Genomic DNA, 57671 nt, shown 5'->3' on the forward strand with positions numbered 1-57671 from the left:
CGCGCGAGCAGACCATCGAGCCCGCCTGCGCGCGCAGTGATCTCGTCGCAATACGGCGCGGCCCGCTGGTCGCACCAGAGGATCGCGGGACGCAGCACGTTGTCGGCTTCGTCGAGCGCGGTCAGGCCGTGCATCTGTCCGGACAGCCCGATGCCCGCCACCGCGCGACGATCCGGCAGCGCATCGAGCACTTGCGCGAGCGCGGTCTGCGTCGCGCTCCACCAGTGCTCCGGGTCCTGCTCGGCCCAGCCGGGCCGCGGCGAAACGAGCGGATACGCCGCGAGCGCCTTCGCCGCGACATTGCCCGCGCCGTCCACTGCAATGACCTTGCATGCGGACGTGCCGACGTCGATGCCGAGAAGATACCGTTCCATGGCCGCTCCGTTTGCGTATGCGTGGTCGTCGTGCGTCTCTTATGCGCGGTGTCGCAGCCGCACGTGCTTCAGGTGCAGATAGCCTTCCATGCCTTCGCGCCCGTGCTCGTAGCCCGTGCCGCTCTGCTTGCGGCCGCCGTACGGCGCGTTCATGATCCCTGCGTCGACGTTGTTGATGGCGACGTTGCCGAAGTCCAGTTCGCGCGAGAGCGCGAACGTCTCCCGCACATGCTCCGTGTACGCGTAAGCCGCGAGGCCCGCGGGCGTGCTGTTGGCGGCCTCGATGGCGTCGTCGAGCGTCTTGTAGCGCGTCACGCCGATCACCGGGCCGAACGTTTCCTCGTGCATCACGAGCATGTCGGGCGTGCCGTCGGCAACGACCGTCGGCGCATAGAAGAGGCCCCGTTCATTCGATGCCATCGAATCCGGCCGGCCGCCGCCGCACAGAATGCGGCCGCCGCGCTCACGCGCATCGTCGAGATGACGGCGAACTTTCTCGACGCCCGCGCGCGTGGCCATCGGTCCGACGTCGGCTTTCTCGTTCGCGATGCCGTCCGCGACGACGAGCTTCTGCGCGCCATCGACGAGGCGTTCGAGGAAGGCGTCATAGACCGCTTCCTGCACGTAAGCGCGATTGATCGAAATGCAGATCTGCCCTGCGTTGCGGAAGCCGCGCCGCAGCGCGCCCGCGACCGCGAGGTCGAGGTCAGCATGGGCGGTCACGATCAGCGGACAGCTTCCGCCCAGTTCGAGCGACAAACCCGTGATGCCGCGCACCGTCTTGTAGATGTCCTCGCCCGCGCTGCCGGAACCCGTGAACGCCACCTTGTCGACGCGCGGATGTCCGACGAGCCGCTTGCCGGCCTCTTTCGCGCCCATCACGAGATTGGCGACGCCCGCCGGCAATCCCGCGCGATGCACGCAGCGAAACACGGCTTCCGCGCTCGACGGCGTGAATTCCGACGGCTTCACGACAATCGTGCAGCCCGCCGCGAGCGATGCCGCGAGCTTCCAGCCGATCAGTTCCACCGGATAGTTCCACGGCGCGATGGCCGCCACCACGCCGACCGGCTCCTTCTCCACGATACTGACGAAACCGTCGTCTTCGTTCGGGATCGTCTCGCCGTAGATGCGCACGGCCTCTTCCGCGTAGTAGTGGAACGCCTTGGCGAGCTTGCGCGCCTCGCCCTGCGCTTCGGCGAGCGGCTTGCCCATTTCCGTCGTGATCGCCAGCGCGATGGCGCGTTCGTCTTCCGCGATGCAATCGGCTGTCGCATGCAACAGGCGCGAGCGTTCGAACGGATTCACGCGGCGCCAGCTTCTGAAAGCGCGCGATGCGGCATCGACGGCGGCATCGATCGTCGCCTGATCGGCGTCGGGCGCGCGGGCGACGGTCTGCTCCGTCGCCGGATTCACGACATCGATCCATTCGCGAACGCCTTCGCTGCCGAAGCGCCCATCGATATACATCTCGCACTGACGAGGTTCTGTCATGGTCCGGATCAAGGTTATTGCGAAACGAAGTTGACGCGGATGGCATCCACCGCGACCGCGATGAAGATGAGAATGCCGCCGATCATCTGCACGTAGAACGAAGGCACTTCGGTAATCGCGAGGCCGACGTGGATCACCGTCAGCAGCAGCACGCCGCCGAGAATGCCGAGCGCGCCGCCGCGTCCGCCGAACACGCTCACGCCGCCGATGATCGGCGCGGCGATGGCATAGAGCAGGAAGCCTTCGCCCTGATCCGACGTGATCGCCATCTGCCATGCGGCGAGCAGATAGCCGGCGACGCCCGCGAGAAAGCCCGACAGCGTGAACGCGATGACCTTCACGCGATTCACGCGAATGCCGGCCGAATTGGCGGCGAGCGCGTTGCCGCCGGTCGCGTAGAGATAGCGGCCGAGCACCGTCTTGCGCAACATGAAGCCCATGCCGATGAGTACGACGAGAAACACGATCGGCATGACGGGCCAGTTGTTGACCGTGTACTGGCCGATCCAGATATAACCGGTGGACATGTCCGAGATGGTGTTGCCCTGCGTTACCGCGAGCAGCGAGCCTTGCAGCACGATCATGACGGCGAGCGTCTGAATGAGCGACACCATCTTCAGGCGCGTCACGCACAGGCCGTTGAAGAAGCCGATCGCGGTCGCCACCGCGATGCCCAACGGCACGCCGACGGCGGGCGTGAGCCCGAGCCGCGTCGAAAGAATCGCGCCGATGGCGGCGGAAAATCCCATGTTGCTCGCGATCGAGAGGTCGATCTCCGCCACCATCAGCGGCATCGACACCGCGAGCGCGAGCAGGCCGAGCACCGTCGCCTGCACCAGCACGTTCTGCAGATTCGACAGCGTGAAAAAGAAGGGATTGAGCACGCCGAACACGACGACGAGCGCCGCGAGCCAGAGCCAGACGACGTTCTGGAACACCCACTGCACGCCGCCCTTGCCGCGCTTGCCGCTTCCCGTGGCCGGCGCGGCGCCGCCCTGACCGGCGAGCGCCGCCGGCGTAGGCGACGAAGAAAGGTCGCTTCGTGTTTGCATGGACTGTCTCCTCATGATTGATTCACCAGCGGCTCGGCGGGCACGCTGTCGTTCGACGCCGGCTCCACATTGAAGGCAGCCTGCAAGATGGCGTCCTTCGCGATTTCCGCGCCGGTGTATTCGCGCTCGATGCGCCCGCCGACGAACACCGACACGCGATCGACGAGGCGCACCATCTCGTCGAGGTCGCTCGTAATGACGATCACGCTCAATCCCTCGCGCGTCAGCGTATCGATGATGCGATGCACTTCCTCCTTTACGCCCACGTCGATGCCGCGCGTGGGTTCGTCGAGGATCAGGAGCTTCGGCGACGTGGCGAGCACGCGGCCGAGGCAGACCTTCTGCTGATTGCCCCCGGAAAGCGTGCCGAGCAGCACCTCGGCGGTCGGCGCCTTCACGCGAAAGTGCTCGAAGTAACGCGCGACGACACCGCGTTCCGCGTTCGCATCGATGACGCCGGCCTTCGATACGTGCTTGAGGCTCGACAGCGTGATGTTGTGCGCGATGCTTTGCAGACCGACGAGCCCGTCGCGATGACGGTCGTCGGACAGATACGCGATGCCTCGCTGAAACGCCTCGCCCGGATGACCGGCCGGCGCGCTCGTGTTGCCGTCGTGCGTGATCCGGCCGCGCGTCGCGCGATTCGAGCCGAAGAGCGCGAGCGCGAATTCCTTTGCGCCCGACCCCGGCAGTCCGGCGAAGCCGACGATCTCGCCCGGCGCGATGGAAAACGCGTCCACCTGCACGCCCGGCGCCGCGAGACCCTCGACGCGCCAGCCTTCGCGGCCGGCCGCCGCCGTATCCCGCCGTTCGCGATAGAACAGCGGCACGTCGCGCCCGATGACGAGTTCCGAGAGACCGTCCGAGTCGATCTTCGAAAGATCGTCGTGCTCGCCCGCGAGCTTGCCATTGCGCAGGACGGACACGCCGTCGCAGATATCGAGAATCTCTTCGTTGTAGTGCGAGATGAAGACGAAGCTCACGCCGCGCGCCTTCAGACTGCGCATGAAGTCGAACAGGTGCTCGCGGTCGGCGAGCGTGAGCGCGGTGGTCGGTTCGTCGAGAATGAGCAGCTTGCCGCCGCTGTGCAACGCGCGCAGGATGTTGAGCTTGCGCTTGGCGACGGCGGACAGCAGACGCGCCGGCATGCGCGGATCGAAGTCCGTGCCTTCGAGCGCGGCTTCGACGCTTTGCATCAACGCGCGCTGATCCACGCGACCGGTGATGCCGCGCTTCAGCGGCCAGCGCCCGAGCATCAGGTTGTCGGCAACCGACATGGAATCGACGATCATCGGTTCCTGCGTCACCAGGAACACGCCGCGCGCTTCCATCTCCTGAACGTCCGAGCCCTGTACGTCTTCACCGTCCAGGACGATGCGCCCTTCGCTCGGCGTGGTTTGCCCGCTGATCAGCCGCACGAGCGTGGACTTGCCCGCGCCGTTTTCGCCGAGCAGACCGTGGATCGTGCCGCGCCGGATGTTGATCGAAACGCGGTCGAGCGCGAGCACGGCCTTGTAGCGCTTGACGACGTCGTGCGTCCGCAGGATGTAATCGTTGCTGGGTGTATCCGACATTCAGAAAGTCTCCGGTCCGAATTCGGCGCGCCGAATGCGCGCCGTGCAACGCGTTTGGACTGGCGCGGATCAGGAATAGCGGATGCCCCACTCGTTATAGGCGATGTTGCCCCACTGCCGCTTGTCCTTGACCGAGCTTGCATCCACGACGAACGGCTGAATCACGAGACTCGGTCCCGTCTCTGACTTCGTGACGACTGCCTTCTCCCAGAAGTACTGACTGTTCTGGTAGTCGCCGTGCGGCACCGGCTGGCCCTTGAGCGAATACTTGTCGAGCATTTCGACCGTGATCTGCGCGTAGGCGATCGGGTCCTGCGAGACGACGGCATCCATGTAGCCATCGCCGATCCATTGCAGCGCGGCCGGTTCGCCGTCGATATTCACGAAGATCACGTGCCCCTGTTCGCCGACCTTCTTCCACTTGCCCTTCTGCTGCAAGGCCGTGACGATGCCGCGCGCCGGCGAATCGCTGGGCGCGTGCACGGCGTCGAGATCGGGATACTCGGACAGCGTGGAAAGCGTGACCGACAACATGTTCTTGAGCAAGCCTTCCGTCGGACGGCTGATGACCTTCACGTCCGGATACTTCTTCATCGCTTCTTCGAAGCCTTCCTTGCGCAGACGCCACGCGACCGACTGCAACGCGCCGTAGCAGTTCAGCACCGTGCCCTTCGCGGACCCGTTCTTCTTCTTGAGCGCCGCGACGATGGTCTCGGCGGCCATGACGCCGCCCGCCTTGTTGTCGAAGTCGACGGTGATCGCGACATCGCCGCCGAGCGCGGGCGTGTCGATGATGCCGATCGGGATCTTCTTGAAGTTGTACTTCTTGATGACGCTGACGATGGCCTGACTGTCGATCGGGTCCGCGATGATCGCCGACGGGTTCTTCAGCATCAGGCTGTTCCACTGCTCCAGTTGCGACGTGTTGCTGAAGTTCGCGTTCACGGCCTGAAACTGCCAGCCCTTCGCTTCGACCGCGCGCTTCACCGCTTCCTGCTGCGTGACGAAGAAGTAGTAGTCGAGACTCTTGTTGCTGAACGGCACGAACACTTTCTGCTGCGCGAAGCCGAGCTTCGATACCGACGACAGCGCAACGCCGCCGGCCGTGGCGGCAAGACCCGCCAGGAACTTTCTACGCGATGCGACTTCCTGTGCTTCTTCCATAGTTGTTGTCTCCTCAACACCGATATGGGCAGCGGCGCGTGCCACGGATAGCTCGACTGGATGCTAGTGATGTTCCCTTGCTGCGTAGTAATACAATCAAAATATACTGAGAACGGCGCAGCGCGGGCAAGCTAGGGTTTACTCGTTGATGCGGCGCAGCGGCTTGTTTCGCGGGCTTTCGCGGGGGAATTACGGGGGAGAAGAGCTTAGGCGTCGATGGCGGGAAAACGTAGTCTTACTATCATGCGACCGGTCCGATGCCGATGGGATGTGTTCAGACAGCGCGCATGAATCGAGTCGTGACTACCGGCGTGCGGGAAGGCGAAGCAGGCGTGTTGAATCGTGGAAGAGAGACAGGCTGGTTCGCACGCGGTGACGTCAGTGCGAACGAAGGACATCGAAGTGCGAAGCGACGGCGATAGCTCGATCTATGCCGATCTGCGTTCTCGTCGCGTGCCGGGGAGCAATCGACAGCAACGACTCGTACCAGAGGATAAAGAGGCGCTCAAGCGGACTCGTCGCGCCCTAAGCATCGGCGAGCGACCATGTTCGTACTGCTGCACCAGCCGCATCCCTATTGCAGAAAAAACGCCGCGCCTCTTTCACTGCGCCGCGGCGTTGGTCGCTTCATCGTTCCAATAGGCGGGAAGGCCCTTATAAGGATTCGGCAGCGTTAGCGACGTCACATACACGCCGCCTGCGCCATGCGTTCTCGCATACGCCAACACGCCCGGCATTTGCGCCGCGCTTACGTTATAGACGATGTGCACGAAACGGCTCTTCGGATAAGCCGCTTGCCAGCTCATCGGCTGGAATTTCGCGTAGTTCTTTGCATTGTCCTCGAAGACGACGAACTGGTCCGCCGTCGGCAAGCTCGCGTAGACCTCGGGGATCGTGGTGCCTGGATTGGCCGTGACCGAATACGTCGACTTCAGTCCCTTGATGTAGTTATAGACAGACTGATAGAACTGAACATTCGCAGTCTGACTGTCCGATGTCATTTCGTCGATGAAGAAGCCATCGACGTTATAGAGACTCACGTACGTATTGATGTCGGCCACGACTGCGGACAAGGAGCGTTTCGCATAAGACGTCGATACGTAGCCTATGACCTTGCCGCCCGCCGCGTGCAGCTTGGCGATGGCGGCGACGTAATTGGCATCGGCGCTCGTGCCGGGACCGCTATTCGGATTCAAGATAGCGGTGGTCGACGCCTTGCTAGCAGGCGCAGTGAGACCGTTCCAGTCCGCCGCGCTTTTGGTCGGGTAGAAATACGACGGCACGACGAGGCTGAGAGACGTGCTCGTCCCGCCCGCACTGCCCGCCGCGAACGCCGCGCTGCTCAACATGACCGCAGCGAGTGCAGCCCCCCACTTCAAGAACGCCCGATTGATTTGCATTTCGCCTCCTGACACGGGCATTGCTGCCGCCGTCGATTGGCCCGCCGTTCGTGGCGGGCAACTGGCAAACTCACTCGTGGTCACGCGTGAGTCCCTTTAGCTTTGCGTCGCCGGATCACTCCGGGTTTGCCTCGTCGCATTATCGGCTCGGGCGGCGGACATCTTTAGCCCTTTTCGCGTCTATTTTTTTCGGTGCGGTCTGGCGTTGAAAAGCGCGGTCGGCTAATCCGGGCTTGCATTGACATGCTCTGTGCGGTGTCGCACGCACGCCGCACTTTTGAATCGGACACTAGCCGTACGCTGCTTGCGAAAACGCATTCCGAATCTAAGATACGTACAGTACTGCGTATTATTTTTCGGAGTCAGGCATCGATGCGAGAATTGCCGTCACTTCAGAAGCGTATCGTCAGAGCAGCGGCCGTCGCATCGGGCGTCATCGGCGTGGCCGTGATCGGACTCGCGGCGCCGGCGCGCGCATTCGCGCAAACGGGGGGCGCCTGCATCCCCGTCAACGAACGGACCACCGAGTACGGCTGCTTCGTCCACGCGGAACAGCATCTGCAAAAACTTCCGGACGGCCCGGTCTACTGGCATATCGATCGCTTCGCGGACCGTTCATCGGCGCAAGCGGCGAAGAGCGCGAACGGTACGGTCGTCGAAATCCTCGGGACGGTTTGGCTTTTCACTATCGCGGGCGAGTCCTGGCGTCCATCGGCGGGAGAACATATCGCCGATGTCGGCCCGCTGACACTTCCACAAGCCAGTTCGTTGATGGCCACCTACATGGAGGGAAACTTCAAGCCCGGCATGCAGTCGACGATCCATCGGCATCCGGGCACCGAAGCGTGGTTCGTTCTCACCGGTGCGCAGTGTCTCGAAACGCCGCATGGAGAACAGCTCGGCCGGCCGGCCGGGCGCGCCGCCGGTGATCGTTCCGCCGGGAGAGCCGATGCTCCTCACCGGCATCGGCAAGGAACAAGGCCACTGGCTGGTGCTTATCCTCATGGACGCGACCATGCCGCGCGGCTTGCCAGCCGACGACTGGACGCCGAAGCATACGTGCGAACGCTTGAGCATGGAATGATGGTCGCGAGCAAAGGACTCGCATCAGACCGTAGTGGGCAGCGCACGCAGCGCAAACCGATGGCTCGTACGTGATGAAACGTCGGACGTTACGTTGAAGGCACACACATCGAGCGGAGAGCCATCGGAAGCGCACACCCGTGCAGCGAGCCGGCTTACGCGCGCATTGCATTCTCCTTATCGCGGCCTATGCTTAACGATGCCCCCTTAGCTTCGTTGTGCTATGCAACGGGAGGCCTTATGTGCGCTCCGTTCGTTTGTCGTCATCGCCTGTCCCAGCCTGCGGTTGTGATGCTCCTGACATGCGCCTCGCTACCGGTCGCCTTCGCGGCCGGCCCGTTGCCGCAGAACGGCCGCTTCGTCGCGGGATCAGGCGGCATCGCGTCGGGTCCTGATCAGGTCACCATCACGCAGAGCTCGGCACGGGGCGTGATCGACTGGAACAGCTTTTCCATCGGCGCGGGCAACAGCGTGAAGGTCAACAATGGCTCGGGCGCCACGTTGTCGCGCGTGACCGGCTCGAACATGTCGACCATCGACGGTAGCCTGAGCGCGACCGGCAGCTTTTACCTCATCAATCCGCAGGGCGTGCTGATCGGACGGCAAGGCGTCGTCACGACGGGCGGCCGCTTCGTCGCCTCTACGCTCGATGCGTCCAACGACGGCTTCATGGCGGGCGGTCCGCTGACCTTGTCCGGCGCGAGCCACGCCTCCGTGCTCAATCTGGGCCGGATCAGTTCGAGCGGTGGCGACGTATTCCTCATTTCCATTTCTCGCACAGAAAACGAAGGACGTATCGCTGCACCGAACGGAACGGCAGAACTCGTCACCGGCAAGCAAGTCTTGCTGAAGGACTCCGCATCCGGCACGCAAGTCTTCGTGCAGCCGGGTAGCCTGGGCGATGTCGTCAACGGAGGCACCATTCGCGCCGCGCAGATTCATCTGGAAGCGGCCGATGGCAACGTCTACGCCCTCGCCGGCCGTCACGCCGCTTTGCGCGCGACAGGCACCGCCACGCGCGATGGTCACGTCTGGCTCGTCGCGCGTCAGGGCGATGTGCAGCAGCACGAGAGGATCAGCGCACGGAATAGCGACGGCACCGGCGGCACGGTCGATACCATCGGCAAGACGATGGAGTTCGAGCACAGCACGGTGACGGCGTCGAAGTGGAACATCGGCGTGGGTGAACTGAACGCGGGTCCACACAACGCGGCGGCGCTGTCGCGCAGCCTTTCGAGCGGCACGTCGGTGACGATCAACGCGGACAGGGACATCAATATCGTTTCGACCCTGCGCTGGAACGGCGCGGCATCGTTCACGCTGAACGCCGGACGTTCGATTCGGATCGGACCCGCCACCACGCTATCGAACACAGGCGCGGGCAACCTGACGCTGCGCGCCGATTCGAAAGGCGTCGACAATCACGGCAGCATCACGAACGCGGGCACCATCGACTGGTCGCGAAGCACCGGCTTCGTCGCGGCGCTCTACGATTCGAATGGTCAGTACACGCCGGGCACCGTACGCACGAACGCCGCGTGGGCCGCCGCGCCGTTCAGCGGACTCAAGACGCAAGTGACGGCTTATCGGCTCGTCAACTCGATCGATGAACTGGAGAACATATCGCAGAACCTCGCCGGCAATTACGCGCTGGGGAAGGACTTGTCCTCGAAGGGCATCTTCACGCCGATCGGTCTCGGTAGCACGACCGGCTTCACCGGCCAGTTCGACGGCTTCGGGCATACCATCGACGGCATCTCGTTCTTCACGGTCGAGGCCTCGGATTCCCCACCTCTCGGCACTTTTTCGACGATCGGGGCATCGGGCGTGGTACGCAACGTGAATCTGACGAACGCGAACGCTTCGACGGGGGGAACGCTGGCCGGGCTGCTCGCGGGGGCATCGGCCGGCTTGATCGCGAACGTCGACGTCAAAGGCCAGATGTACACCCCCGAGGAAGGCGCGGGAGCCATCGGCGGGGTGGTCGGCGACAACACGGGCACCGTCTCGCGCGCGACGAGCAGCGTGACGATGTATGCGCAAGGCTTGATGGGCGGCATCGCGATGTCGAACTCGGGCCTGATCGTGCAGTCGTCCTCTAACGGCGACTACTCCGGCGGCTCGCATTCTCACTTGGGTGGCATCGCGGGCGAGAACGCGCCGAACGGGATCATCAGACAGTCGTATGCGACCGGCACCGGCGGCGCCCTGACAGACGGCGGTTTGACCGAGTACAACGGCGGCAGGATCGAGGAATCCTTCGCCGCGATGAACATTCTCCCGGTTCTGCCGCCGGGTGGTACAGGTGGCATCACGTCGACCAACGCAGGCACCGTCGCGAAGGACGTTTACTGGGATCGCCAAGTGTCGGGCCAGAGCGTCGGTGCCGCTAGCGGGACGCCGATTCCGGCAGCCAACGGCCTGACGACCGCGCAAATGAGCATGGCGTCGAGCTTCGGCCCGACGTGGAACTTCGCGCCGGGCGGAGTATGGACGTTCATCGCGGGCGTATCTCACCCGGTACTGCAATGGCAAGTGGGTGAATAGCTTTCGATGCAGGCGTCGTGCGCGCCGGCTCGTTCGACTCTCGACGAAAAAGGGCGACTGAGAAAGGCGCATGTTCCGCGCCCGTCCCAGTCGCCCTAAGCCGGTCCCTGCTCTGCGCTCAGTGCGTCTTGAACGCAGACACCGCCAATCCCAGCCGACGCGCCTGATCGTCAAGCGACGTGGCCGCCGCCGCCGCTTGCTCGACGAGCGCGGCGTTCTGCTGCGTCACGTCGTCCATCTGCGCGACCGCCCGGTTGATTTCCTCGATGCCCCGGCTTTGCTCGTGCGTCGCGGCGGAGATCTCGCTCATGATGTCGTTGACACGCTGAATCGACGTGACGATTTCCTTCATCGTGTCGCCGGCCCGATCGACGAGCTGCGTGCCCGCCGTCACCTTGTCGACGGAGGTTTCGATGAGCGCCTTGATCTCCTTCGCAGCCGATGCGCTGCGCTGCGCCAGCGTGCGCACTTCCGTCGCGACGACCGCGAAGCCCCTGCCTTGCTCGCCCGCGCGCGCGGCTTCGACCGCTGCGTTGAGCGCGAGGATGTTAGTCTGGAACGAGATGCCTTCGATGACCGCGATGATCTCGGCCACGCGAGCCGAGCTCTCCGAGATCTCGGACATCGTCGAGACGACCTGCCCCACGACTTCGCCGCCCGTTTGCGCGGTCGCTGCCGCGTTCTCTGCGAGTTGAGCGCCCTGGCTCGCGTTCTGCGCGCTCTGCTGAACCGTGCTGGTCAGTTCCGCGAGGCTCGAAGCGGTTTGTTCGAGCGATGCAGCCTGCTCTTCCGTGCGTTGCGACAAGTCCGTATTGCCGGCCGACACTTCGCTCGATGCCGTGCCGATCGAATCGGAGCTCGTGCGAATCTGGGTCATCAGGTTCACGAGATTGGCCTGCATCGCGGCGAGCGCGGCCAGAAGCAGGCCGGGCTCGTCCTGACTGTCGGCTTCGATGCGCGCGGTCAGGTTGCCCTTCGCGATGCCGTCGGCGGCATCCACTGCACGACGCAGCGGCACGCAGATGGCGCGGGTCAGCCAGAGGCCGAGCATCGAAGCGAGCGCCACGGCGATCAACGTGCCGACCGCGAGAACGGCTACCGTCACGGAACGAAGGTGCTGAACTTCATCGCTGCGCTGCGTCAGCAGCGAGGCCTCTGCTTCGCGGAAGTCCCGCAGCGTCGCCCGCATGTCGTCCATTTGCGCCTTGCCGGACTGCGACTTGAAGTTGCGCGCGAACTCTTCGAGCGAACCGTTGCCCGCCGCGACCGCGCGGCGCGTTGCCATCATCGGCTCGACGACCGTCGCGTACCAGGCACGTTGCTGCTCGCCGAGCGCCTTCAGGCGCGCCTGCTGCTGGGCGTTGTCGGCCGTGAGCGAGCGCAGTTGCTCGAAGCGCTCCGCGAAGCGCTGCTTGCCCGAGTTGAGCGGCGCGAGCACTTCGTCGTCGCCGCTCACGGCGAATGCGCGCAGCCCGGTTTCCATATTGACGAGCGAGAGTGTCGCCTCGTCTGCCGCCTGGAGGACCTTATAGGAATGGTCATTCCATGCAACCGCTTCGGACAAGCGCGACAGGTTGCTGTAGCTCACGCTCGAGAGAAGCACGAGGATCGCCAGCACGGCGCCGAAAGCAAGCGCCAGCTTCTTTGATACCGAAAAGTTTCGAATGCTCATAGATAAGTCGGTCGTCGGCGCGGCACCCACCACGCCTGAGAACCGTAGTACGTCCATCGGAGCGCGCATACGCACTTACGCACTTGCTGTCGCATCCCGTCGCAAGGCCCGTTGTGCTTCGGTAGGGAATGCAGTCCCCGTTATCGGCGCGGTCATGCCGATTCTTTAGCCCATTCGTTTCGCCGAGATGGCCGACCTGCACGCGGCGTCACGCCTTTGCGGGAGCCAGCAATACTTACCTTCGCTTCCCCTGTTCCATCGCGCCGCTGCTCATGCCTCGAACGGTCGACGTTTGATCTAAGCCGACGCACGCAAACATTCGCTGCCAGCGCCGACTCGCTGACATCGATGCGTCATCGCGATGTGCTCCTTTCGTCTAAAATAAGCCGTTCCCCAGCTGCATCGTGAGTGCGATGCGAGAACCCGCTGTCGATCGTTCGAAGCAGTCATGCCCAGATCATCGTCGCATTCTTGAGTTCTAGTAAACGCATGCACGCTAACGAAGACGCATTGACACTTGCATTGCTGGACGCGAACCCCGCCTTGTGCGCGGTGCTCGGGCCGGACTTCTGCGTCGTCGAGGCCAACACGCGGTTCAAGCAGCAGTTCGGATGGTGGCCGGCCGGTGCGGACGCCGAGCCGTTTCTGTCCGTCATACGCGCCAGGTTGCCCTTGCTTTCTCGCGATGCCTCTTGTGCGCGGCTCACGTCCGCGGCGACGCAAGCACTCGACGAGCGTCGCGTGGTCAGCACGACCGAAGCGTTAGCGGACGAGTCGGGTACCGGCGGCATCCGGACGTGGCGCTTCGAATTTCGCCCGTTGGCGACCGGCGATGCCGCCCCTTCCGCGCCGGCCCTGCTCCTCATCGCGCAACCGGACCCGCGACCCGCGCTCTCAGAGCCCGAGCACGAAGTGCCCGACTCCCGCGAGCCCGCCGCTTCAGCGGACCCGCAAGCAACAGCGGGCGACTACAAGCTGCTTGCGGAGGTCATGCCCATCATCGTCTGGACCGCGCGGCCCGACGGCGCGCTCGATTACCTGTCGAGCGTCGTGTTCCAGCACACGGACCCGGATCAGCACTTGCTCGGCCGCGCATGGGAAGCGCTGCTGCACCCGAACGACCGCGAGAACACGCTCGCGCGCTGGGCGGCATCGGTCGCCAGCGGCACGGATTATCTGATCGACCATCGCTTCCGGCAGACGGACGGCACTTATCGCTGGATGCGCTCGATCGCGAGCCCCATGCGTCACAGCGACGGCGCGATCGTCCGCTGGGTCGGCGCGACCATCGACGTCGGCAATCCCGGCAACGTCGAGCTGGACCGCATGCGCCTGGAGTCGCGCTATCGCGCGCTCGTGACCGTGGCGAGCGCGGTGGCGTATGTCTGCGATGCAATGGGCCGGTTCGTCGCCCCTCAGCCGTCGTGGGAGCGTTATACGGGACAGCCGTGGGAAGAGCACCGCGGTTATGGCTGGGCCGAGATGATTCATCCGGACGACCGCGCGACGTCTCAGGCGGCGCTCGACCAGTCGCTCCACACCGACACGCCGTATCGCGCGGACGTGCGCGTGTGGCACGCCGCGTCGTCGACGTTCCGGCGCTGCCAGGTCCGCGCGGCCGGCACTCACGACGAGCAGGGCGAGATATTCGAGTGGGTCGGCATGATCACCGACGTCGAGGAAACGCTGCGCACCGCGCAAAGCCTGCGCGACGAGCGGCACCGTCTTCATCTGGCGATCGAAGCCGCCGACATCGGCACGTTCCATTGCCCGGTGCCGCTCGACCGCATCGTGTGGAATGCCAAGTGCAAGGAACACTTCTGGCTGCCGGCGAACGCGGGCGTAAGCATGGACCTGTTCTACTCGCGGATTCACCCGGACGACCGCGACAAGACGCGCGTGGCCGTCGAGCAGTCTGTTACGCACGGCGTTCCGTACGACGTCGAATTCCGGACCGTTTCGGCATCCGGCGAGATTCGGTGGATTCGCGCCAAAGGCGGCACGCACGTCGACGAGCAAGGCCAGCCGCAGCGCTTCGACGGCATCACCATCGACATCTCGCGCCACAAGACGTTGGAGTTCGAGCGCGACCGGCTGCTCGCGAACGAGCGCCTGCTGCGCCTCGAAGCGCAACACACGAACCAGCTGAAGGACACGTTCCTCGCGACCGTGTCGCATGAACTGCGCACGCCGCTCAACGCGATGCAATCGTGGCTCTTTCTGCTCAAGCAGGAGAACGCGAACCCCGGCCTGACCGCGCGCGGCATCGAGGCGATCGCGCGCAATGTGCAGTTGCAGTCGCGGCTCGTCGACGATCTGCTGGACCTGAGCCGCATCGCGGCGGGCAAGATGCTCATCAGCGCGGAGCCGTTCGATCTCGTGCCGCTGCTCAAGTCGGAGATCAGCGACATCGAACTCGCAGCCGGCGCGAAACGCGTCACGGTGACGGCCGATCTGCCCGACACGCTCATCATCGAAGGCGATCAGATGCGGCTGCGTCAGGTTTTCTCGAACCTGCTCAGCAACGCGCTCAAGTACAACGGACAGAACGGGCGCATTTGCGTGCTTGCGACGAGCACAAGCAATCGCGTGGAAGTGCAGGTCGCGGACAACGGCGCGGGCATTCCGGCTTCGTTCATCGACCGCGTGTTCGAGCCGTTCGCGCAGGCGTCGCAGGCGACGACGCGCACCTTCGGCGGACTCGGCATCGGGCTTGCGATTGCGCGCAGCATCGTGACGCTGCACGGCGGCTCGATCACGGCGCACAGCGACGGCGAAGGACGCGGCAGCACGTTCACGGTTCAGCTTCCGCTGGCGTCGGCGCAGTGGTCGCTGCATAGCGCATCCGGCGCGGCGGACGTCGCGTCGTCTTCCGACGAGGCGCTCGCGGGCCTCTCGATCCTGCTCGTCGAGGACGAAGCCGACGCGCGCGAGGCGATGCGCGCCGTCCTCGAATCGGCGGGCGCGGCCGTGCGCGATGCGGAATCGGCTGCCGAAGCCCGAGGGTGCATCGCGGCGCAGGCGTTCGATGTCGTGCTGTCGGACATCGGCATGCCTCGCGAAGACGGCTATGTGCTGATGCGGTCGTTGCGCGAGGCGGGCTGGACGTTTCCCGCCATCGCCGTGACGGCGTTCGGCAGGCCCGAGGACAAGGCCCGCGCATTGCAGGCGGGCTTCGACCTGCATCTGGCGAAGCCCGTCGATCCGGAAACGCTTTTCAACGCGATCAGGCAGGTGACGGCGACGCATCGCCGGTAGAGCATTTGATTGCGTGGATGAGACGCGGCGCCGCTTAGGCTGGCGCTGCGCCGCGCGATTGCACGCCCTTGCGGGCAGCTTTGAGCGAAGCGAGCCGCCGCCGTAAAAAAGCGACGATGCCATGCGTCGATGGCGCGTGCAGCCAATGCATGGGACCTATCGTCCTCGTCGCAAACGAAGCGCCGGATACAACCCGAGGCCAACACACGATCACGCCCACTCAAGATTGTTCGAGCGGCTCCGTAAACACAAGTATCAAAAGACATCGGCGCGTCGCCCATTCAGCGCGACGCGTTCTCCTCAGCCAGGAAGCTCTCGCAATCATGAAGTTGTTGCTCGCTATCGCGGCAGGCGCCGTCGCGCTCTCCGCCCCGCTCGTTCACGCACGCGAAATTTATGGCCAGATCGGCACCGAAGGCGCAGGCATTGGATTTTCGCAGCCGCTCGGCAACCGCGACAACGTGCGCGCCGAGTTCAACGGCGTGCAGTTCTCGCGCAGCTTCAGTTCGGGCGATCTGCATTACGACGGCACCGCGCATATCTATCACGGCGGCCTCTACCTCGACTTCTTTCCCGCGCCGGACACCGTGAGCTTCCGGTTCACGGCGGGCGCGCTGATCGGCAACGATAATGTCGATGCCACCGCCACCAGCCCGAGCGGCACCTACACGATCAACGGCACGCCGTATTCGACGCTCGGCGAAAGCATTCACGCGAGAGCGCGCTTTCCGACGGTGCGGCCGTATCTCGGCATCGGCTTCGGTCATACGCCGGTGGCGCAAAAGGGCTTCTCCGCATTCTTCGATGCAGGCGTCGCCTATGGCCGTCCGCACGTCAACCTCGACGTGCCGGCCGATATCGTTGCCGAAGCCGGCGCGGCGAACATCGAAGCCGAAGAACGCAGGTTGCAGGACAAGGCGGACAAGCTGCGCTTTTATCCGATCGTCAAGGTCGGCGTGACGTATCGGTTCTGACAGATGACGGAGGGTCGGGGTTGCGGGCTCGACGCTTTCGCAAACGGCACGAGTTCATCATCGATCTAGCCCTGCTTGCCGGGGTCTGGCGGCGTGGGCGTGGCTGCGTCGATGGTGCGGCCACCGGCCCGCTGAAGCGCGGCCTCGACGTCATGCGCGCGGGCTTCATCGACGCGCGCAGTCAATATGTAGCGCGACACCTCGCCCTGATGCCTGAAGCGTTTGTCGTACTCTTCTTCCGTACCGAGCGATGTCACGCTGTCGCCCGCCAGAAAATTGCCGCGCACGGGGCCCGCTTCGTCCGCTTGAAACGCAATATCTACCGCGTCCGCGTCGACGCCCGCCTCTAGCAGCGCTTCGCGCGCCTGCTCGGCTTCCTCAAGAGACCGAAATACCCTTGCAATCGTCGTCTCCATGCTCCTCTCCTGTCGGCTTCATGGTGACGCAATCGGCGTGCCGCGGAGGGAGTTCTCGCTGGCGCAGCCAAACGATTCGAACATCAGTCGAGCGACGGCTTCGCCGCCATCGCCATGCCCGAGCGCGCAAGCGCCGTCACGCGATGCAACGTCACGAGACCGAGTACCGCCAATACGGCGCCGAGCATGAAGTCGGTTTCCACGCCCGCATGGTCGACGATCGCGCCGCCGACGGCGGACCCCGTCGCGATGGCCACCTGAATGATGCTCACGAACATCGCGGAGCCGGCTTCCGGATAATCGGCCGTCCCGCTTTGAATCCACACGCTGAAGCATAGCGGCAGCGCGCCGAATGCGATGCCCCAGATCAGCATGGCGGCAGTCTCGCCGATGTGCGAATGCCCGAGAAGCAGCATCGACATGATCGCGGCGAGAAGCAGCACGATCATGGCGCCGACGGATTTGACGAGATGTTTCGCCACGATCATCGACATCAGCGCGTTCGAGAAGAAGCCGATGATGCCGAAGCCCAGCAACAGCAAGGTGATGGCGTTCAGCGAGAAGTCCTGCTCCAGCAACGGCGCGATATACGTGTAGGTCGAAAAATGCGCGCCGAAAGCGAACGCGACCATCACCATGCTAAGGCGCGCGTGCGGCCGCGCGAGCAGCGCGCGGAAGTCCTGAAGACGCAGCGCGGATGCGGACGGCAGCCGCGGCACGAGCAGCGCCTGAGCGATCAGCGCCACTGCGACGAGGCCCGCGGTCGCTGCGAACGAAAGACGCCACGAAGCGAACGATGCGATGAAGATGCCGAGCGGCACGCCGATCACGGTGGCGAACGTCACGCCCGTGAGGATGATCGCCGTGGCTTTCGCCGCATCGTTGCCTTGCACGAGTCGCGGGGCCGCAGCCGTCGCGAGCGTCCAGAATCCGCCGAGCGCCGCGCCGAGCAGCGCGCGACCGACGAGCATCGTGATCAGGCCCGGCGCCATCGCGCAGACGACGTTGGAGACGAAGAGCACCGCCGTGAGCAGCAGAAAGACGTATCGACGGTCCATGCGGCCCGCGCCGACGAGCAGCGTCGGGGCGAAGATGGCGGCCATCACGCCGGGCGTCGTCACCATCAGGCCCGCGACCCCCGGACTCACGCCCAGGTCGTGCGCGATTTGCGGCAGCAGGCCGACCGGCAGGAATTCCGCCGTCACGAACGCAAATGCGCTCACTGCGACGGCGAGCACCGCAAGCCATTGACGCAGCGTGGTTGTCTGGCCGTTCGATGTTCCGGAGTTCGTAGTGGTGTCGAGGTGCATGAGGATCGAGACGAATAGGGAGCAACGCTTCGGCCTAGCGTTCGACATCGAACGGCCGGCGCGACGAATGCCACACTGTAGGGGTATACGCGATCACGAAAAAGGCCGGAGCCTCGAATTGACAATCCGGGGCGGGCGAACAATCGCGCGTGGGAACTCAGGCGTGGGATAGACGTGCGGCTGGTCGATTTGACCGAATAGGCAGGTTCCGTACGTCACGTTCTTACTGACGTCTCGCATCGTGAACGAAGCATGTCTTCTGCGTCGGATGTCGCCTCTTGTGAGCGATCGAGCCGCAGTGAGACAACGTTCGTCGAAGGCAGTTCATTACCTCACGGGCGGCACGCTCATTAGCGTGTCGCAATGACATAGCGGGGACTCGGACCGGCGCGACCTTCAGGTGCCGCCCATGTAAAACTCGTCGCGGTTATTGCCGCTCGTTCGAATGCAGATCGGCGACCGATACAGCGGCTCGGCATACTTCGTCCCCGGCAGTTCGTCGCGTATCTTCGTGAAGAGGGGCGCGAGGCCGTTGTCGAGCCACAAGCCCCAGATTGCATCGTGATGATCGGGCAGAAAGAGCTTGGGCTTGAACAACTGAAGATGCTGGAACGTGAAGCTCAATTGCGTTTCCGCAATCGGATGCGGCGTCCACGGAAAGATGCCGACATCCACGCCCGGCGCCACGCTCGTCGCAAGCTGCAACTCTTCGGGGCTGGGATTGCTCACGCTGTCGAACCACACGATCTTGAAGCCGTTCGGGAACGTGAACGTGAAGCCCATCGTGCCTTGCGTGACGATGTTCGGATCGCTCGATCCGCGCGCCGAAACCGCATCGTGTTGCTGCTGTTCGGCGGCGGTCAGTGGTGGCGCATCGAGTGCGTAGAGCGCGGCGAGCTGAGTCGTCAATCCGGCTTCGATCGTGCTGTGAATGATATGCGTCGGCGTGATGCTGATATCGCCATACGTGAACTTCTCGGTATTGTTGCCCGTCACCGTGGTGGTCTGCGCGACGGGCACGCCGAGCACCTGCGCTTCCTTCGTCGTGATGGCGGAGCCGATGACCTGTGCCTTCGTCTGCGCCGCGACCGCGGCGACATCGCTGATGTGATCGGAATGAGCGTGGCCGATCAATATCACGTTCGCCTTTTGCACCTGCGACACGGTGAAGCCGAGCGGCGCCGTGCGCGCAGGCCGCTCGTAGTACGTGTCCATGATGACGACCACGCCGTGATACGCGAGCTCGTAGTTTGCGGTGCCGAGCCAGCGCAGCACTGCGGTATCGCCTTGCGGAAGCGGCCCGCCCTGCGAAGCGGGAACGAGACTCTGACACGCGGGATCGGATGCGAGCGGCGCGTCCGCCGCGTTGGCCGGCGTGATGCCGGAGTCGTGGTCGTGACCGCACGCGGATAGCAACGAAGTCGATGCAATCAGCGCCGCGATCAAGGTTCGCACATGGCCAGCCCTTCTCATGACATGTCTCCTTGGTGGACTACCGGCAGAAAACCTGAATCCTCGGGTCATGCGAAAGCTGGCTTCGAAACGATACTAGTCCCCGAAAAACGCGCGCGTCTATATGCCCTGCAGCATTTACTTCAGAGCGAATGCGCGTTATGTTGAATACGGTCACGACAGTCTTACGCCAGCGCCATCAGCCGGGCCGGCGCGACGTTGCCTTCCATTGAGCGGAGGAATAGCGTTACTTATGCCCAGGTATTCATCTCCGTCGAGGAAGACTTGTCGAAACGCGCAAGAGACGACGCGGCGGAATCGCGCGTGCGTCGCCGTCGACGCGCTCTACGAGCAATTGAAGGAAACGGCGGTGCTCTGATCAATCCGCCGCAGCGGCCGCAGCAACGAACTGCGTCATACAGGCCGACATACGCTGTCTAAACAGGTGGACATCTCAGGAGACAACCATGGCTGGCGTAGGAAGCGAAAAGGTATTCGAGAACGACAAAGTCATCGTATGGAACTTCGTGCTCCAACCCGGCGAAGAGACGCCGGTTCATACGCATGAGCACTCGTACATGTGGTACGCAATAGAAGGCGCGCCGCTCCATATCTATGACAAGGACGGCGCGGACTTAGGCATCTTCGAAGTACCGACGGGCGCCGTGTATTCGCTCAAATGCGAGGGCGGCTATCTCGAAGTGCTCTCGGAACTGGGCAAGGGCGCCCGCGTGCCGGCCACGCACAAGGCGCGCAATGACGGCACGCGGCCGTATCGCGAAGTGCTCGTCGAATACAAGGACGCCATGCCGGCAAGCTAAAGCGGCTCAGGGTCCCGGCCGCGTCCTCGAGCGCGCCGAACTCGCGTCCGCGCCCTCGTCAGCGCGTGCAAGGGTCATGAACCGCTTTCGGTACTCCGAAGGCGTCACGCCCACGTGCTTGACGAAGGTGCGCCGCAACACGTCCGCATTCGCGAACCCGCATTTCGCAGCGAGCTGTTTCGGCGCATCGCCGCGCGTCTCGATGAGATTGCGCGCCGCTGCCACACGCGCCGATTCCACCCACACCGCCGGCGTCACGCCCACTTCTGCCTGAAAGAGCCGGGCGAAATGGCGCGGGCTCAAACGGGCATGCGCGGCCATGCTGGCCACGCTATGGTCGAGCTCGGGCCGCGCCGCGACGAGCCGCTGCACTTCCTGCAAGACCGAGCGGCCCGCTGGCTGCGCCCGGCCCTTGCGGCTGAACTGCAACTGTCCGCCGGGGCGCTTGAAGAACATGACGAGCTGACTGGCGACGCGCATCGCGATCTCGCGGCCGAGATCTTCCTCGACGAGCGCGAGCGACAGATCGAGGCCGGCCGTCACGCCCGCGGCCGTGCGCAGCTTGCCATCCCGCACATAGAGCGCGTCCGGCTCCGCGGTCACGGTCGGATAGCGGCGCGACAACTCGTCGATACAAGACCAGTGAGTCGTGACGCGCTTCCTCTCCAGCAAGCCTGCTTCGGCAAGAATGAACGCGCCGGTGCATACGGAGCCGAAGCGTTTCGATCGCTTCGCAACCGTCCTAAGCCACTCGCGCAACGTGGTCGAGATCGTCATGGTCGATGCGTGAGGCGCGCCGGCGACAAGCAGCGTATGCACCGCAACGAAGTCGTCGCCGACTACCTCGTCCGGCAGCAGCCGCGCGCCCGACGAACTTCTCAACTGCCCTCTCCGAGTGCCGACGATCTTCAACTCGTACTCGTCGCGCCCCGTCTCGACGTTGGCCTGCGCGAACACGTCGAGCGGCCCGCACACGTCGAGCATCTGCACGCCGGGCACCGCAAGAATGGCGATTGTCTTGGCCATGACAGCATGATTCTCCAGGTCCGAATGTCGCGCGAAATGGCAGAATTCGGCGTTTCACGCGTAACAAAGCCAACGATACCACGGCTGACAATAGTGCTCATCCACCCCAGGAGAACATCATGAGCACTAGCGCGAATACCGTTGCCATTCCGGATAGCCGGCTCGCCCGGGCGATCACGGAGTTCGTCCGCGATACGGAGACGGAGCTTCTTTTCAATCATTCGAGCCGTGTGTATTGCTTCGGCGCGCTTGCCGGCCAGCGGCGCGGCGTGAAGTTCGACGCGGAACTGCTCTACGCCGGCGCCATGTTCCACGACATGGGCCTCATGCCTTCGCACAGCAGCCATACCGAGCGTTTCGAAGTGGACGGCGCGAACGCCGCACGCGACTTTCTGAGGCAGCATGGCATCGCCCCGGCCGACATCGATCTCGTGTGGACCGCCATCGCGCTTCATACGACGCCGGGCGTGCCGCAACATATGCATCCGGTGATCGCGCTCGTCACCGCGGGAGTCGAGATGGACGTGCTCGGTCTCGCTTACCCGGAGTACAGCGAGGCGGAAAGAACCGCTGTCGTCAGTGCGTATCCGAGGACCGAGCACTTCAAGGAGGAAATCATTCAGGCGTTCTACGACGGCATCAAACACAAACCTCACACGACGTTCGGTAACGTTAAGGCCGACGTCATCGCGGACAAGGAACCGCGTTTTCGGCCGGGCAACTTCTGCTCCGTTATCCGCAACTCGGCGTGGCGCGGGTAGGCGTCGGTGCTGCGCGAGCGTCAGAGCACCGCGAGCCAGCCGCCATCGACATAGATGATCTGTCCGTTCACATAGCTCGATGCGGACGACCCGAGATAGACCGCCGTGCCGACGAGTTCTTCGGGCCTGCCCCAGCGCCCTGACGGGTTGCTGCTCTTGACCCACTTGTCGAACTCGGCGTTGTCGACAAGCGCCTGATTCATGTCGGTTAGGATATAGCCGGGGCCGATGGCGTTGGCCTGGATATCGAACGGCGCCCACTCGGCGCTCATGGCGCGCGTGAGCATCTTGATGCCGCCCTTGGCAGCCGTATAGGGCGCCACCGTCGCGCGCGCGCCTTCGCTCGTCAACGAGCCGATATTGATGATCTTGCCGCCGCGCTTGCGCTCGATCATGCGCCGCGCCGCTTCTTTCGCGACGATGAACGCGCTCGTCAGATTAGTGTCGATCACGCGTTGCCAGTCGGCGAGCGCGAGCTCGATCATCGGCTTGCGGAACTGGATGCCCGCGTTGTTCACGACGATGTCGACTGCTATGCCTTGCGCGTCCCACGCTGCGAATGCGGCCGCAACGGATGCTTCGTCGGTGACGTCGAAGGCCTGGCCGCGTGCGTCGAAGCCTTGCGCGAGCAGCCGGCTCACGGCGGCATCGACGGTCTCCGCCTTCGTCCCGTTGACGATGACGCGCGCGCCAGCCGAGGCAAAGCCCTCCGCGAGCGCATAGCCGATGCCGCGCGCCGAACCCGTGACGAGCGCCGTGCGGCCGCTCAGATCGAACAACTTGTTCATGCTGTTTCCTTGTGTGATGCGCGCGATGAGCGCGAGCGCCGTCCTCTATGCCAATGCATAAGCCTTCGTGCATCGGCAGCAAGCGCGCTGGTCGCGCCTCCTGCTGCCGGACAATAGCCGAAGAACGCATGCTGCGTCTGTTGATCGTACGGGTTATGGCACGCCGTGAGAATCGCGCCGTGGAATGCGAGGTCCGCGGGCACGTACTGTAATCGCCCTGCCCGGCATCGCATTGAACGCGCATGATTACGCGATTGCTCGCGGATCGGATCACTGGCAATGGGACGAGCCGTTCAAAAGATCGGGAAGCTAGCAGAGGGCCTTGGTAGGAAACAATCAGGGTCGACCCTCCGCGTGAGCAACGTAACAGAGGTCGCCGGGAGGAGGCACGCCGGCTGCTAGCAGACGTCGGTTGGCGCATTGCGCCGTGCATCTACGTGGGCTCCGGAGGACGCTGACACATGAACATCGACCGTGACTTACCAGCCGACGCGTACCGGATCGTTTTCAGGCTGCTGCCGAGCCCTTGCCTGCTGCTCTCGGTCGACGAAGGCTACACGATTCTGGATGCGAACGAGGCGTACCTGCGCGAGACCGTCAGCGAACGCGAGCATCTGGTCGGCCGCCCGGTATTCGACGCGTTCCCCGACAATCCCGACGATCAGAAGACACAGGCGACGAAGATTCTCGGCGACTCGCTGCAGCGCGTGGTTCGGCTGCGCCGTACCGACGCGATGGCGTTGCAGCGTTACGACGTGCCGGACCGGTCGAGTGATACCGGCGCGTTCATCGTGCGCTACTGGAGTCCGATCAACATCCCGCTCCTGAACGCGGACGGCTCCGTGGCGTTCATCATTCATCGCGTCGAGAACGTCACCGACTTCGTGATGGAGGTACACAGCCGCACGTCGGCGCGGCACATCCCGGCATGCGATCGCGCAAGCAAGCACGTCGAAAGCGAATCGGAGCTGATTCGCCGAAGCCGGCAGCTATCGAATTCGAATCAGGAACTGCGCAGGCTGAGCGAGGAGGCGTTCGCGCTCGCGGCCCGGCTGAAGGACGAGAGCATCAGGAAGGACGAGTTCCTCGCGATGCTCGGTCATGAGCTGCGCAATCCGCTGGCGGGGCTCGCATCGGAGTTTCAGCTTATCGACAGGACCGATGCCGAGCAAGGCGTGCCGCAGGAAATCGGCTCGCTGATCAACCGCCAGATCGGCACGCTCACGCGTCTCGTGGACGATTTGCTCGATGCGTCGCGTGTCTCGCGCGGCACCATCCAGTTGCATCGCGAGCCGATCGATCTGCGCATGGTCATCGAAACGGCCGCCTACTCCGTGCGAAAAGAATTCGAGGCCAAAGGACATTCTCTCGTCATCGACCTCGCGCCGGGCGATTACGCGATGAACGGCGACGCCACGCGCTTGCAGCAGGTGGTCGCCAACCTGCTCTCGAACGCGGTCAAGTTCACGGACCCGGGCGGCAACATCGGCATGCGTTTGTCCGCGAGCAAGGCGAACGAAGAACGCCGGGCCGTGCTCATCGTCGAGGACAACGGTCGCGGCATTCCCGCGCGCCATCTGGAGTCCATCTTCGAGCTGTTCGCGCAGGTCAATACGACGCTCGACCGCGCCGAGGGCGGTCTCGGCATCGGTCTGAATCTGGCGCGCCGGCTGGTGGAACTGCACGACGGCACGCTCGTGGCGCGGTCCGAGGGCGAGGGCAAGGGCAGTCGGTTCATCGTCGATCTACCGCTTTCGGCCGAAGCGCAGCGAGCGGTTCCGGCGACGGAGCAGCTGATCTTCCACGGCGATCAGGACGTCTCCATCCTGCTGGTGGAGGACAACGAGGACGTGCGAGCGGCGACGGCCGCGATGCTGGAGTCGCTCGGGTACACGGTCGCGACTGCATGCGACGGCAAGAGCGGCGTGAACGCGATGGTGGCGCGGACGCCCATGGTGGCCATCGTCGATATCGGCTTGCCCGGCATCGACGGCTTCGAAGTGGCGCGGCGCGTGAAGGAAACGCTCGGCAACAAGCGTCCGCATTTGATCGCGCTCAGCGGCTACAGCGGCCCTGAAGTGACCGAGCGCGCCATAGAAAGCGGCTTCGACGATGTGTTCGTCAAGCCGATCGATATCGGACTGCTGCGGCGATCCATTCACGGCGTCATGGCGAAGCGCCACGCGGCGGAGTTAGGCTTAGGGGAACCGAGCGCGTGACTCGCGTGCTTTGATGCGAAGCACGCCTAACGACCGCCCTCAAGGCAAGCCGATGATCCTGCCCGCATAGACCGCCTCCGTCGCGGGAATCGTCGCCTGTGCCGCGATGTTCGCCGCGATGTCTTCATCGAACGAAGCGGCTTTCGGCGCGCCGCTCGTGTCGATATGCATGAGCATCTGTTCGCAAGCGGACGCCGGCTCGACGCTCTCTCCTTCGAACATCTGCAAATACAGATGTATGCGCTTCCTGTCGTGCGCAATGACGCGCGCATCGACGCGCACGGCCGCGCCTTCCTTCAGTTCGCGCAGATAGCTGACATGCGCCTCCAGCGTGTACAGCGTGCGATGCCGCGCGCGCCGCGCCGTGTCTCCAAGGCCGATGTCGTCCATGAAAGCATCCGTTGCGAGACTGTAGATCAGCATGTAGAACGCATCGCGCAGATGCCCGTTATAGTCGACCCACTCGGGCCTGACCGTGTCGCGATAAATCATCTGTCAGTCCTCGATGCCGTGACGCGTCTTGGCCGCTGTGATCGCCTCGATCACGCTCGTGATGCAGTCGTCGCGATACCGTTCCAGATCCTTGATGCTGCGTCCCTTCGTCTGCTTCGCGGTGCCGTCCACGACGCGGTCGATGAGTTCATCGGTCAACTCGGGCGCGATGAGCTTCGTCCACGGCAGTTGCAGCGCGGGCCCGAACTGCTGCATGAAGTGCCGCATGCCCGCTTCGCCGCCCGCGAGCGTGTAGGTCAGAAACGTTCCCATGAACGACCAGCGAATGCCGGCGCCGTAGCGAATGGCGTCGTCGATCTCGCCTGTCGTCGCCACGCCTTCATTCACCAGATGCAGCGCCTCGCGCCACAACGCTTCGAGCAGTCTGTCGGCGATGAAACCCGGCACCTCGGCGCGCACGCGTAACGGCCGCATGCCGATGGAAGCATAGAACGTCATGGCTGCGTCGATCGATTCTTCCGACGTGCTCCCGCCGCCCAGCACTTCCACGAGCGGCAGCAGATACACCGGGTTGAATGGATGGCCGACGACGCATCGCTCGGGGCGAACCGCGCTCGCATAGAAGTCGCTCGGCAAGAGTCCCGATGTCGACGACGCGATGATCGCCTCGGGTTTCGCCGCGCGGCTCACGCGCTCATGCAGCGCGAGCTTTAGGTCTTCGCGCTCGGGCGCGCTCTCCTGTATGAAGTCCGCGCTGGCGACGCACTCCTCCACGCTCGACACCACGCGCAGCCGTTGCTGCGAGGCGCCCGGCGCCAGCCCGACGCGCTCCAGCGCGGGCCATGCGTTCGCGACGTTCGCGCGAACCACCGCTTCCGCATTCGGCGCCGGGTCCCACACGGTGACATCGAGACCATGCGCGAGGGCGCGCGAAACCCATCCACTACCGATGACGCCCACGCCTAACGCGGCGAATTGCTTCACTTGCATGTGCTCGCTCCTTCAGTGCTCACGCGAATTGTTCGACTGCGCGCTTTTCCAGCGCACGCTCGCCGCGCGCCGGCAGGCCGAGTTTTCTGCGCCCCTCGGCGGGCGTCAGCGCGCGGCCCCCCAGGCGTTCGATGATCTCGACGGCTCGCTGCACCAGCGTTCCGTTGCTCGCCGGCACGCCGCGATCCAGCCACAGATTGTCTTCGAGACCGACGCGAACATGGCCGCCGAGCAGCATCGCCTGCGCGACCATCGGCATCTGCATCCGGCCGATGCCGAAGCCGGCCCAATGCGCGCCGGGCGGCAAGTTGTCGACCATCGCCTTCATCGTGCCCGTGTCGGGCGGCGCGCCCCACGGAATGCCCATGCACAGTTGAAAAAGCGGCGGCGCATCGAGCAGACCCTCTTTGAGCAGTTGATTCGCGAACCACAAGTGCCCGGTATCGAATATTTCGAGTTCGGGCTTCACGCCCAATTCCTGTATCCGCTTCGCGCCCGCTCGCAATTGCGCGGGCGTGGAAACGTAGATGTAGTCGCCATCGCCGAAGTTGAGCGTGCCGCAATCGAGCGTGCAGATTTCGGGCAGCAACTCCTCGACATGCGCGAGACGCGTGAGGCCGCCGACCAGGTCCGTGCCCTTGCCGAAGCGCATCGGCTCTTCGCCCGGACCGATCTCCAGATCACCGCCCATGCCCGCGGTCAGGTTGATGATGACGTCCACGTCCGAAGAGCGGATGCGGTCCACCACTTCGCGGTACAACGCGGGATCGCGGCTGCCTCGTCCGGTGCGAGGATCGCGCACATGGCAATGCGCGACGGTCGCGCCGGCGCGCGCGGCTTCGATCGCTGCATCGGCAATCTCCTTGGGCGTCACCGGAATCGCGGGGTGCCTGTTGGTCGTGTCGCCCGCTCCGGTGACTGCGCAAGTAACGATGACTTCGTAGTTCATGTTTATCTTGATACCTAAGTACTTCGAAAGACCGGTGAACGCGTCACCGGGGCGGAAATCAGAAGCCGAGATACTGTTTGACCGCGGGCAGACCGTCCTTTCCATCGACGGTCTTCACGCCAGCAAGCCACGAATCGAGCAGTTGCGGGTTCTGCTTGAGATACGCCTTCGCTGCATCGGCGGGGCGTTCCTTGTTCATCACCGGCTGCATGAGGCGGTTCTCGAGATCGGTCGTGAAGCGCAGATTCTTCACGAGCTTGCCCGCGTTCGGGCAGCGCGCGAGGAAGTCCGGGTTGGTCAGCGTATAGACGCGCGCCTCGCCATAGTTCGGGCCGAATACGTCGTCTCCGCCCGCCAGATAGTTGATCTTCATCTGGATGTTCATGGGATGCGGCTCCCACGCGAGGAACACGACCGGCTTCTTCTCGCGGATCGCGCGTTCCACGGTCACGAGCATTCCTGCTTCGCTCGATTGAACCAGCTTGAAGCCGCCGAGACCGAACTGATTCGTGTCGATCATCTTCTGAATCTTGGCGTTCGCGCTGCTGCCCGGTTCGATGCCGTAGATCGTGCCATCGAGCTCGTCCTTGTGCTTCGCGATATCGGCAAAGCTCTTGATACCCGCGTCGTACGCATAGCTGGGCACGGCGAGCGTCGCCTTCGCGCCCGAGAGATTGGGCGGCTCGATCTTGTCGATGCTCTTGGCATCGAGAAACGGCTGCACCGCCTTCTCCTGCACCGGCCACCAGTAGCCGAGCGACACGTCGATCTGTTTGTTCTTCAGGCCCGCGAGCGAGATCGGCACCGATGCGACCGTGGTCCGCGGCGTATAGCCGAGCCCTTCGAACAGCACCGACGCGAGCGCCGTCGTCGAGGTGATGTCCGTCCAGCCGATATCGACGAAGCGCACGGTGCGGCAGGTCGCATCGTCGTTCGCATAGGCGACGTGCGCGGCGCATGCGGATGCTACGAGAAGCGAGAGCAGGCGAAGTTTCATGGTGGCGTGACCGTCGAAAGAACGTGTGTAGAAAGTACCGCTGCATTAAACCACCGGAACGCCTCATTGCGACCACGAATTGACCGCGAGCGACCTGCGGGTTTACAGGGACACGCCCGATTGCGCGCGCTTTTTGCACTTGATAGCGTGACGGATCGCTGACCGGTGCGCCCTATATCGATGCCCGTTCCTCAAGACTTCCACTTCCTGCTGCTGCCGCAGTTCTCGTCGATCGGCTTCATGTCCGCGATCGAGCCGCTGCGCGTGGCGAACCGCTTCAGGGGCGAGCTGTACCGCTGGCACATTGTTTCGGTCGATGGCGGGCCGGTCGTCGCGAGCAACGGCATTTCGCTCAATGCGGAGCGTTCCATCGACGAAGCCGCCGATGTGCGCGCGCTCATCGTCGTATCGGGATTCGAGCCGCTCGCCGCGTACACGCGCGGCATCGGCGAGTGGCTGCGCAGACTGGATCGCGCAGGCGCGACGCTCGGCGGCATCGATACGGGGAGTTTCATTCTTGCCGAAGCGGGGCTGCTCGCGGGCAAGCGCGTGACCTTGCACTGGGAGGCGCTGGCGGCATTCGCGGAGCAGTATCCGTCCATCGAAACGAGCCAGGAGATCTTCGAGATCGACGCGCGACGCATCACCTGCGCGGGCGGCACGGCATCCATCGACTTGATGCTCGACCTGATCGCGCGCGATCACGGCGCGGAACTCGCCGCGCAAGTCTCCGAGCAGTTCGTGCTCGGGCGCATCCGGCAGCGCAGCGATCATCAGCGCATGAAGATCGCCGCGCGTTACGGCATTCATAACCGCAAGCTGATACAGGTGATCGGCGTGATGGAGCAGCACATGGAAGAGCCGCTTGCGCCCGATGCGCTGGCCGAATCCATCGGCGTCACGCGGCGACAGCTGGAACGCCTATTCTGCTCGGCGCTGAAGGACACGCCGACGCATTTCTATCTCGGCCTGCGTCTCGCGCGCGCCCGGGAACTGCTTCAGCAAACCGACATGTCGATACTCGCGGTCTGTGTCGCGTGCGGCTTCGAATCGCCTTCGCATTTTTCGCGGACGTATCGGGCGCGCTTCAATGCGAGCCCGCGGGAGGACCGCAGCGCCGTGCGCGCCGCGATCACCGCCCGGGCCGCCTGACCTCAGAACGAGTGCCGCATGCCGACGCGCACATCTGCCTGCGTGTTCGACGTCGACGGCGTGAAGCTGTAGCCGATGACCGCGTCGACCGGGCCGGAAGAACGCAGATAATCGCCGGAGATATAGACGTCAGTGCGCTTCGACAAGAGATAGTGCAGCCCGAGCGATCCCTGATTCCAGTGATTGCCTTCGAATCGCGTGTGCTGGTAGCCGCCGTAGAGCGCGATATCCGGCCTGAAGTTATAGGATGCGCCCGCCTCGTAGACTCGCATGTAGGACGTCACGCCCAGCCCCTTGATGCTCGTCCACGTGAAATTGCCCGACACCATGAGATCGCCGATCGTCCACGCGGCGCCCATTGCGAGCGCGCCTTGCTTGTCGGTCGGAAACGCGTTCGTGCTGTAGAGGTCCGTGCGCGCGCCCGTCACGGGATCGATGCTGACGACGGGCTGCCCGAGGAACGTATGCGCGCCGATCATCGCATACGGATCGAACGCATAGATGCCATTGGGGTTATTCAATTGCGTATAGGCGATGCCTAAGTTAAACGTATTTGCGGCGTAGTGTCCGCCCACGCTCCACGCGCTATTGCGATGAAAGTTGCCCGCGACGTTGCCGAACGAATACATGCCGCCGAACGTGAAGCCGCCGTAGTTGCTGGACAGGAACTTCACCGAATTCGGCAGCCGGTCGCCGTTCATGCGGTCGAAGTCGCCCTGGTGAATCGCATAGCCGCTCGCCCACGCAGAGATGTTGTACAAATAGACGAACTCTTCGGTCATATCCAGCTGATTACCGAACGACACCTGGCCCCACTCCTTGCTTGCAAGACCCACGTACGCCTGACGGCCGAACTCCGCGCCGCCGAATGCGTAGCTTCCGTTGCCGAGATGGAAGCCCGACTCCAGCGCGAAGACCGCTTGCAGTCCGCCGCCCAGATCTTCCGTTCCGCGAAAGCCGATACGGTTGCCGTAAGAGATGCCGTCGTCGAACTTCACGACATGCGAACCGCCGGTGTTGTTCACATAGGTAATGCCTGCGTCGATAATGCCGTAGAGCGTCACGCTGCTTTGTGCTTGTGCTTGAAGAGGCGCGATGGACGCGCTTGCTGCGAGGACGAAACCGGTGATGCACGACGCGCGTCGTGCGTGGCGTTGTACGGCATTCGGTGTGTTCATCAGCGTGTCCTTTTTATTGTGGATCGACACGTAAAGTAAATTGCCATATACGTGGTGGCTCGACTAATTGCGACGCAAATGTGTTCAGTTGCGACGAGATCGCGCTGTACGCGTCGGCGCAGTGAGTCTGTTACTTCACGCCCAGCGCGCTTTGCACCGCTTCCAGTCCGTTGCCGCCGTTAGCCGTGGTCACGCCTTCGAGCCATGTTTTGAGGAGCGCGGGATTGCGCTTGAGCGCATCGGTTGCAGCCGAATCGATCTTCCGCTTCTTATCGAGCACGTCGGAAATGACGCCGTTCTCCAGGTCGACGTTGAACGCCATCTGCCGGAACAGACGCCCGACGTTCGGGCATTGCTGTTCATAGCCGCTGCGCGAGACCGTATTCACCGTCGCGCCGCCGAAGTTCGGACCGAGATACTTGTCGCCGCCATCCAGATAGACGAGCTTGAACTTCGTGTTCATCAGATGCGGCTCCCACGCGAGGAAAACGATGAACTTCTTGTCGCGTATGGCGCGCTCGACTTGCGTCAGCATGCCGGTTTCGCTCGATTCCACCACCTTCCAGTCGCCCAGACCGAAGGCTTTGTCGTCCACCATCTTCTTGAGGTTCTGGTTGGCCGGCGCGCCTGGCTCGATGCCGTAGATGCGCTTGTCGAACTTGTCGGCGTTCTTCTCCAGGTCCGCGAATGAGTGCACGCCCGCCGCCGCCACATAGTCCGGCACGGCAAGCGTGAACTTGGCGTTGGTCAGGTTCGGCCGCACCACGTCGATGGATTTCTCGTCGACGAACGGCTTCACGAGCGGCGCCTGCGCGGGCATCCAGTTGCCGAGAAACACGTCGATCTGCCCTTTCTTCAAGCCCTGATACGTGATCGGCACCGAGAGATTCGCGACGTCCTGCCGATAGCCGAGCGCCTTCAGCACGATGCCGCTCATCGCGTTGGTCGCGTCGATGTCGGTCCAGCCGGGATCGGCCATGCGCACCTGCGTGCAGGACGGCGGATCGGCGGCGAATGCGGCCGACGCCGCGCAGCCGAGCGCGGTATACAAAACTGCCTGAAATAGGACTGTTTTCATCTGCGTTCCTGTCGGTGAGTGCGGTTGATGGTCAAGCGGCTTTAGTGTTCGACGGCGGGAAAGCGCGCCATCGCTTCGAGATCGTCGAGGTCGAGATGATTGCGCATGTAACGCTGGCTCGCATCGACGTGAGGCTGCCAGTCCCACGACTGGATCGCCCCGCGCGTGGTCGACGCGAAATGGAAGTGTCGGCGGCGCTGGCTCGCCAGCACGTCGCGATGCAACGCGTCGAGATCCCAGCGGCGCGCCACTTCCTCGCGAAACGCGGCAACGAGCGCGCGGTGCCGTTCGTCCTCCGCGAGATTGCTGCGCTCGAACGGATCAGCGTCCAGGTCATATAGCTGGTCGGGATCGACCTTCGTATGAATGAACTTGTACGCGCCGCGCCGGATCATGACGATCGGCGCGATCGCGCCTTCGGCCAGATACTCGCCGATCGCTTCGTCATGACCGCCCGTTCCCTTCAGATGCGGCATGAGGCTGCGTCCGTCGATGGCATCGGGCCAGTCGCGCGGCTGGTCATTACCCGCGAGATCGACGAGCGTCGGCAGCAGATCGAGATGCGAGACGGAGTCGGCGACGCGATGCGCCTCGAAGCGCCCAGGCCGATGCACGATGAGCGGCACGCGGCAGCCGCCCTCGAAGAAGGTCATCTTGTACCAGAGGTTGCGCTCTCCGAGCATCTCGCCGTGGTCGGACGTGACGATGATCGTGGTGTCGTCCGCGAGTCCGGCCTGCTCCAGCGCTTCCAGAATGGCGCCGAACTGGTCATCGACATACGACACCGCGCCGTAATAAGCACGCCGCGCGTTGCGGATCTGCTGGTCGGTCGGCGGCGTGCGGTCGGCTTCGTAGACGTGACGCAGACGCCGCGAATGCGGATCGCTCGCTTCCAGCGAGTCGCGATGAAGCGGCATGTCCACATCCTCATCGCGGTACATGTCCCAGTATTTGCGCGGTATCGCATACGGGTCGTGCGGATGCGTCAGCGACGCCACCATCAGGAAAGGCCGCGCGTCCTTGCCCGCTTGCCGCTCGCGGGCGAGATCGAAGAGCTTCTGGCGGGCGGTGAACGTCACTTCGTCGTCGAAGTCGAGTTGATTGGTCCGCACGCACCGACCTGCATCGATGACGGAACTCATGTTGTGATACCACGATGGGCGCGTTTCGAAGTCGCGCCAGTCGGGCGTCCAGCCGAAATCGGCGGGATAGATATCGGTGGTGAGACGCTCTTCGAAGCCGTGCAATTGATCCGCGCCGCAGAAATGCATCTTGCCCGACAGGATCGTGCGATAGCCCTCGGCGCGCAGATAATGCGCGAAGGTCAGCGTCTCGGACGGAAACTCGGCGGCGTTGTCATAAGCGCCGATCTTCGAGGGCAGCTTTCCCGCCAGCAAGGAGAAACGCGACGGCGCGCACAGCGGACTCGCGCAGTACGCCGATTCGAACACTACGCCGCGACGCGCGAGCGCGTCGATATGCGGGGTCGTCGTCACGCGATTGCCGTACGCGGCGAGCGCGAACGGCGTGAGTTGATCGGCCATCAAAACAAGGATATTTTGTTTCGCTTCAAGCATGGAGCACGCCTCGAATAGAATCGGATGCCGGAATCCGCGCGCCCGGGGTGTTCGCGCAACGCCACTATTGCCGTCCGATTTTCGTCTGTGAAGACGACATTTCGTTATGCGCTCATAAGGAGCCGTTATGCCGCGACAAGACCGCCTGCCGCCCATGCAGGCGCTGCTGATGTTCGAATCCGCCGCGCGGCTCGCGAGCTTCACGGCGGCGGCGCGCGAACTCGGCTCGACGCAGCCCGCGGTGAGCCAGCGCGTCGTGCAGCTGGAAGAAGCGCTCGGGACGGCGCTTTTCGAGCGCGGCCATCGCGGCGTGACGCTCACCGAAGACGGCACGCGCCTCTTCGACGCGGTGCGTCAGGGCCTCGACGTCATCCGCCAGGCTACGAGCGATATCCGCTCGCGCCGTGCCCAGCGCGCGCTCACCTTGTCGACCGACTTCGGCTTCGCCACCTACTGGCTCATGCCGCGCCTGCCGCAATTCAAGGCGCTGATGCCCGATGTCGACGTGAAGATCATCACGTCGCAACAGATGCCGAGTGCGTCCGGCGACGGCGCGGACGTGGCCATCGTGTTCGGCGACATGCACGCCGACTGGGGCGCGCGCCGGGCCGTGAAGCTGTTCCCGGAACGTGTCACGCCGGTATGCAGCCCCACGTTCGCGGCGACGCACGACACGTCCGATCTCTCGAAGCTGCCGCTGTTGCACGTCGAGCGCACGCAGCCGGAGCGGTGGCTCTCGTGGAATGCATGGTTCGACGCGCAAGGACAGGCCGCGCCGCCGATGCACGGCGGGCTGACCTTCAACAGCTACGCGCTGGTGGCGCATGCGGCAGTCATGGGTCAGGGCGTCGCGCTCGGCTGGTCGCCGCTCATCGACGAACTGGTCGCTACGGGCCAGCTCGTCGCGTTGAGTGAAACCTCGCTCGTCACCGATCGCGGCTACATGCTGCTTACGCGACGCGAAGAACCGCCCGCCGTGCGCGCGTTTCAGGACTGGCTGCTGGACGAGTGCGACGCAATCGTCTGACGCAAACGGCTCGCCTTTTTTCTCGCCGTTTTTGTTGATTGACCGTTCAATATAAAAAAAGTAGCATGTGCCGACGCTCTGGTAAATGCCGAGGGCGGCGTGCTCTCACAGGTCGATCAACCATGCCCAAGCTTGGAATGCGCGAGCTCCGTCGCGCGCAACTCATCGATGCCACGTTGCTGACCATCGACGAGGTCGGACTCACGGGCGCCACGCTCGCGACCGTGGCGCAGCGCGCGTCGATTTCGACGGGCATCGTGAGTCATTACTTCGGCGATAAGGACGGGCTGCTGGAAGCCACCATGCGCCATGTGTTGCGATCCTTGTGGCAAGGCACCTCGCGCCGGCGCAAGGCCGCGAAGCCCGATGCGCGTTCGAAGCTGCGCGCGGTCGTCGCCGCGAACTTCGACGTCGAGCAGGTCAACGGACCGGTCATGAAAACGTGGCTCGCGTTCTGGTCCGAGAGCATGCACAAGGAACAACTGCGGCGCTTGCAATACGTGAATACGCGCCGTCTCTACTCGAACCTCTGCGCCGACTTCTCGCGCGTGCTGAGCCGCGCTGCCGCGCGCCGCGCCGCGACGGGACTCGCGGCGCTGATCGACGGTCTGTGGTTGCGTGGCGCGCTCGCGGGCGAACCGTTCGATACGAAGAGCGCGCTGCGCGTCTCGTACGACTACATCGATCTCATGATCCAGCCACGCGACTGATCCCCACAACGCACTCAGGAGACGCAGGCGATGCCCCTTTTCGACGAGCAACGGCTTTACATCGGCGGTGAATATGTCGATGCGACGAGCGGCGAAACCTTCGACACGTTCGATCCCGCCACGGGTGAAAGTCTCGCGCGCGTGCAGCAGGCGTCACAGGCCGACATCGACCGGGCGGTCCGGGCAGCGCAGGCCGCGCAGCAGGAATGGGCCGCGTTGACGTCGATGCAACGCTCGCGCATTCTGCGTCGCGCAGTGGACTTGCTCCGCGCGCGCAACGACGAACTCGCCGCCCTCGAAACGCGCGATACGGGCAAGCCGATCGCCGAGACGCGCGCCGTGGATATCGTCACGGGCGCGGACGTTATCGAGTATTACGCGGGGCTCGCGACGGCCATAGAAGGCGAACAGATACCGCTGCGCGAAGCGTCCTTCGTTTATACGCGGCGCGAGCCCATCGGCGTGTGCGCGGGCATCGGCGCGTGGAACTATCCGATACAGATCGCGTGCTGGAAGTCGGGGCCCGCACTTGCGGCAGGCAACGCGATGATCTTCAAGCCGAGCGAAGTCACGCCCTTGAGCGCGTTGAAGCTCGCGGAAATCTACACGGAAGCAGGCGCGCCGCCGGGCTTGTTCAACGTGGTACAGGGCGATGCCCGCGTCGGCGCGATGCTCGCGGAGCATGCCAGCATCGACAAGATATCGTTCACCGGCGGCATCGAGACCGGCAAGAAGGTGATGGCGCGCGCGGGCGGTTCCACGCTCAAGGACGTGACGATGGAGCTCGGCGGCAAGTCGCCGCTGATCGTCTTCGCCGATTCGAACCTCGAACGCGCCGCCGATATCGCGATGAGCGCGAACTTCTTCAGTTCGGGCCAGGTATGCACCAACGGCACGCGCGTGTTCGTCGAGCGTGGTGTCGTCGAGCAGTTCGAACGCCTGGTGCAGCAACGCGTGAAGCGCATTCGTGTCGGCGCGCCCGCAGAGCCGGATACCAACTTCGGGCCGCTTGTCAGCGCCGCGCAGATGCACAAGGTGCTCGGCTACATCGAAGAAGGCAAGCGCGAAGGCGCGCGGCTTGTTGCAGGCGGCGAGCGCCTGACCGATGGCGCATTCGCTCGCGGCAACTACGTAGCGCCGACCGTATTCGCGGATTGCCGCGACGATATGCGCATCGTGCAGGAAGAGATATTCGGTCCGGTCATGTGCATTCTTCCGTTCGACGACGAGGCCGAAGTCATCGCTCGCGCGAACGACACGGTCTATGGCCTCGCGGCGGGCGTCGTGACCGAGAACCTGTCGCGCGCGCACCGCGTCGTGCATCGGCTGCAAGCGGGCATCTGCTGGATCAATACGTGGGGCGAATCGCCTGCGGAGATGCCCGTGGGCGGATACAAGCAGTCCGGCATCGGTCGCGAGAACGGCATCGTCACCTTGCACGCCTATACGCGCATCAAGTCGGTTCAGGTGGAACTCGGACCGTATCAACCCGTGTTTTGAGGAGCATGCCGATGAGCGCGAAAGAGTTCGACTACATCATCGTCGGCGCCGGTTCGGCGGGCAACGTGCTCGCGTCCCGTCTGACCGAAGACGAAGACGTGACTGTGCTGCTGCTGGAGGCAGGCGGTCCCGATTACCGCTTCGATTTCCGCACGCAGATGCCGGCGGCGCTCGCGTATCCGCTGCAAGGGCGCCGCTATAACTGGGCCTACGAAACGGAGCCTGAGCCGCACATGAACAACCGCCGCATGGAATGCGGACGCGGCAAGGGGCTCGGTGGATCGTCGCTCATCAACGGCATGTGCTATATCCGCGGCAATGCGCTCGATTACGACAACTGGGCGTCGATGCCGGGGCTCGAAAACTGGAGCTACCTCGATTGCCTGCCGTATTTCCGCAAGGCCGAGACGCGCGATATCGGCCCGAACGAATACCACGGTGGCGACGGCCCGGTGCATGTGACGACGAGCAAGCCCGGCAACAATCCGCTCTTCGCCGCGATGGTGGAGGCCGGCGTGCAGGCGGGCTATCCGCGCACGGACGATCTCAACGGCTATCAGCAAGAAGGGTTCGGCCCGATGGATCGGACCGTCACGGCGAACGGCCGGCGCGCGAGCACCGCACGAGGCTATCTCGACCGCGCGAGGCATCGGGCGAATCTCACCATCGTGACGCATGCCGCAACGGACCGCGTGCTATTTTCGGGCAAGCGCGCAATCGGCGTCGCTTATCTGCATGGCGGCCAGCGCGAGACGGCGCATGTGCGTCGTGAAGTGCTCGTGTGCTGCGGTGCAATTGCGTCGCCTCAGTTGTTGCAACGCTCCGGCGTAGGGCCGTCTTCGTGGCTGAAGGAACTGGAGATCCCGTTGGTGCATCACTTGCCGGGCGTCGGCGAGAACCTTCAGGATCATCTTGAGATGTACATGCAGTACGCATGCAAGGAACCGGTGACGCTCTACCCTGCGCTGAAGTGGTGGAACCAGCCGGCTATCGGACTCGAATGGATGGTCAAGGGAACCGGCATTGGCGCGACGAATCACTTCGAGGCGGGCGGCTTCATCCGCACGCGCGACGACGATCTCTGGCCGAACATCCAGTATCACTTCCTGCCCGTCGCGATCAATTACAACGGCTCGAATCCCATCGAGATGCACGGCTTTCAGGCGCACGTCGGCTCCATGCGCTCGCCGAGCCGCGGCCGCGTGAAGCTCAAGTCGCGCGATCCGAACGCGCATCCGAGCATCCTGTTCAACTATATGGCCGATCCGCTGGACTGGCGCGAGTTCCGCGACGGAATCCGCATCACGCGGGACATCATGCGGCAGCCGGCGCTCGCGCGCTATCGCGGAGAAGAGCTGCATCCCGGCGCCGATGCAATGAGCGATAGCGAGCTCGATGCGTTCGTGCGCGCAAAGGCGGAGACCGCATATCACCCTTCTTGCTCGTGCAAAATGGGCTATGACGACATGGCGGTCGTCGACGCGGAGGGACGCGTGCACGGCATGAGCGGCCTGCGCGTCGTGGACGCATCGATCATGCCGCAGATCACGACGGGCAACCTGAACGCGCCGACCATCATGCTCGCGGAGAAGATCGCGGACCGCATTCGGGGCATCCCGCCGCTCGCTAAGGTCAATACTCCTTATTTTGTTGCTGAAAGCGCCAGAAAGCAGCGCGATTCTGTGGGCGCGAACGCGCCGCTACGGTCCGTCGTCAGCGTCAAAGCGCTTTAAAGCAAGCAGCCATCACACGTTCACATCTTTCGACTGGAGCAGCGATGAGACACTTCGTAGCCGGATTGACATGCACCTTCGCTATTGCTTTCGCCAGCAGCTTCGCCGTCAGGGCGCAGGCGGCGGATCCGGCTAGCTGCCGGACCGTTCGCATGGCCGACATCGGCTGGACCGACATCGCCGCGACGACCGGGCTCACGACCAACGTCTTGCAGGGCTTAGGCTATGCGCCGTCGAAGATGATCGCATCGGTTCCCATCACGTTCGCCGGCGTGAAGTCGAAACAGATCGACGCCTTCCTCGGCTATTGGTCGCCTTCCATGGACCCGGTCATCGAGCCGTTCGTCAAGTCCGGGTCTGTCAAGGTCGTGAACCCGCCTAATCTGACGGGCGCGAAATATACGCTGGCCGTTCCCGACTATGTTTATCAAGCGGGTATCAAAAGCTTCTCCGATATCGCGAAGAATGCGGACAAGCTGCAATACAAGATCTATGGAATCGAGCCGGGCAACGACGCGAATATCCTGATCGACAAAATGATCAAGGCCAATCAATACGGTCTCGGCAAGTTCAAGCTCGTGGAATCCAGCGAGGCGGGCATGCTCGTGCAGGTGAACCGGGCGATTCAAAACAAAGAGTGGATCGTTTTCCTCGGCTGGGAACCGCATCCGATGAACGTGCGAATGAAGATCAACTACTTATCGGGCGGCGATGACGTGTTCGGCCCGAACTACGGTGAAGCGAAGGTGTACACGGTGCAGCCGACCGACTACGCGACCCGATGCCCGAACGCGGCGAAGCTCTTTTCGAACCTTCGCTTCAGTACCGCGATGGAGAATCAGATCATGACTCACATCATGGACAAGGAAGACCCGAACAAGGCCACGCTCGATTGGCTGAAGGCCAACCCTTCCATTCTCGACGGCTGGCTCGCGGGCGTGACGACGATCGACGGAAAGCCGGGACTGCCCGCGGTCAAGGCTTATCTGGCGAACCACTGAGACGCGAACGGACTCATCGCCCAGAAGCGGCGGTTCGACTGCGGACTAAAACAATGAGTGCTGCTGGCGATTCGATTCGCCAGCAGCTTGCATTCGACGACGAAGCCCCGAGCAACTCATGACCCATGAAAAGGCGTCGGCCTATGGCGCATTATTCGTAGCGATACTGCTCGAGATCGGCGCAACGACTTGCCTGCAGCGGTCCGAACAGTTCACGAAGCTCGCCCCGACGTTCGCGATGGCTTGTCTTTATCTGGGCGCGTTCTATTTTCTTTCTATCGTGCTGAAGACTATTCCCGTCGGACTGGCTTACGCCATCTGGAGCGGGCTAGGCATCGTGCTCATTTCGTGCATCAGCATCTTCGTGTTCCATCACAAGCTGGATGCGCCCGCCTTTGCCGGTCTTGCGCTGATCGTAGTGGGCGTCGTCATCATCAATGTGTTTTCGAAGGCGAGCGTGCATTGAGCGTTGGCTATCTGGATTAGCTCACAGGTCACGCCGCTTCAGCCCCGGCAGCATGCGCGCCAATACCGCATCCCGCACGACCCAGTGATGGAACAGCGCAGCGGCCGCATGCGCCGCCGCGAGCACGATGATCGCCCAGCCGATGAACTCGTGCGCTTCACCGATGTTGTGATGCGCCGCCTTGCTGAACGGTGCGAACGGCGGCGGAATCAGGAGGCCGAAGAAGCTCATCGACTCGTCGCCCGACCATCTCAACACGAAGCCCAGCACGGCTTCTGAAACGAGTAATGCATACAGCAGATAGTGCACGCCCTTCGCCGCAAGCTCTGCCCATCCGGACGAGGCGACGGGCGCCTGATGCCCGGGCGACACGCGCCACAGAATGCGCGCAATGATCACCGCCGACAACGTGATGCCGAAGGACATATGCGCCACGATCAGAAGATGCCGTGTCGGCCGAGGCGTGAAACCCCACACCTGAGAGAGAATGAACTGAGCCAGCACGAGAACGGCGGTCAGCCAGTGCAGCGTGATGGACACGCGGTCGTACGAGGTTCTGTCGTCGCCGGCCGCGATTCGCGTCGCCGTCATGGCGGGATTCGAAGGTTGCTTGCGTTGCATGGTGCAATGTCCGTAAAAGGAGCCGCTCACCTTGTTCAAGGTTCATGAACAAGTTGCGACTGGGGAGTTCGAGAGGCAGTCAAGCACTCGACATCGGAAGATAGCAGAATAGCCGGAAGGGTTCCGCGATTCTTTGACGAGCCTTAAAGTCTGTTACGGCGCGGCTTAAGGCTCGCTTAACCGCGTGCCACGCACGCACGAATGCAAACCATTGGCATTCTTGCTCACCGCGCGCTTAAGGGCTTTTCGCGCTCGCATCGCGCGCTGGCGATACAGTTGTGCTTCTGATCCGCAGGCTCACCGTTATGGCATCAAAACAAGAATTGAAGCGGTATCGCGCGAATCTTGCCGATGAACTGCACAGCGCGGCACTCTACGAGACGCTCGCGCGCGTCGAAGCGCGAGCCGATCGCAAGCGAATCTTTGCGGAACTCGCGGCATCCGAGAAGCAGCACGCGCAAGTGTGGGCGGACAAGCTTCGAGCCAACCACGAACGCGCTCGCACAGGACCGGCGCTGAAAACCGCGCTGATGAAGGGACTGGTTCACGTGTTCGGCGCGCGCTTCGTGCTCCCGACGCTTGCTGCGTCCGAGTTCGCCGACCGGAATAAATACGCGGGCAATCCCGATACGGCAACGATGTCGGCCGACGAGCACCGTCACGCGAACGTCGTGCAGTCGCTGGCCAATGAGGGCAAACAAGCCGCGACGAAAGGCGCTGAAATTGCCGATGCGGAGTCGTGGCACCGGGGCGTCTCATCGGGCAACGATCTGCGCGCAGCAGTGCTCGGCGCCAACGACGGTCTCGTGTCCAACTTCTGCCTCATCATGGGCGTGGCCGGCGCGAGCGCGCCCAACCGGGCCATTCTCTTGACTGCGCTGGCGGGCATCATCGCGGGCGCATGTTCCATGGCGCTCGGCGAGTGGCTGTCGGTCACGAACGCGCGTGAACTCGCCCGGACACAGATTCAACGCGAAGCGGACGAGCTCGAACACACGCCGGAAGCGGAAGAGCACGAGCTTCGCATGATCTATCGGGCAAAGGGTCTGGATGGCGAGGAAGCAAGCCGCGTCGCGTCACAGATCATGCGCGACAAAGACAAGGCGCTCGATGCGCTCACGCGCGAAGAGCTCGGCCTCGACCCGGCCGAACTCGGCGGCAACCCGTGGTCCGCTGCCGCCGTATCGTTCTGCCTGTTCTCGGCGGGAGCCGTGTTTCCCGCGATGCCGTTCCTGTGGTCCTCGGGACGGCCCGCGATCGTTCAATGCATCGCACTAAGCATACTGGCGCTCGCGGCCATCGGCATGTTCACGTCTCTCTTCAATGGTCGCGGCACGGTCTTCTCCGCCGCGCGTCAGATTGTGATCGGACTTGCCGCCGCTGCCTTCACATTCGGCGTCGGGCATCTGCTCGGGGTCTCGGTGTCCTGAAACCTGTCCTCACTGCGCCCTGAGCAACGCGGACACATGCACCGAACGCGTCTCTTCCGCGATATCGAGCGCCGTCTTGCCGCGATCATCACGCAGATCGCGATTCGCGCCGCGCGCGAGCAGCATCGATGCGGTCTGCGCCTGATCGTAACCCGCTGCCCACATGAGCGCGGTCAGATGGTTGTGATACGCGGCGTTGACATCGACACCCGCATCGAGCAGACGTTGCACGATCGCCGTCTGTCCGCGCCCCGCGGCGTATTCCATTGCGGTCTTGCCGACGCGATCGGTCGCTGCCGTATCGGCGTGATGCGCGATGAGCAGCGCCGCGATTTCGTCGTTGCCGTCGAACGCGACGGCCATCATCGGCGTAATGCCTTGCACGTCGGCCTGATTCACGTTCGCGCCGCGCTCAATCAGCATGCGCGCAAGCGGCGTCATGCCGCGCTTGCATGCGCTTATGAGTGGCGTGTCGCCGATGCGATTGCGTGAATCGATCTTCGCGCCCTGATCGAGCATCTGCGCGACGGCCTGCGCATCGCCATTGCGCGTCGCGATCAGCAGCCGTTCGTTGAGCGCGTATGCGTCGGTGTCGGCGCGCGCTTGCGGCATGACCGTGAGCGCCGCGCACGCCAGAAGAAAGGTGCCTGTGAATCGCAGCATCATTGCAGATTGGCGACGTAGTTCGCGAGATTCTCGATATCCGCGTCGGTCAGGTTCTTGGTCACGCTCGTCATGTTGCCTGCATCGTTCGTGCGCTTCTTTTCGCGGAAGTCCTGCAACTGCTTCACGATATACGCATACTGCTGGCCGGCCACGCGCGGTATCTCGTTCTGCCCTTTGAAGCCGCCGAGATGACACATGGTGCAGAGCACTTCGTCGGACTTCTTCTTGCCTGCTTCCACTTTCACCGGGTCCGCCTTGAAGTCGGTTGGCGCGAGCGTCTGCGCGGCGAAGTAGTCGGCGAGATCATGCATGTCTTCCGATGAAAGATTCGCCGCCATCGGCGACATGCGCGGGTCGCTGCGGCGGCCCGCCTTGAAGTCGCGCAGTTGCAGAAAGAGATAGCGCGACGACTGCCCTGCGAGAGACGGATAGTCGCCGCTCGTCGAATTGCCGTTCTGGCCGTGACAGGCCGCGCACACGGCGGCTTTCGCTGCGCCCGCCTGCGCATCGGCATGCGCGAGACAAGGCAGCGAAAGCGCCACGCACGCGACGATCGCGGCTGTCTTGCCTATCCGCGGAAGCATCATCATCGGCAACACGCTCAAGGCAACGCAAACACGAGCAGACTGTTGCCGCGCTTGAAGTCGAGTTGCGTGTTGCCACCCGCCGCGACCGCGATGTATTGCTTGCCGTTCACCATATACGATACCGCCGGCGCGTTGACGCCCGCGCCGCACTGGAACTCCCACAGCTTGCGGCCCGTGGAGGCGTCGAACGCGCGGAAGAGACCATTGCCCTCGCCGTTGAACACGAGGCCGCCCGCGGTCGCGAGCACGCCGCCGATCAATGGCTGATCCGTCTTGTAGCCCCACGCTATCTTGCCTGTATCGACATTCACCGCGACGAGCCTGCCCCATTGCTGCTCGCCCGGAATGGTCTTGAACGCGCCGCCGAGCCACAGCTTGCCGCCCGGATACGCTGCGTCTTCGACCTGATACGTCATCGGCTGATGCAGGTTCGCCGCGTAAGCCATGCGCGTCTGCGGATTGAACGCCATGGGCGACCATTCGACGCCGCCGTTCGCGCCGGGCAACATGCGCGCGCCGGTCGGAGTCGGCAGCGTCCATACGCCCTCTTGCGGGATCATCGCTTCGGAGATGCGAATGATGTGTCCGTCGCGGCGATCATGTACGTACACGAAGCCTGTCTTGCCGCCATGAATGATGGCGGGCACCATCTGCCCGTTCTTGTCCTTCACGTCGATGAGAATGGGCGGACTGACCGCATCCAGATCCCATACGTCATGCGCAATGTACTGGTAGTGCCACTTGTACTTGCCCGTATCGAGATCGATGGCGACGAGCGAATCGGTATAGAGATTGTCGCCGGGACGAATTGCGCCATAGAGGTCGGGCGAGGGATTGCCCACGACGAAATAAACGGTGCGCGTCGCGCGGTCCACCGCGGGCGCCATCCACACGCCGCCGCCGAGCGTCTTTTCAAAATCCCGGCCCTTGTCCGCGAGCGTCTTCTTCTCCGCTTCGATATCGCGCTTCATGTTGCGGCCGACCGCGTCGTTCTCGGCCCAGACGCCTTCGCTGCCGGAATCGGGAATCGTGTAGAACGTCCAGAGCAATTGACCTGAATTCGCGTCGAATGCTTTGACGAAGCCGCGTATGCCGTACTCGCCGCCGTTCGTGCCGATCAGCACCTTGCCGTCCACGACGACGGGCGCCATCGTTTCCGAGTAGCCGTCCTCCGGGTCCGCGATCTGCGAGGACCAGACGAGATTGCCCGTCTTCGCGTCGAGCGCGACGAGCTTGGCGTCGAGCGTGCCCATATACAACCGGTCACCCGATATGGCGACCCCGCGGTTATTCGGCCCGCAGCAGAAGGTCGTCACCGGCCCCATCTTGTGCTTGTAATGCCAGAACTCTTTGCCTGTGACCGCGTCGATGGCATAGACGTGGTTATACGACGTCGTCAGGAACATGACGCCGTTGGACACGATCGGCGCGGTCTCCATCGACTCCATCACGGCAGTCTGGAAGATGAACGCGGGCCGCAGTTTCGCGACGTTGGAGCGATTGATCTGACTGGCCGGCGCATAGCGCGTTTCGGAATACGATCCGTTCGAATGCAGCCACGACGCGCTGTCGTTCGCGGCGGCATCGAGTTGGGCTTGCGATATGGGCCGTAACGAAGCAGGAACGGGCGCGGATTCCGTCGTGTTGGTGTTCTGGATCTCGTCGGCGGCGCGGGCCGTAAGCGCTGTCGATGTTCCCCAAGCGCCGATGCAGACTGCTATCGAACCAAGCAAAACGCGGGAATAGCCTGTCATGACGTCTCCCTATTCGTTTTCGTTCTTCGCGTGTGGGTCGGGCGTGTCGGCCGTGAGCGGCCTCTTGAATCGCCCGGAACCCGGAGAAAGCATAGGCAATTTACCGAGCTACTTCCAGAACGCGATGATGCGCAAAGCGCGGTGGCGCTCTTTGCGGAGATCGCTCTGAAGACTGGCTATTCGGTTCCCGCTTTGGCTTTTCCGTCACCGGTGCCTTGACTGGTGCCCGGCGTCACGGGCTGCATGCCGCCTGCCGAGCCTTGCGCGGCCGGACGCGCGTTGCCTGCTGAAGTGTCGGCGGTGCCGCCGGGCGTGGCGGGCTGCATGCCGCCTGCTGATCCCTGCCCGCTGACGCGACCGCTCGCCTTGCCCGTATCGACGGAAGACGCTGCATCGCCGGTTCCTGCCGCGTACACAGACCCGAAGAGGCCCAGCGCGAGCGCGCATAGACACGCCTTCAACAAGAGCGGTTTCATTGCAGTCTCCCAGAGTGAGTCGGGGCACGCTTTTACTTGCCGATGCAGAGCGTAACGGTCGCAGCGTTGCCGTCGGTCGAGTCAAGTATGCATCATCGGCGGCGGGGCGAGCATGGTGTTTCCCCGACTCGCGGCACGGCGCCGCGCGTGCGGGGTCGTGTCTGACGAAAGAGCGTCGTGGGGTGCGGGACTACATCGCTACGAAGCGCGGACGAGAGCGCGCAGGCCGCTTGCATACGCCGCGTTTTAGAACGCTCGTTCTTCGTCGGTCGTCCGGAGTCTTCAAGCCGTCGCTTCGACGGCATCGCGGCTATCCATCGATGCGCGTTCGAATTACGTTTGCCCACACCCGCTCCCGTCAAAAGACTTTCATCGAGCTAAATGCATCGACGTCCCTTTCAGCTCAACCATGCCACGCGAAATATGTCACGACGTGACGAAATTTCAAAGCTTTGAAAAAGCGCACACCAGCGCCCTTCTACCGCCGCTGCCCTTGCGCATGATGGACGTCTGAATCCTCGTCAGCGCAGCCGCGTTTCTCGCCCGCTCTCGATAACACCGAAGCAATAGCCGCCTTTCAAACGCCCCACGCGCCAACGGCACGTTCGTTGCGTCAAGCTAGACACCAACCCTGTCACTGCGTCATCGCACGGCGAATCTCGACGTAAGGTGACACCGATCGCATCTTTATCCCGGAGAATCAAATGACGAGCCCGACGGTGGGTGACTTCCTTGTCGACCGCCTCTACGCCTGGGGCGTGCGCCGCATTTACGGCTATCCCGGCGACGGCATCAACGGCGTATTCGGCGCGCTGAACCGCGCCAACGGAAAGATCGAATTCATTCAGGCGCGCCACGAGGAAATGGCCGCCTTCATGGCGTCCGCGCACGCGAAGTTCACGGGCGAACTCGGCGTGTGCATCGCGACTTCGGGACCGGGCGCCTCGCACCTGCTCACCGGTCTCTACGATGCCCGCATGGATCACATGCCGGTACTCGCCATTTGCGGACAACAGGCGCGCGCTTCGCTCGGCGGTCACTATCAACAAGAGCTCGATCTGTCCGCGATGTTCAAAGACGTCGCGGGCGCCTTCGTGCAGCAGGCGAGCGTGCCTTCGCAAATCCGACATCTGGTCGATCGCGCGATTCGCACCGCGCTCGGCGAGCGCAGGGTGACGGCGCTCATCCTGCCGAACGATCTGCAAGACCTCGATTACGAACCGCCCGGCCGCAAGCACGGCACCGTGCATTCGGGCGTCGGTTATCGCGCGCCGAAGACGGTGCCCTACGCCGACGATCTGCAACGCGCCGCCGACGTCCTCAACGCGGGCAAGAAGGTCGCGATCCTCGTCGGCGCAGGCGCGCTGCAAGCCACGGACGAAGTCATCGCCGTCGCCGAAAAGCTCGGCGCGGGCGTCGCGAAGGCGCTGCTCGGCAAGGCCGCGCTGCCCGACGATTTGCCCTTCGTGACCGGCTCCATCGGTCTGCTCGGGACGGAGCCGAGCTACAAGATGATGACCGAATGCGACACGCTGCTCATGATCGGCTCGGGCTTTCCATACTCGGAGTTCCTGCCGAAGGAAGGCGCGGCGCGCGGCGTGCAGATCGACCTGAAGGCGGACATGCTCTCCATCCGCTATCCGATGGAAGTCAATCTCGTCGGCGATAGCGCCGAAACGCTGCGCGCGCTCTTGCCGATGCTGCAACACAAGACGGATCGCGCCTGGCGCGAAGGCATCGAAGGCTGGATGGCCGATTGGTGGAAGAAGCTCGAAAAGCGCGCGCTGGAGCCGGCTACGACAGGCGTGAATCCGCAGCGCACGGTGTGGGAACTGTCGCCGCGCGTGCCGGCTAACGCCATCGTCACAAGTGATTCGGGGTCCTGTGCAAACTGGTACGCGCGTGATCTGAAGGTCAAGCGCGGCATGATGTGCTCGCTGTCCGGCGGCCTCGCTTCGATGGGCGCGGCGGTGCCGTATGCGATCGCGGCGAAGTTCGCGCATCCGGAGCGGCCCGTGATCGCGCTCGTCGGCGACGGCGCCATGCAGATGAACAACATGGCCGAGCTCATCACGGTCGCGAAGTACTGGAAGCAATGGTCCGATCCGCGCTGGATTTGCATGGTGCTCAACAACGAAGACCTGAATCAGGTCACGTGGGAGCAACGCGTGATGAACGGCGACCCGAAGTTCGAGGCGTCGCAGAACATTCCGTCCGTGCCGTATCACCGCTTCGCAGAGTTGATCGGCTTGCGCGGCTTCTATGTGGACGACGCCGAGCGCATGGCCGCCGTCTGGGACGACGCATTGGCATCGGACCGGCCTGTCGTGATCGAAGTGAAGGCGGACCCGAACATCGCGCCGCTGCCGCCGCACATCACGCTGCAACAGGCGAAGGCCTTCGCGACGACGCTCTTCGAAGGCGATCCGAACGAACGCAGCATCATCGTCGATACGGCGAAGCAGGTTTTGGGCGCGGTGCTGCCGGGGCACAAGGACGAGTAGATGGGGCCGCGCCATGCATCTGACCAAACGCGAAGCGCCGATCGAAGCCGTTCGAGCACGCGCCTATACGATCCCGACCGATCGTCCCGAAGCAGACGGCACCTATGCGTGGACCTCGACGACGCTCGTCGTCGCCGAGGTCAGCGCAGCGGGCAAGACGGGCCTCGGCTACACGTATAACGATGCGAGCGCGGCGAAGCTCGTCGAAGCGACGCTCGCGCCGACGCTCATCGGCGAAGACGCGTGGAATATCGATGCGCTCTGGCTGCGGATGCAGCAGCGCGTGCGCAACATCGGGCGTTCGGGGCTCGCGGCCAGCGCCATCTCCGCGCTGGACTGCGCGCTCTGGGATGTGAAGGCGCGCCTGCTCGACATGCCGCTCGCGCGTTTGCTCGGGGCCATGCGCGACCGCGTTCCCATCTACGGCAGCGGCGGGTTCACGACCTACACGGACGATGAGATTCGCGCGCAACTCGGCGGCTGGGTGCACGAAGACGGATGCCGCTGGGTCAAGATCAAGATCGGCACGGAGCCTTCGCGTGATCCGCATCGCGTGGGGGTGGCACGTGAAGCCATCGGGGATGCAACGGGCCTTTTCGTCGATGCGAACGGCGCATTCGATCGCAAGCAGGCGCTGTTCTATGCGGAGCAGTTCGCGCGATACGGCGTGGAATGGTTCGAAGAGCCGGTGTCATCGGACGATATCACAGGCCTCGCGTTGCTGAGAGACGCGCTGCCCGCGCACATGGAACTGGCTGCGGGCGAATACGGCTACACGCTCGACGACTTCCGCGCGCTGGTCGCGCATCAAGCCGTCGATGTGCTGCAAGCCGATCTCACGCGCTGCGGCGGCGTCACGGGATTCTTGCGCGTGGCCGCGCTGTGCGATGCCTTTCATGTGCCGCTGTCGGCGCATTGCGCGCCCGCGCTGCATCTGCATGCAGCCTGCGCCGCGCCCCGCTTGCGGCATCAGGAATGGTTTCACGATCACGTTCGCATCGAGTCGATGCTGTTCGACGGCGCCCCGCGCGCGCACGAAGGCGCCATTGCGCCGGACTGGTCGCGGCCGGGCTGCGGGCTCGATTTCAGGCATGCGGACGCTCACCGGTATGCGGTTTAGAACGAACGGCATTCGACTTCAACATGACGCAAACCAGAATGATCGACATCGCCATCGGCTGCGGCGTCGCGGCGGCGGGACTTGCCGTCGCGCGGCTCGGCACGCGCGAAACGCATCGCTCGAAGAAACAGACGCACATCGACACGGCGCGCACGTTCAATCACAGCTCGGCGCTGCTCGCGCTTTCCGTCCTCGCGGATAGCGCGATGGAGCACTATCGCGGCTCCTTCGACAACCCGGCCATGTACACGCCGCTCGTCGTCTCGACGCTCTCGCTGCTCGCCGGACTGCACGGCGGATCGGACCGCGAGCCGGCACGGCATCCCGTGCGAGATTCGGTGTATATCGGCGCGGCGCTCGCGGGCATCGCGGGGACCGGATTCCATCTGTACAACATCACGAAGCGTCCCGGCGGATGGAGCTGGCACAACCTCTTCTATGCCGCGCCCATCGGCGCGCCCACCGCGCTGCTGCTTTCGGGCGCGCTCGGCGCGGTGTCCGAACGATTGCGCGACGAGCCCGCGCACGAGCCGCGCCTTTTCGGCATGCCGGCCGGACAGGCGCTCGCGCTCGTCACCAGCGCGGGGCTCGTCGGCACGCTCGGCGAAGTCGCGCTGCTGCATTTTCGCGGCTCGTTCCAGAACCCGGTCATGTATGCGCCGATCGTCATTCCGCCGGTCGCGTCCGCGCTGCTTCTGAACACCGCGCTCGCCGCGCCGCGCGAACGCCCGCTCACGCGGCTGTGGCTGCGCATCACGACGGCGCTCGGCTTCATCGGCGTCGGCTTTCATGCACGCGGCGTCGCGCGCAATCGCGGCGGCTGGCGCAACTGGAGCCAGAACCTGTTCAACGGGCCGCCGCTGCCCGCGCCGCCGGGTTTTTCCGCGCTCGCGCTCGCGGGCCTCGCCGCGCTTCGACTGCGGGAGACCGAAAAATGACCACGCTGCCCCGCTATCCGGACTATGACGTGATGAACAAGCGCGACACGCCCTCGTGGGACGACGTGACGCGCCAGGTCATCGACAAGCGGCTCGCCACGCCGCAAGGCCCGATGTTTTTCGATGCCGTCGAATGGCGCGCGCTCTGTGCGTTGTGCGCGTGCATCGTGCCGCAGGACCGCGAGCGGCCCGCCGTGCCGGTGGCTTCGCTCGTCGATGCGCGCCTCGCTGAGAACACCGGCGACGGCTATCGCGACGCGCGCCTGCCGCCGATGCGCGATGCCTGGCGCATCGGCCTGCATGCGCTCGATGCCGAAAGCCGCGCGCGCCATGAACTGCCGTTCGCGAGCATCGACGACCATGCGCGGCGCGCACTGATCGACGACATGCAGCACGGCAAGCTCGACGGCCCGGAGTGGCAAGGCATGCCGCCCGCGCTATTTTTCGCGGAGCGCGTGCTGCACGACATCTGCGGGATGTATTACGCGCATCCGCATGCATGGAGCGAGATCGGCTTCGGCGGCCCGGCCAATCCTCGCGGCTACGTGCGCATGGTCGCCAACCGGCGCGATCCGTGGGAAGCCGCCGAAGCAAAGCCCGGCCACGAAGACGATGCACGCAAGGAGAACGCCCGTGTCCGCTGAATCGCCGAAGGACGCCCAGCACTTTCCGCGCGGCAAGAACGGGCGCGCGCCCGACGTATTCCACCCCGGCGCATGGGTTCCGATGCGCGAATATCCGCAAGACGAAGCGGTCGATTTCGCGATCGTCGGCACGGGCGCGGGCGGCGGCACGCTCGCGTGTCGTCTCGCGGAAAAAGGCTTCAAAGTGGTCGCGTTCGATGCCGGCGCGTGGTGGCGTCCGCTCGAAGAGTTCGCATCCGACGAGACGCATCAGGGCAAGCTCTTCTGGACCGACGACCGCATCTGCGACGGCGAGAACCCGCTCAAGCTTGGCAACAACAACAGCGGAAAAGCAGTGGGCGGCAGCACCGTTCACTTCGCGATGGTCTCGCTGCGCTTCCGGCCGGAGTGGTTCAAGTCGCGCACGCTGCTCGGCTACGGCGCAGACTGGCCGGTGGACTGGCGCGAGATGTGGCACTACTACGCGCAGGTGGAAGACGCGCTGAAGATCGCGGGACCGGTGAACTATCCGTGGGGACCGAAACGTCCGCGCTATCCGTATCGGCCGCATGAGCTGAACGCCGCCGCGCTCGTGCTCGCGCGCGGCTGCGAGGCGCTCGGCATCGACTGGTCGCCGACGCCGCTCGCCACCGTCTCGGCGCCGCGCGGCGAAGCGCACCCGTGCGTGTATCGCGGCTTCTGCGTGTCGGGTTGCGCGACCAACGCGAAGCAGAGCGCGCTCGTCACGTGGATACCGCGGGCCGTGCGCGCAGGCGCGGAGATTCGCGACCTCGCGATGGTCGGGCGTATCGTGATGGGCGACGACGGACGCGCGACGGGCGTCGAATACATGCGCGAAGGGCAATGGCAGTTCCAGCGCGCGCGCCATGTCGTGGTGGCGGGCTATGCGATCGAAACGCCGCGCCTGCTCTTGATGTCCGCGACGGACCGCTATCCCGATGGCCTCGCGAACAGTTCCGGCCTCGTCGGCAAGAACCTCATGGTGCAGATGAATCAGGCCGTCTGGGGAACGATGGAAGAAGAAGTGCGCTGGTACAAGGGCCCGCCTTCGCTTGCGCTCACCGAGCACTGGAATTACGAGGACAAGGGCAAGGACTTCTTCGGCGGCTATTGCTACATGAGTCAGGGCCCGTTGCCTGTAGCGTGGGCGTCCGTGCAAAACGGGCGCGGCCTGTGGGGCCAACAGTTGCTCGACGAAATGCAGAAGTACAACCATCAGGCGGGGTTGAAGATCGTCGGCGAGACCATGCCGCAAGAGCGCAACCGCGTGACGCTCGCCGATGAAAAAGACCAGTACGGTTTGCCGGTCGCGCGCGTGACGTATTCGCTGTGCGATAACGACAAGCGTCTCGTCGCGCATTCGCTCGACTTCATGAGTGTCGCGCTCGAAGCGGCCGGCGCGCGCGATGTCTGGCGCGAAACCGACGACACGTGCCATCTGAACGGCACCGCGCGCATGGGCGACGATCCCGCGACGAGCGTCGTCAACGCGGACTGCCGAAGCTGGGACATCGACAATCTCTGGATATGCGACGGCTCGGTGTTTCCGACAGTGGGCGGCGTGAACCCTTCTTTGACGATACAGGCCATCGCCATGCGCACCGCCGACAGGATCGAGGCGCTTGCGGCACGCGGCGAACTGTAGACGACAATGAATCTACTCAAGGAAATCTTCGGCACGCAGGGACACGTCACGGTGCTTCAGGAATGCGCACGGGCGGCGATCGTATTTTGCTGGGGATTGTTTCTCGTGAGAGTCGCCGGGCGCAGAATCTTCGGACGATGGGCGGCCCTCGATATCGTCGTGGCGATCATCGTCGGGTCCAACTTGAGCCGCGCCGTCACCGGAAACGCGCCGCTCACCGGCACGCTCGTCGCAACGGCTTTCATGATCGCGGCGCACTGGGTGGTCGCGCATCTTGCCTCGCGCTACCGGCTGTGGACGTTCATTGCGGAGGGCAGTCCCACTACGCTGTTCTCTCAGGGCAAGCCATGCGAAAAAGCGCTCATGCGATACGGCGTGTCCGAGAATGACATCAACGAGGCGCTGAGCGAGAACGGCGTCGACGACGTGAAAGACGTGCAGAAGATCACGCTCGAACCCAGCGGAAAAATCAGCGTGTCGAAGCAGAAAACGAAGTAATAGACGACGAATGCGAACGGCTTGCGCGGACCGCGTTGCGGAACGACGCTTGCTTATGTCACGACGTGATATTGGTCCCCCAGGAGCGCGCAGATGAGCAAAGAAGCCAAGAACCCATCGTATCCTTTCGCTTCTGGCGGGTGGGGATCGATGAAAGCAGTCGCCACGATCCTCATGCAGGAGAAAGTGCCGATCAAGGACAGCGCGATCCTGCTCAAGCAGAACAAGCCCGACGGCTTCATGTGCGTGAGCTGCTCATGGGCGAAGCCCGCCGATCCGCATACGTTCGAATTCTGCGAAAGCGGCGCGAAGGCGACTGCCTGGGATACGACCGCCAAGCGAATGACGCCCGAGTTCTTCGAACTGCACACCGTTAAGCAATTGCTCAACTGGCACGATCACGACCTCGAAGAAGCAGGACGATTGACCGCGCCCATGCGCTACGACGCAGCCACGGACAAGTACGTGGAAGTCACCTGGCAGCAGGCCTTCGACGAGATCGGCAAGGAGCTGAACGCGCTGGACCCGGAGACCGTCGTCTTCTACGCGTCAGGGCGCGCCTCGCTCGAAACCGCATACATGTACCAGCTTTTCGCGCGCATGTACGGCAACAACAATCTGCCGGACAGCTCGAACATGTGTCACGAGAGTTCGAGCGTCGGTCTCAAGGAAGCGATCGGTGTCGGCGTCGGGACCATCACGCTCGAAGACTTCGAGAAGACGGATCTCATGTTCTTCTTCGGCCAGAACGTCGGCACGAATAGCCCGCGCATGCTGCACCAGTTGCAGGACGCGCGCAAACGCGGAGTGCCGATCATCACGTTCAATCCGCTTCGCGAGCCGGGTCTCGTCTCCTTCGCGAATCCTCAGTCGCCCGTGGAGATGCTGACGCCCAAGGAAACGCAGATCAGCACGCAATACCATCAGTTGAAGACCGGCGGCGATACGGCAGCCATTCTCGGCATCTGCAAGGCAGTGATCGAAGCCGACGACCGCGCGCAGGCCGAAGGCACGGAACGCATGATCGATGTCGCGTTCATCGAGGAACACACGACCGGCTTCGAAGAATTCGCGGCCTGCGCGCGTCGAACCGAATGGAGCGAGATCGAACGAATCAGCGGACTGCCGCGCTCGGCGCTGCTCGAAGCGGCCAATGAGTACATGAAAGCCAAGGCCGTGATGGCGCACTACGGCATGGGACTCACGCAGCACAGGCTCGGCGTGCAGAACGTACGCATGCTCTGCAACCTGCTCTTTCTGCGCGGCAACGTCGGCAAGCCGGGTGCTGGGCCTTCGCCGATACGCGGCCATTCCAACGTGCAGGGGCAACGCACGGTCGGCATTACGGAGAAACCCGAACTCGCGCCGCTCGATCAGCTCGCGAAGCAGTTCTCCTTCGAGCCGCCGCGAAAGAAAGGCATGAATACCGTCGAAGCATTCGAGGCGATGGTGAAGGGCAAAGTGAAGGCGGTCTTCAATCTCGGCGGCAATCTCGTGCGTTCGGTGCCGGACCGCTTGCAGACGGAGCCCGCGTGGTCGAGCCTGCGCCTTACGATCAACGTGGCCACGAAGCTCAATCGCAGTCACCTCGTGCACGGCGAGATATCGTACGTGCTGCCGTGCCTGAGCCGTATCGAGTTTCATCGCACGCGACTGGGCGAACAGGCGGTCTCGATGGAAGACAGCACGGGCTGCATGCACGGCTCGAAAGGCGTGACCGAACCCGCGAGCGAGAAGGCGCGCGCGGAGCAATTCATCGTCGCGGGCATCGCGAAGGCGACGCTCGGCTCGCGTTCGACAGTCGACTGGGATGCGTGGAGCGACGACTATTCGCTCGTCCGAAACGAGATTGCGACGACGTATCCCGAGACGTTCCATGACTTCAACGAACGCATGTGGGAGCCGGGCGGCTTTCATCGGCCGCTGCCCGCTTGCGAACGGGTCTGGCAAACGAAATCGGGCAAAGCGGAATTCATGACGCCGAACTCGCTCGTCGAGGACCCTGACATGCCCGAGAAGGCGCCGGAAGCATTGCGGCTCATGACCTTGCGCAGCGACAGCCAGTTCAACACGACCATCTATAACCTCGACGACCGGTTCAGAGGCGTGAAGGATTCCCGCATGGTCATCCTGATGAACGAGGCCGACATCGCCAAGCATCATCTGAAGGAAGGCCAGGAAATCACCTTGCAGACCATTGCAGACGACGGCATCGACCGCCGGCTGTCGGGGCTGAAAATCAAGGCGTATGCGATTCCCGAAGGCTGCATCGGCGGCTATTACCCGGAGTGCAATGTATTGCTGCCGCTATGGCATTACGCTGAAGAGAGCAAGGTGCCGGGCGCGAAGTCGATTCCGGTGCGCATTGTTTGAATCCCGTTTGATTCACGCGTCGCTCATCTGAGCGACCCGCTGCCGGCCCGCGTGCGTTACTGCGCACGCGGGCCGCTTCTCATTGATGGATCTTCGAGCGAAGGCGCTCCACTTCGCGGTCCGAGACCGGCGCCGCATGATTGCCCCATGTGCCACGAACGAAGCTGACGACCTGAGCGATTTGAGCGCTCGTCAGTTGGCCATGAAAGCCCGGCATCTTCTGCGGCGCAGGCCCTGTGTCCGTCTCCGGGCTCTTGCTGCCCTCGATCACGATGCGCATGACCGATGTCGGATCTTCTGCCAGCACGAGCGGGTTGCCGGCCAGCGCGGCCACCTTGCCAGGCTGACCCTTGCCGTCCGCCTGATGACAGCGCGCGCAGAACGACAGATAGACGCCCGCGCCGGGACGCTCGACTTCGCCAGTCTGAATGCTGCGCGCCGTCTGCACCTTCGCGTGCTCGTTGTTGGCGTAACTGCCGTAGGTCTGCTGAGGAGGCAGTGACTTGAGATAAGTGGCGATCGCATGCAGGTCGGCATCGGTCATGTACTGCGTGCTGTCCCCGATGACCGGCGCCATGGCCCCGAAAGCAATCGCGCCTGCGCCGTGACCGGTACGCAGAAAATCGACGATGTCCTGCGCAGTCCAGCGTCCTAGTCCGCTGCCCGGATCGCCGGTAAGGTTAGGTGCAAGCCAGTGATCGTTAACGCCGCTCGTGAGATACCACGGCGACTTTTCACTGTAGCCGAGCTCGTTGTAAGCGGGACCGCGCGGCGTATGGCACGCGCCGCAATGCCCCAATCCCTGCACCAGGTACGCGCCGCGATTCCATTGCGCGCTGCGCTTCGGATCGGGCTCGTACTGGTCGCGATTCCCGAATGCCCAGCTCCAGAACAACATGCCCCATCGCTGATTGAACGGAAAAGGCAGATGCGTTTCCGGCGCGCGCTTCGCGCTCGGCTTCACGCCATGCATCAGATACGCATAGAGCGCGGTGACGTCGTCATCCGTCATGTTGGCGAGCGACGGATACGGCATGGCCGGATAAAGCCGCTTGCCGTCGCGGCGCTTTCCATAGCGAATCGCGTCCGAGAACTCCTTCAGCGTATAGCGTCCGATACCCAAGGTCGGGTCCGGCGTGATGTTGCTCGCATAGATCGGGCCGAACGGTGAGTTCACCGGCATGCCACCGGCAAGCGGCGTGTGATCGGCCGCGTCGTGACACGCGCTGCAATCGCCCGCTTTCGCGAGGTATTCGCCGCGAGCGATCAATTGCGGCGAGCTGGTCATCGGCGACTGCGCCGTGACGTTGTCGGGAAGATTGTCGTTCGCCCGGCCACTGCATGCGCCCAGGGTGGCGAGCACGACTGGCATCAGTGCAGCGGCGATGTGGTTTTTTAAACTCGTCGCGTTCATTTCAATGCCATTGATTGCAGGAATCGAGGAACACTTCGGCCAGAATGGTGAAGACCAGCGCGAGGACGAAGAGACAGCCGATCAACGCACTGCACAGCGCAATGAAGCGCTTGCGGGCCAGCTGTTCTTCGAAGCGCGAAGGCTTATCCGACGAAGAAGCGCTCGCTTTGGCCTGCTGCTCTTTCTTCTGCAAGAAGCGAAAGCCGTAGACCGCCATGCTTGCACAGACAAGCGACACGATCACAGCCGCAGCCGACGTACCGTACAGCCACGCATGAAAGTGCCTGAAAACCGGCTCCGCCCGACGAATCGACTCGGCATAGCAGGCCTGCGCCGAGATGGTCTCGGAGATCATCACCTGCAGCAGCCACGCGCCCGGCGAGAGGAAAAAGCCCGCGCACGCGCAGACGACGAGACGTCGCTTTTCTTCTTTCGTGAGATGCTGCTCGGGCAGCGCGGACGTTTGCATCAGTGACCCCGCATCCAGAAAGGCGTCACGTAGAGCGACGTGAAGATGAAGAGCCACACCACGTCGACGAAGTGCCAGTACAAGCCGCCGATACGCATCGGTGCATTGCGTTCCTCGTCGAAATAGCCGAGCGCGATCCACACGGCGAGCAACACGAGAATCACGATGCCGACCATGACGTGCGCCATGTGAAAGCCGGTGATCGTGAAATACAGCGAGCCATAGAGATGCGCCGTGATGCCGTAAGGATGGTCGTGCCATTCCTTCAACTGCATGCCGGAGAACACGCAGCCGAGCGCAATGGCGCCGAGCATCCACGCGAATGCCGGCCAGCGC

49 protein-coding genes and 1 riboswitch (2 of these 50 running past the window's edge) are annotated in these 57671 nt (G+C 63.4%); of the genes, 22 read left to right on the forward strand and 27 right to left on the reverse strand.

Features of this window, described 5'->3' with window-relative positions; translation table 11 throughout:
* The 6 genes from xylB to LDZ24_RS22720 form a co-directional block, all read right to left on the reverse strand.
* On the reverse strand, positions 1–374 hold the 5' portion of the coding sequence (xylB, locus tag LDZ24_RS22695) for a xylulokinase (protein WP_248323472.1). 1141 nt of this gene lie to the left of the window's left edge; only the first 374 of its 1515 coding nucleotides appear in the window; the start codon lies at positions 372–374; its stop codon lies beyond the left edge, outside the window.
* 39 nt (positions 375–413) lie between these two features.
* On the reverse strand, positions 414–1868 hold the full coding sequence (locus LDZ24_RS22700; RefSeq protein WP_248323473.1) for an aldehyde dehydrogenase: 1455 nt from the start codon (positions 1866–1868) through the stop codon (positions 414–416).
* Positions 1869–1882: 14 nt separating this feature from the next.
* On the reverse strand, positions 1883–2920 hold the full coding sequence (locus LDZ24_RS22705; RefSeq protein ID WP_248323474.1) for an ABC transporter permease: 1038 nt from the start codon (positions 2918–2920) through the stop codon (positions 1883–1885).
* 11 nt (positions 2921–2931) lie between these two features.
* On the reverse strand, positions 2932–4494 hold the full coding sequence (locus LDZ24_RS22710) for a sugar ABC transporter ATP-binding protein (RefSeq protein ID WP_248323475.1): 1563 nt from the start codon (positions 4492–4494) through the stop codon (positions 2932–2934).
* A 69-nt stretch (positions 4495–4563) separates the two neighbouring features.
* Positions 4564–5658 carry a sugar ABC transporter substrate-binding protein gene (locus LDZ24_RS22715; RefSeq protein ID WP_248323476.1) on the reverse strand — a complete coding sequence of 365 codons (1095 nt, stop codon included), beginning with the start codon at positions 5656–5658 and terminating at the stop codon, positions 4564–4566.
* A gap of 602 nt (positions 5659–6260) precedes the next feature.
* Positions 6261–7058 (reverse strand): spherulation-specific family 4 protein, encoded by a 798-nt coding sequence (locus LDZ24_RS22720; protein ID WP_248323477.1) that lies wholly within the window; start codon positions 7056–7058, stop codon positions 6261–6263.
* 53 nt (positions 7059–7111) lie between these two features.
* A riboswitch (cyclic di-GMP riboswitch) is annotated at positions 7112–7199 on the reverse strand.
* 231 nt (positions 7200–7430) lie between these two features.
* Here LDZ24_RS22720 and LDZ24_RS22725 point away from each other — a divergent pair.
* Both LDZ24_RS22725 and LDZ24_RS22730 read left to right on the forward strand, forming a co-directional pair.
* A complete protein-coding gene (locus tag LDZ24_RS22725) occupies positions 7431–8216 on the forward strand; it encodes a hypothetical protein (RefSeq protein WP_248323478.1) in 786 nt (261 codons plus the stop codon).
* Positions 8217–8432: 216 nt separating this feature from the next.
* Positions 8433–10688 (forward strand): filamentous hemagglutinin N-terminal domain-containing protein, encoded by a 2256-nt coding sequence (locus LDZ24_RS22730; protein WP_248323479.1) that lies wholly within the window; start codon positions 8433–8435, stop codon positions 10686–10688.
* Positions 10689–10806: 118 nt separating this feature from the next.
* Here LDZ24_RS22730 and LDZ24_RS28065 read toward each other — a convergent pair whose 3' ends face one another.
* Positions 10807–12360: a methyl-accepting chemotaxis protein gene (locus LDZ24_RS28065; RefSeq protein WP_305854730.1), complete on the reverse strand. Its 1554-nt coding sequence runs from the start codon at positions 12358–12360 to the stop codon at positions 10807–10809.
* A gap of 510 nt (positions 12361–12870) precedes the next feature.
* Here LDZ24_RS28065 and LDZ24_RS22745 point away from each other — a divergent pair.
* Both LDZ24_RS22745 and LDZ24_RS22750 read left to right on the forward strand, forming a co-directional pair.
* Positions 12871–15618, forward strand: coding sequence for a PAS domain-containing protein (locus LDZ24_RS22745; protein ID WP_248323480.1), 2748 nt, complete (start codon positions 12871–12873; stop codon positions 15616–15618).
* Between the two features lie 323 nt (positions 15619–15941).
* Positions 15942–16592 carry a hypothetical protein gene (locus LDZ24_RS22750; protein WP_248323481.1) on the forward strand — a complete coding sequence of 217 codons (651 nt, stop codon included), beginning with the start codon at positions 15942–15944 and terminating at the stop codon, positions 16590–16592.
* A 65-nt stretch (positions 16593–16657) separates the two neighbouring features.
* Here LDZ24_RS22750 and LDZ24_RS22755 read toward each other — a convergent pair whose 3' ends face one another.
* From LDZ24_RS22755 to LDZ24_RS22765, 3 genes are all read right to left on the reverse strand, one after another.
* Positions 16658–17008 (reverse strand): hypothetical protein, encoded by a 351-nt coding sequence (locus LDZ24_RS22755; RefSeq protein ID WP_248323482.1) that lies wholly within the window; start codon positions 17006–17008, stop codon positions 16658–16660.
* Positions 17009–17091: 83 nt separating this feature from the next.
* Positions 17092–18318 carry an MFS transporter gene (locus tag LDZ24_RS22760; RefSeq protein WP_248323483.1) on the reverse strand — a complete coding sequence of 409 codons (1227 nt, stop codon included), beginning with the start codon at positions 18316–18318 and terminating at the stop codon, positions 17092–17094.
* A gap of 396 nt (positions 18319–18714) precedes the next feature.
* The gene (locus LDZ24_RS22765; RefSeq protein WP_248323484.1) at positions 18715–19791 is read right to left on the reverse strand and encodes an MBL fold metallo-hydrolase; all 1077 of its coding nucleotides are present in this window, start codon (positions 19789–19791) and stop codon (positions 18715–18717) included.
* A gap of 446 nt (positions 19792–20237) precedes the next feature.
* Here LDZ24_RS22765 and LDZ24_RS22770 point away from each other — a divergent pair, with 446 nt between their 5' ends.
* The gene (locus LDZ24_RS22770) at positions 20238–20591 is read left to right on the forward strand and encodes a hypothetical protein (protein WP_248323485.1); all 354 of its coding nucleotides are present in this window, start codon (positions 20238–20240) and stop codon (positions 20589–20591) included.
* Between the two features lie 6 nt (positions 20592–20597).
* On the opposite strand, the gene LDZ24_RS22775 is transcribed toward LDZ24_RS22770, so the two are convergent.
* Positions 20598–21617: a GlxA family transcriptional regulator gene (locus LDZ24_RS22775; protein WP_248323486.1), complete on the reverse strand. Its 1020-nt coding sequence runs from the start codon at positions 21615–21617 to the stop codon at positions 20598–20600.
* 119 nt (positions 21618–21736) lie between these two features.
* On the opposite strand from LDZ24_RS22775, the gene LDZ24_RS22780 reads away from it, so the two are divergent.
* Positions 21737–22378, forward strand: a complete 642-nt coding sequence (locus tag LDZ24_RS22780) for an HD domain-containing protein (protein ID WP_248323487.1) — start codon at positions 21737–21739, stop codon at positions 22376–22378.
* A gap of 20 nt (positions 22379–22398) precedes the next feature.
* On the opposite strand, the gene LDZ24_RS22785 is transcribed toward LDZ24_RS22780, so the two are convergent.
* Positions 22399–23166: an SDR family oxidoreductase gene (locus LDZ24_RS22785; protein WP_248323488.1), complete on the reverse strand. Its 768-nt coding sequence runs from the start codon at positions 23164–23166 to the stop codon at positions 22399–22401.
* A 461-nt stretch (positions 23167–23627) separates the two neighbouring features.
* Here LDZ24_RS22785 and LDZ24_RS22790 point away from each other — a divergent pair, with 461 nt between their 5' ends.
* Entirely contained in the window at positions 23628–25385 is a 1758-nt protein-coding gene (locus tag LDZ24_RS22790; RefSeq protein WP_248323489.1) for an ATP-binding protein, read from the forward strand.
* A 39-nt stretch (positions 25386–25424) separates the two neighbouring features.
* On the opposite strand, the gene LDZ24_RS22795 is transcribed toward LDZ24_RS22790, so the two are convergent.
* From LDZ24_RS22795 to LDZ24_RS22810, 4 genes are read right to left on the reverse strand one after another with little or no spacing between them, the layout of a single operon-like run.
* Positions 25425–25877, reverse strand: a complete 453-nt coding sequence (locus tag LDZ24_RS22795) for a thioesterase family protein (protein WP_248323490.1) — start codon at positions 25875–25877, stop codon at positions 25425–25427.
* 3 nt (positions 25878–25880) lie between these two features.
* The gene (locus LDZ24_RS22800) at positions 25881–26828 is read right to left on the reverse strand and encodes an L-carnitine dehydrogenase (RefSeq protein WP_248323491.1); all 948 of its coding nucleotides are present in this window, start codon (positions 26826–26828) and stop codon (positions 25881–25883) included.
* 19 nt (positions 26829–26847) lie between these two features.
* Positions 26848–27777: a 3-keto-5-aminohexanoate cleavage protein gene (locus LDZ24_RS22805; protein ID WP_248323492.1), complete on the reverse strand. Its 930-nt coding sequence runs from the start codon at positions 27775–27777 to the stop codon at positions 26848–26850.
* Between the two features lie 58 nt (positions 27778–27835).
* Entirely contained in the window at positions 27836–28774 is a 939-nt protein-coding gene (locus LDZ24_RS22810; RefSeq protein WP_248323493.1) for a choline ABC transporter substrate-binding protein, read from the reverse strand.
* Positions 28775–28954: 180 nt separating this feature from the next.
* Here LDZ24_RS22810 and LDZ24_RS22815 point away from each other — a divergent pair, with 180 nt between their 5' ends.
* Positions 28955–29926: a GlxA family transcriptional regulator gene (locus LDZ24_RS22815; protein ID WP_248323494.1), complete on the forward strand. Its 972-nt coding sequence runs from the start codon at positions 28955–28957 to the stop codon at positions 29924–29926.
* Positions 29927–29928: 2 nt separating this feature from the next.
* Here LDZ24_RS22815 and LDZ24_RS22820 read toward each other — a convergent pair whose 3' ends face one another.
* From LDZ24_RS22820 to betC, 3 genes are all read right to left on the reverse strand, one after another.
* Positions 29929–31104, reverse strand: a complete 1176-nt coding sequence (locus LDZ24_RS22820; RefSeq protein WP_248323495.1) for a porin — start codon at positions 31102–31104, stop codon at positions 29929–29931.
* A gap of 130 nt (positions 31105–31234) precedes the next feature.
* On the reverse strand, positions 31235–32182 hold the full coding sequence (locus LDZ24_RS22825) for a choline ABC transporter substrate-binding protein (protein WP_248323496.1): 948 nt from the start codon (positions 32180–32182) through the stop codon (positions 31235–31237).
* 41 nt (positions 32183–32223) lie between these two features.
* Positions 32224–33759, reverse strand: coding sequence for a choline-sulfatase (gene betC, locus LDZ24_RS22830; protein WP_248323497.1), 1536 nt, complete (start codon positions 33757–33759; stop codon positions 32224–32226).
* Positions 33760–33886: 127 nt separating this feature from the next.
* On the opposite strand from betC, the gene LDZ24_RS22835 reads away from it, so the two are divergent.
* The 6 genes from LDZ24_RS22835 to LDZ24_RS22860 all read left to right on the forward strand — a co-directional run bounded on the left by LDZ24_RS22835 (position 33887) and on the right by LDZ24_RS22860 (position 40196).
* A complete protein-coding gene (locus LDZ24_RS22835; protein WP_248323498.1) occupies positions 33887–34786 on the forward strand; it encodes a LysR family transcriptional regulator in 900 nt (299 codons plus the stop codon).
* A 122-nt stretch (positions 34787–34908) separates the two neighbouring features.
* The gene (betI, locus tag LDZ24_RS22840) at positions 34909–35496 is read left to right on the forward strand and encodes a transcriptional regulator BetI (RefSeq protein ID WP_175943451.1); all 588 of its coding nucleotides are present in this window, start codon (positions 34909–34911) and stop codon (positions 35494–35496) included.
* Between the two features lie 30 nt (positions 35497–35526).
* Positions 35527–36996, forward strand: coding sequence for a betaine-aldehyde dehydrogenase (betB, locus tag LDZ24_RS22845; protein WP_248323499.1), 1470 nt, complete (start codon positions 35527–35529; stop codon positions 36994–36996).
* A gap of 11 nt (positions 36997–37007) precedes the next feature.
* A complete protein-coding gene (gene betA / locus LDZ24_RS22850) occupies positions 37008–38729 on the forward strand; it encodes a choline dehydrogenase (protein ID WP_248323500.1) in 1722 nt (573 codons plus the stop codon).
* Between the two features lie 44 nt (positions 38730–38773).
* A complete protein-coding gene (locus LDZ24_RS22855; RefSeq protein ID WP_371747470.1) occupies positions 38774–39730 on the forward strand; it encodes a choline ABC transporter substrate-binding protein in 957 nt (318 codons plus the stop codon).
* A gap of 118 nt (positions 39731–39848) precedes the next feature.
* On the forward strand, positions 39849–40196 hold the full coding sequence (locus LDZ24_RS22860; RefSeq protein ID WP_248323501.1) for a multidrug efflux SMR transporter: 348 nt from the start codon (positions 39849–39851) through the stop codon (positions 40194–40196).
* 21 nt (positions 40197–40217) lie between these two features.
* Here LDZ24_RS22860 and LDZ24_RS22865 read toward each other — a convergent pair whose 3' ends face one another.
* Positions 40218–40817, reverse strand: coding sequence for a cytochrome b (locus LDZ24_RS22865; protein WP_248323502.1), 600 nt, complete (start codon positions 40815–40817; stop codon positions 40218–40220).
* A gap of 305 nt (positions 40818–41122) precedes the next feature.
* Here LDZ24_RS22865 and LDZ24_RS22870 point away from each other — a divergent pair, with 305 nt between their 5' ends.
* The gene (locus tag LDZ24_RS22870; RefSeq protein WP_248323503.1) at positions 41123–42247 is read left to right on the forward strand and encodes a VIT1/CCC1 transporter family protein; all 1125 of its coding nucleotides are present in this window, start codon (positions 41123–41125) and stop codon (positions 42245–42247) included.
* A gap of 9 nt (positions 42248–42256) precedes the next feature.
* On the opposite strand, the gene LDZ24_RS22875 is transcribed toward LDZ24_RS22870, so the two are convergent.
* The 4 genes from LDZ24_RS22875 to LDZ24_RS22890 all read right to left on the reverse strand — a co-directional run bounded on the left by LDZ24_RS22875 (position 42257) and on the right by LDZ24_RS22890 (position 45730).
* Positions 42257–42910, reverse strand: a complete 654-nt coding sequence (locus LDZ24_RS22875; RefSeq protein ID WP_371747493.1) for an ankyrin repeat domain-containing protein — start codon at positions 42908–42910, stop codon at positions 42257–42259.
* Positions 42910–43503, reverse strand: coding sequence for a cytochrome c (locus LDZ24_RS22880; RefSeq protein WP_248323504.1), 594 nt, complete (start codon positions 43501–43503; stop codon positions 42910–42912). The genes LDZ24_RS22875 and LDZ24_RS22880 overlap by 1 nt, the downstream gene beginning before the upstream one ends.
* Positions 43504–43514: 11 nt before the next feature.
* A complete protein-coding gene (locus LDZ24_RS22885; RefSeq protein ID WP_248323505.1) occupies positions 43515–45254 on the reverse strand; it encodes a PQQ-binding-like beta-propeller repeat protein in 1740 nt (579 codons plus the stop codon).
* Between the two features lie 176 nt (positions 45255–45430).
* Entirely contained in the window at positions 45431–45730 is a 300-nt protein-coding gene (locus tag LDZ24_RS22890; RefSeq protein ID WP_248323506.1) for a hypothetical protein, read from the reverse strand.
* A 704-nt stretch (positions 45731–46434) separates the two neighbouring features.
* Here LDZ24_RS22890 and LDZ24_RS22895 point away from each other — a divergent pair.
* The 7 genes from LDZ24_RS22895 (at position 46435) to LDZ24_RS22925 (ending at position 55452) form a co-directional block, all read left to right on the forward strand.
* Positions 46435–48234, forward strand: coding sequence for a thiamine pyrophosphate-requiring protein (locus LDZ24_RS22895; RefSeq protein ID WP_248323507.1), 1800 nt, complete (start codon positions 46435–46437; stop codon positions 48232–48234).
* Positions 48235–48247: 13 nt separating this feature from the next.
* The gene (locus LDZ24_RS22900; protein WP_248323508.1) at positions 48248–49354 is read left to right on the forward strand and encodes an enolase C-terminal domain-like protein; all 1107 of its coding nucleotides are present in this window, start codon (positions 48248–48250) and stop codon (positions 49352–49354) included.
* Positions 49355–49377: 23 nt separating this feature from the next.
* On the forward strand, positions 49378–50292 hold the full coding sequence (locus tag LDZ24_RS22905) for a hypothetical protein (protein ID WP_248323509.1): 915 nt from the start codon (positions 49378–49380) through the stop codon (positions 50290–50292).
* On the forward strand, positions 50289–50936 hold the full coding sequence (locus LDZ24_RS22910) for a gluconate 2-dehydrogenase subunit 3 family protein (RefSeq protein ID WP_248323510.1): 648 nt from the start codon (positions 50289–50291) through the stop codon (positions 50934–50936). The genes LDZ24_RS22905 and LDZ24_RS22910 overlap by 4 nt, the downstream gene beginning before the upstream one ends.
* Positions 50905–52581, forward strand: a complete 1677-nt coding sequence (locus LDZ24_RS22915) for a GMC family oxidoreductase (RefSeq protein WP_248323511.1) — start codon at positions 50905–50907, stop codon at positions 52579–52581. The genes LDZ24_RS22910 and LDZ24_RS22915 overlap by 32 nt, the downstream gene beginning before the upstream one ends.
* A gap of 6 nt (positions 52582–52587) precedes the next feature.
* A complete protein-coding gene (locus tag LDZ24_RS22920; protein ID WP_248323512.1) occupies positions 52588–53079 on the forward strand; it encodes a DUF421 domain-containing protein in 492 nt (163 codons plus the stop codon).
* Between the two features lie 93 nt (positions 53080–53172).
* Positions 53173–55452 carry an FdhF/YdeP family oxidoreductase gene (locus LDZ24_RS22925; protein ID WP_248323513.1) on the forward strand — a complete coding sequence of 760 codons (2280 nt, stop codon included), beginning with the start codon at positions 53173–53175 and terminating at the stop codon, positions 55450–55452.
* A 79-nt stretch (positions 55453–55531) separates the two neighbouring features.
* Here LDZ24_RS22925 and LDZ24_RS22930 read toward each other — a convergent pair whose 3' ends face one another.
* The 3 genes in view from LDZ24_RS22930 to ctaD are tightly spaced (at most 43 nt apart) and all read right to left on the reverse strand, a layout consistent with a single transcriptional unit that may run on beyond the window.
* Positions 55532–56824: a cytochrome c gene (locus LDZ24_RS22930; RefSeq protein ID WP_371747494.1), complete on the reverse strand. Its 1293-nt coding sequence runs from the start codon at positions 56822–56824 to the stop codon at positions 55532–55534.
* 43 nt (positions 56825–56867) lie between these two features.
* Positions 56868–57335, reverse strand: a complete 468-nt coding sequence (locus LDZ24_RS22935; RefSeq protein ID WP_175943486.1) for a hypothetical protein — start codon at positions 57333–57335, stop codon at positions 56868–56870.
* On the reverse strand, positions 57335–57671 hold the end of the coding sequence (ctaD, locus tag LDZ24_RS22940; RefSeq protein ID WP_248323515.1) for a cytochrome c oxidase subunit I. The gene runs 2264 nt beyond the window's last position; the window shows 337 of its 2601 coding nt (coding positions 2265–2601); the start codon falls outside the window, past its right edge — the gene reads right to left on this strand; its stop codon occupies positions 57335–57337. The genes LDZ24_RS22935 and ctaD overlap by 1 nt, the downstream gene beginning before the upstream one ends.

It is taken from the genome of Caballeronia sp. Sq4a (genome assembly GCF_023170545.1).
GTDB lineage: Bacteria > Pseudomonadota > Gammaproteobacteria > Burkholderiales > Burkholderiaceae > Caballeronia.

Coding starts and splice junctions, on each gene's coding strand:
- LDZ24_RS22700 (WP_248323473.1), bottom strand. CDS start 1,868: ATGACAGAACCTCGTCAGTGCGAGATGTATATCGATGGGCGCTTCGGC.
- LDZ24_RS22705 (WP_248323474.1), bottom strand. CDS start 2,920: ATGCAAACACGAAGCGACCTTTCTTCGTCGCCTACGCCGGCGGCGCTC.
- LDZ24_RS22710 (WP_248323475.1), bottom strand. CDS start 4,494: ATGTCGGATACACCCAGCAACGATTACATCCTGCGGACGCACGACGTC.
- LDZ24_RS22715 (WP_248323476.1), bottom strand. CDS start 5,658: ATGGAAGAAGCACAGGAAGTCGCATCGCGTAGAAAGTTCCTGGCGGGT.
- LDZ24_RS22720 (WP_248323477.1), bottom strand. CDS start 7,058: ATGCAAATCAATCGGGCGTTCTTGAAGTGGGGGGCTGCACTCGCTGCG.
- LDZ24_RS22725 (WP_248323478.1), top strand. CDS start 7,431: ATGCGAGAATTGCCGTCACTTCAGAAGCGTATCGTCAGAGCAGCGGCC.
- LDZ24_RS22730 (WP_248323479.1), top strand. CDS start 8,433: ATGCTCCTGACATGCGCCTCGCTACCGGTCGCCTTCGCGGCCGGCCCG.
- LDZ24_RS28065 (WP_305854730.1), bottom strand. CDS start 12,360: ATGAGCATTCGAAACTTTTCGGTATCAAAGAAGCTGGCGCTTGCTTTC.
- LDZ24_RS22750 (WP_248323481.1), top strand. CDS start 15,942: ATGAAGTTGTTGCTCGCTATCGCGGCAGGCGCCGTCGCGCTCTCCGCC.
- LDZ24_RS22755 (WP_248323482.1), bottom strand. CDS start 17,008: ATGGAGACGACGATTGCAAGGGTATTTCGGTCTCTTGAGGAAGCCGAG.
- LDZ24_RS22760 (WP_248323483.1), bottom strand. CDS start 18,318: ATGCACCTCGACACCACTACGAACTCCGGAACATCGAACGGCCAGACA.
- LDZ24_RS22765 (WP_248323484.1), bottom strand. CDS start 19,791: ATGAGAAGGGCTGGCCATGTGCGAACCTTGATCGCGGCGCTGATTGCA.
- LDZ24_RS22770 (WP_248323485.1), top strand. CDS start 20,238: ATGGCTGGCGTAGGAAGCGAAAAGGTATTCGAGAACGACAAAGTCATC.
- LDZ24_RS22775 (WP_248323486.1), bottom strand. CDS start 21,617: ATGGCCAAGACAATCGCCATTCTTGCGGTGCCCGGCGTGCAGATGCTC.
- LDZ24_RS22780 (WP_248323487.1), top strand. CDS start 21,737: ATGAGCACTAGCGCGAATACCGTTGCCATTCCGGATAGCCGGCTCGCC.
- LDZ24_RS22785 (WP_248323488.1), bottom strand. CDS start 23,166: ATGAACAAGTTGTTCGATCTGAGCGGCCGCACGGCGCTCGTCACGGGT.
- LDZ24_RS22790 (WP_248323489.1), top strand. CDS start 23,628: ATGAACATCGACCGTGACTTACCAGCCGACGCGTACCGGATCGTTTTC.
- LDZ24_RS22795 (WP_248323490.1), bottom strand. CDS start 25,877: ATGATTTATCGCGACACGGTCAGGCCCGAGTGGGTCGACTATAACGGG.
- LDZ24_RS22800 (WP_248323491.1), bottom strand. CDS start 26,828: ATGCAAGTGAAGCAATTCGCCGCGTTAGGCGTGGGCGTCATCGGTAGT.
- LDZ24_RS22805 (WP_248323492.1), bottom strand. CDS start 27,777: ATGAACTACGAAGTCATCGTTACTTGCGCAGTCACCGGAGCGGGCGAC.
- LDZ24_RS22810 (WP_248323493.1), bottom strand. CDS start 28,774: ATGAAACTTCGCCTGCTCTCGCTTCTCGTAGCATCCGCATGCGCCGCG.
- LDZ24_RS22815 (WP_248323494.1), top strand. CDS start 28,955: ATGCCCGTTCCTCAAGACTTCCACTTCCTGCTGCTGCCGCAGTTCTCG.
- LDZ24_RS22820 (WP_248323495.1), bottom strand. CDS start 31,104: ATGAACACACCGAATGCCGTACAACGCCACGCACGACGCGCGTCGTGC.
- LDZ24_RS22825 (WP_248323496.1), bottom strand. CDS start 32,182: ATGAAAACAGTCCTATTTCAGGCAGTTTTGTATACCGCGCTCGGCTGC.
- betC (WP_248323497.1), bottom strand. CDS start 33,759: ATGCTTGAAGCGAAACAAAATATCCTTGTTTTGATGGCCGATCAACTC.
- LDZ24_RS22835 (WP_248323498.1), top strand. CDS start 33,887: ATGCCGCGACAAGACCGCCTGCCGCCCATGCAGGCGCTGCTGATGTTC.
- betI (WP_175943451.1), top strand. CDS start 34,909: ATGCCCAAGCTTGGAATGCGCGAGCTCCGTCGCGCGCAACTCATCGAT.
- betB (WP_248323499.1), top strand. CDS start 35,527: ATGCCCCTTTTCGACGAGCAACGGCTTTACATCGGCGGTGAATATGTC.
- betA (WP_248323500.1), top strand. CDS start 37,008: ATGAGCGCGAAAGAGTTCGACTACATCATCGTCGGCGCCGGTTCGGCG.
- LDZ24_RS22855 (WP_371747470.1), top strand. CDS start 38,774: ATGAGACACTTCGTAGCCGGATTGACATGCACCTTCGCTATTGCTTTC.
- LDZ24_RS22860 (WP_248323501.1), top strand. CDS start 39,849: ATGACCCATGAAAAGGCGTCGGCCTATGGCGCATTATTCGTAGCGATA.
- LDZ24_RS22865 (WP_248323502.1), bottom strand. CDS start 40,817: ATGCAACGCAAGCAACCTTCGAATCCCGCCATGACGGCGACGCGAATC.
- LDZ24_RS22870 (WP_248323503.1), top strand. CDS start 41,123: ATGGCATCAAAACAAGAATTGAAGCGGTATCGCGCGAATCTTGCCGAT.
- LDZ24_RS22875 (WP_371747493.1), bottom strand. CDS start 42,910: ATGCTGCGATTCACAGGCACCTTTCTTCTGGCGTGCGCGGCGCTCACG.
- LDZ24_RS22880 (WP_248323504.1), bottom strand. CDS start 43,503: ATGATGATGCTTCCGCGGATAGGCAAGACAGCCGCGATCGTCGCGTGC.
- LDZ24_RS22885 (WP_248323505.1), bottom strand. CDS start 45,254: ATGACAGGCTATTCCCGCGTTTTGCTTGGTTCGATAGCAGTCTGCATC.
- LDZ24_RS22890 (WP_248323506.1), bottom strand. CDS start 45,730: ATGAAACCGCTCTTGTTGAAGGCGTGTCTATGCGCGCTCGCGCTGGGC.
- LDZ24_RS22895 (WP_248323507.1), top strand. CDS start 46,435: ATGACGAGCCCGACGGTGGGTGACTTCCTTGTCGACCGCCTCTACGCC.
- LDZ24_RS22900 (WP_248323508.1), top strand. CDS start 48,248: ATGCATCTGACCAAACGCGAAGCGCCGATCGAAGCCGTTCGAGCACGC.
- LDZ24_RS22905 (WP_248323509.1), top strand. CDS start 49,378: ATGACGCAAACCAGAATGATCGACATCGCCATCGGCTGCGGCGTCGCG.
- LDZ24_RS22910 (WP_248323510.1), top strand. CDS start 50,289: ATGACCACGCTGCCCCGCTATCCGGACTATGACGTGATGAACAAGCGC.
- LDZ24_RS22915 (WP_248323511.1), top strand. CDS start 50,905: ATGCACGCAAGGAGAACGCCCGTGTCCGCTGAATCGCCGAAGGACGCC.
- LDZ24_RS22920 (WP_248323512.1), top strand. CDS start 52,588: ATGAATCTACTCAAGGAAATCTTCGGCACGCAGGGACACGTCACGGTG.
- LDZ24_RS22925 (WP_248323513.1), top strand. CDS start 53,173: ATGAGCAAAGAAGCCAAGAACCCATCGTATCCTTTCGCTTCTGGCGGG.
- LDZ24_RS22930 (WP_371747494.1), bottom strand. CDS start 56,824: ATGCCAGTCGTGCTCGCCACCCTGGGCGCATGCAGTGGCCGGGCGAAC.
- LDZ24_RS22935 (WP_175943486.1), bottom strand. CDS start 57,335: ATGCAAACGTCCGCGCTGCCCGAGCAGCATCTCACGAAAGAAGAAAAG.